The following is a 40,484-nucleotide window of genomic DNA, read 5'->3' on the forward strand; positions in this document are numbered from 1 at the left end:
GGTGCAGCTGGTGCGCGTCGGCCATGCGTCGCCGCCGTGCGTGTTCACGCATGTCGATGTATTCGGAGGCGCGCGATGACTACAACCCATGCAGTCAATGCATCGAGCGGCTTCGATTTCGCCTCGAACGCGCAGTCGCCGGATTGGCACGCGCATTTCGCGCTGCTCGCCGATGCGATCGACACGTTGCTCAGCGGCGACGAAGTGGCGTTGACGCGGCTGTCGGCGGAGCAATCCGACTTTATCCGCTTCAACGGTGGCAAGGTTCGGCAGATCGGCCAGGTGTCGCAAGGCAAACTGACCGTCCGCCTGATCGACGGCGCCAGGCAGGCGTATTCGAGCTTCACGGTATGCGGCGATCCAGCGACGGATCTGCGCGATATCGCCGAGGCGCTGAATACGTTGCGCGACGGCTTGCGCGATGCGCCCGACGACCCGCATCTGTTGTACGACGCCACCCAATGGACCCAATCGACGCGCCGCAGCGGCAAGCTGCCCGCGCCCGACGCACTGTTGCGGATCGCCACCGAAAGCGCGCGCGGACTCGATTTCGTCGGCTTCCATGCAGGTGGCTCGATGGTGCGCGGCTTCTCGTCGTCGCGCGGCAGTCGCGGCTGGTACGAAGTCAGCAACTTCAGCTTTAGCTGGTCGTTGTACGACCCGAGCGGCCGTGCGATCAAAAGCACGTACACCGGCGACCACTGGGACGACAGCGTGTTCGCCGCGAAGGTAGAACAGGCCGCCGTACGTTTGCCGGTGCTTGGACACACGCCGCGCGCGTTGTCGCCGGGGCGGTATCGCACGTATTTGGCGCCGTCGGCGATGCTGGAACTGGTCGGCACGGCGTCGTGGGGCGGGTTTTCCGCGCGCGCGAACGCCACCGCGCGCAGCCCGTTTTACCGGCTGCACAGCGGCGAAGTCGCGCTCGATCCGCGCGTGTCGATGACCGAAGACCTGAGCCTGAATATCACGCCGCGCTTCAACGAAGACGGTTATCAGCGCGACAGCGTGCCGTTGATTCACGACGGCCGCAACGCCGGGCAACTGACCAACGCCCGTAGCGCGCGCGAATACGGATTGACACCGAACGGCGCGCTCGCCAGCGAAACGCCCGAGTCGCTGGCGATGGCTGGCGGCGATCTCGACGCCGCCGATATCCTTGCCGCACTCGATACCGGGCTGTATGTCGGCAATCTCTGGTACGTGAATTTTTCTGACCGGATGAATTGCCGGTTGACCGGCATGACGCGTTTCGCGACGTTCTGGGTCGAACGCGGCCAGATCGTCGCGCCGGTCGACGCGATGCGTTTCGACGACAGCCTGTACCGTTTGCTGTCGAGCGAACTCGAACGTCTCGACGCCGAGCCGGAACTGCTGCTGAACGATGGAACGGAGGGCGAGCGGCAGACCGGCGGCTGGAAACTACCCGGCTTGCTGGCACGCTCGTTCGAACTGACGCTGTGAGTGAGTTTCCGATGACAGATTGAAGGCCATAACAATGACGGAACCAAAGACAATATTTGAGAGCACGACACGGTTCGGGGCCGAACCGGTCGAGATGAGCATCAGGCCGCTGGATCCGGACGACGCCGCGCAATTCCACGCGCTGCGTTCATGCCCCGGTGTGATGCGCCAGAACCCGATGCGTCCGTATCCGACCTTGCAGCAGACTCAAGGCTGGCTCGCGAAGCTCGCGGCGCCGTCGATGGCGATTGCAGCGCTGGTGGGCGATACGCTGGTCGGCTCGGCCGATCTGCATCCGGGCGCGCTGCGTCGCGCGCATAGCGGCTGGCTGGGTATCAGCGTGCACGACGACTGGCAGGGCAAGGGCGTCGGCACGCGGCTGATGGCCGAACTGATCGATGCCGCCGACAACTGGTACGGGCTGCGCCGTCTCGAGCTGAACGTGTTCGCCGACAACCATCGCGCGATTGCGCTGTATCGCAAGTTCGGTTTTTCGCACGAAGCGACCTTTCGCGGCGCCGTGCTGCGCGACGGCATGCTGATCGACTCGGTGTTCATGGGCCGCTTACGCGCGCCGATGGGTCATCTGCAAGCGGAAATCGAGGCGACCGTATGAACGTCTCGTTGAAACCCGACACGGCGCATGTGATTATCCGCGCCCGCGAAGTGTCCGACCTCGACGCGATCACTTCGTTGATGAACTGCCCCGGCGCGCGGCATGGCACGTTGCAGACGCCGTATCGCTCGAACGCGACGGTCGGGAGCTGGCTCGAAAAAATGCCCGCGAACACGCTCGGGCTGTGCGCGCAGGCGGGCGCTCGCGTGGTCGGGATGATCGACGTGTTGCCGCGCATGCACCGGATGGCGCATTGCGCGGGAATCGGTCTCTGCGTGCATGACGATTACGTCGGGCGCGGCATCGGCACGGCGCTGCTGGCGGCGGCCGTCGAGTGCGCGGATACGCTGCTCGGCCTGCGTCGGCTGGAGTTGACCGTGTTCGTCGACAACCACCGCGCGATCGCTCTGTACCAGCGCTTCGGCTTCGTCGAGGAAGGACGCTCGCCAGCGTTCGCGATGCGCGACGGCAAGCTGGTCGATGCATTCCATATGGCCCGTTTCGCCGATGCGCCGGTGTTCGCTTCGCCGGTCGCGCTCGCACCGAACCCACACGCGTGAGCATGCCTTGGCCGCCTTTTTTATCGACCGACCGGTGTTTGCGTGGATTCTGGCGCTTGCGGTAATCATCGCGGGCGCGCTCGCGTTGACGCAACTGCCGGTCGCGCAATATCCACGACTCGCGCCGCCGCGTATCGTGATCGACGCCGTCTATCCGGGTGCATCGACGGAAGCCGTGGATGCGAACGTTGGCAGCATCATCGAAGAAAGTCTCGACGGTGCCGACGGGATGCTTTACTACGAAACCGCCAGCGACGGCCTCGGCAACCTTGAAATCGCGGCGACCTTCGCGCCCGGCACCAACCCCGATATCGCGATGATGGACGTGCAGAACCGGCTCAAGCAGGTCGAGCCGCGTTTGCCGCAACAGGTGGTGCAGCAGGGTATCAGCGTTTTCAAGGCCGCCAACACGTTCCTGATGCTGGTCGCGCTGACATCCACCGATGGCACGCGCGATTCCGCTCAACTGAGCGACATCCTCAGCCGCGACATCATGCGCGAACTGAAGCGCGCGCCGGGCGTCGGTTCCGCGCAACTGTGGGACGCCGACGAAGCGTTGCGCGTCTGGCTCGATCCGATGAAGCTGCGCGAATTCGGCCTCGCCGCGTCCGACGTCAACGCCGCGATTGCTGCGCAAAACGCGAGCGTCGCGGCAGGCACACTCGGCGACGCGCCGCTGGTGGACGGCCAGCAGCTGAGCGCGTCGGTGAACGTCAAAGGGCAGTTGCTGTCGCCGGAGGAATTCGGCCAGATCGTGCTGAAAGCACACCCCGATGGCTCGGCAGTGCGGCTTGCCGACGTCGCGCGGGTCGAGATCGGCCGCGACAACTATACGTTCTGGTCGCGCCTGAACGGCAAGCCGTCGGCGACGGTCGGGATTCAACTCGGGCCGCGCGGCAACGCGCTCGAAACATCGGACGCGATTCGGGCGCGGCTCGCGGAACTGGCGAGCCGTTTGCCGCCGGGCGTCGCGGTTCAGGTGCCGTTCGATAGCGCGCGCTTCGTCAACGTTGCGATTCGCGAAGTGCTGATCACGCTGGCCGAGGCGATCTTGCTGGTGTTTCTCGTGATGTGGCTGTTCCTGCGCGATCTGCGCTACGCGCTGGTGCCGACAGTGGTGATTCCGGTCACGCTGATGGGTGCGTTTGTCACGATGTACGCATTCGGCTTGTCGATCAACGTGTTCACGATGTTCGGCCTCGTGCTGGCGATCGGCATTCTGGTCGACGACGCGATCGTGGTGGTCGAGAGCGTGCATCGCGTGATGGACGAAGAGGGCCTGGCGCCGCGCGACGCGACATTGAAAGCGATGAAACAGATCGGCGGTGCGATCGTCGGCGTGACGGCGGTGCTGACCGCCGTGTTCGTGCCGATGGCGTTCTTTCCTGGCGGCGTCGGTGGGATTTACCGGCAATTCGCGGTCGCGATGATTGCGTCGATGCTGGTCTCGTCTTTCATGGCGCTTTCGTTGACGCCCGCGTTGTGCGCGAACCTGCTGAGCGCGCCTGCGCAATCGGTCCGTCAGCGTGACGCGCGACGCGGTTTGCGTGGCGTTGCCGCGCGCCTCTCGACGCGTTTCGAACAGGGCTTCGATCGCGCGTCGCGGGCCTACCGGGCCATGACGGCCGCCGCGATGCGCAGGGTCGGGCCGCTGCTCGCGGTGTATGCCGTATTGCTGCTGCTGTGCGGCGCGTTGTACTGGCGGATGCCGGGCGGCTTCCTGCCCGTCGAAGACCAGGGCCAGCTGCAGGTGATGATCCAGTTGCCGGCCGGCGCGACGCAGGCGCGCACGCTCGCCGTCGTCGAAACGACCGAGTCGATTTTGCGCATGCAAACGGCGGTGGCGAACGTGACAAGCGTGATCGGCTGGAGTTTCGAGGGCAGCGGACAGAACGTAGCGATGTCATTCGTCACGCTGAAAGACTGGGGCCGGCGCGGCGTTGATGCGATGACGCTGCGCGACACGTTGAACCGGTCGTTCAGCCGGATTCTCGACGGCAACGTGCAGGCGCAATTGCCGCCGTCGGTGCCGGGCGTCGGGCATTCGGACGGCTTCACGTTCCGGCTCGAAGATCGCGGCGGCTTGGGCCGCGACGCGTTGAAGGCGGCCCGCGACCAGCTTGCCGAGCGCGCGAAGGCCGATCCGTCGCTGGCGTCGATTCATTTCGAGGATCTGCCCGACGCGCCGCGTATCGAACTCGACGTGGACCGCGCGAAGGCGTACGCGCTCGGCTTATCGTTCGACCGGATTGCGGACGTGTTCGGCAGCACCTTTGGCTCGCACTACGTCGACGATTTTCCGGCGGGTGGCCGGATGCGCCGCGTCCTGGTGGCGGGCGATGCGTCGACGCGGATGACGGAAACCGATCTGCTGGCGTTGTCGGTGCCGAACCAGTCGGGCGCGATGGTGCCGCTGTCGTCGGTTGCGACGCGCCGCTGGACCATCGGGCCAGTCGCATTGACGCGCTACAACGGCTATCCGTCGCTCGATCTGAACGGCCGTGCGGCGAGCGGTGTCAGTTCGGGGGCGGCGATGGAGGCGATGGAGCGGCTCGCGGCGAGCTTGCCTGCGGGCATCGCGTTCGACTGGGTCGATGCGGCGCGCGAAGAACGCGCGGCGACGCGGCTGACGCCGTTGCTGCTCGGACTGTCGCTGCTGGCGGTGTTCATGGCGCTGGCCGCGCTATACGAAAGCTGGACGATTCCGTTCGCGGTGTTGATGGTCGTACCGCTTGGCGTAGTCGGCGCCATTGCGGCGATGTTGATGCGCGGCATGCCGAACGACGTCTACTTCAAGGTTGGGATGATCACAGTGATCGGCTTGTCCGCGAAAAACGCGATTTTGATCGTGCAATTCGCGCGCGACCTGAGCCTACGCGGCGTGCCGCTGACGCGCGCGGTGATACGCGCGGCGGGCGCGCGATTTCGCCCGATCGTGATGACGTCGTCGGCGTTCCTGCTGGGCGTCGTGCCGCTGGTGCTGGCGAGCGGCGGCGGTGCGGAAAGCCGCCGGTCGATCGGTACGGGCGTGTTCGGCGGCGTCGTGACGGCGACCTTGCTCGGGCTGGTGTTTGCGCCGGTCGCGTTTCAGGCGGTGGCGGTGGTCGCGCAGCAAGGGCCGCGCGGCGCGCTGCGGCGCTTGCATGGCTATCGGCGTCAGTCGCGCGAGTTGATTCGCGATGTCAGCACATGATCGGCTCACGCGCCGTCGATCTTCAGATACGCACGCGCGAGGCCTTCGTTTTCGAAGCCGGGCCGCTCGAGGAGTCGCGCGCTGCGCAGATTGTCGGGCCGGTAATTCGCCATTACGCGATGCAGTTGCAGCGTGCTAAAGACGTGGTCGATTGCGTTGCTCAACCCTTCGCGCGCGAAGCCGCGACCTTCGAAGCGCCGCGATACCGGGAACCTGAGATGACGCGCCTGGAAGGATGCGAGACCAAAGATAGAAGTGTCGTGGCGGTCTCACTGATGTGGCAACTATCGGCACCCGCCGCAGGAAGATGCGTTCGTCCGAGCAGGAAAGCCGCACACCGCGCGCAGCAAGATGGACCGTCTTGGTTGAAAGAAATGGTGTATCGCGTGAACGGGTATCCCCGCTTACGCAAATAGATGATCGATTGGAAGCACGAAGGGACGACTCATGGCGCAATACGCATGAGCATGGGCGACCGTGCTCCCGGCAGAAAAATTTAAATGCCGTGTTGATTCCTCGTGCATGGGTGCCGATGCCTGCGCAACTTGAGCAAAGAGGTTTTCACGGGCAGCGCAGCAAGAATTGCATCGGATGGATACGTCATATCAAGTTCCGCTCAACGATGAAGATAGCTTCTTGCGTTGTTGCGTTCGCGCGGGCGAGGCTCGATGAATGAAGTCCCGGCCAGTTGCTCCGATTCGCGGTAGTCCCGCATCTTATCGCGTGCGCGAGCGGGGAGTGTGCAACTTGCCGTTGCGATGTTTCGTAGCGCGTGCGACGCATCGCGCCGCGCGAATGTGCCGCTTGCTCGATCGCACTCGATATGTATTTCGCGCCAACATTTGACGTTGTGTCAGCGATCCGATATACTCTTTTTTCTCTGACGCGGGGTGGAGCAGTCTGGCAGCTCGTCGGGCTCATAACCCGAAGGTCGTAGGTTCAAATCCTACCCCCGCAACCACAATTCGAGACTGATTTCCGGCAGCACAGACGAGCAACTGTTCGGAAACGTCTTCATAGGACGCGAAGTAACCACCGTCCCTCTTCTGTATCTCTATCGGTCCCATCAGCGTCGCAATTATTTGCCGCGCTTCATCGACGGATTCCCCCGATAACGCTTCCCTGAGTTCTGTTGTTCGTGCCTTTGCGCGTTGAGCAATTTCCGCGAACTGTTCGCTGTTGACCTTCGTCCGAGTCAAAGCCTGGGTAAGCGCCTCACGCTCGCCTTCCGCTTTTTTCAGCCGTTCCATCAAGGCCGCTGAAACGCCTATTTCTGCCAGCGCCTGCGTCAGATTTTCGATCTGCCGGTCGAGCGTGCTTACCTTCGCTCGAATCTCCCTGGCCGATCCGGCCGCATCGTCCTGTTCGTTCGCGAAATATCGGCGCACGGCCGAATCAATACCCGCCTGGGCGTCGTCGGACAGCAGTTCATCGCGCAGGATATTGAGCAATCGTTCGTCTGTCTCAGCGCGGTAAATGTTCGCGCCGTGACACGCTTGCAGGCCGCGTTCCTTTCGGGTCACGCAACCGTAGTAACGCTGATTGATTGACACCATTGCCCCGCCGCACTCAGGGCAGCGCAGCAATCCACCGAAGAGGCTACGCGGCGCACGGCCAGCCCCCGACGTTCCGGCGTTCAGGCGATCCGCGCCCATGCGCGTGCGCACTGAGTGCCAGAGGTCATCGCTGACGATGCGGTAGTGGTCGCGGCGTTCGGTTTTCCATTCGCTTTCCGGCCGGTCCTGACGTACGCGCGCGCCCGTGTCAGGGTCCTTTATCCACTGCGAGCGGTTCCAGATATAGATACCGATGTAGGCCGAGTTATTGAGAATGCCGGAACCCTTGCGCGGTGAGCCGTACAGCGCCGAACGCATCCAGGTTGTGTTGCGCGGCGACGGCACGCCGAGGCGGTTGAGTTCGTCGCATATCCTGAAGGTGGACCAGCCCGCCGCGAACTTCTCGAAGATGAACCGTACCCACTTCGCCTGTTCGTCGTTGACGCGGTAATCGCTGCCATGCTCGCCTTTAACGAGGTCGTAGCCGTAGCTTTTGCCACCGGCGACGAACCCGCGATCCACCTGGCCGGTCTGCCCGCGCAGCGTCTTGCAGCGAAGATCATCAATATAGAGTTCGTTGACAAGGCCGCGAACCGTCCGCTGCACCTTGCGGCTACTTGAGGTTGAATCGTAGCCATCGGATACGCCGAGCACGCGGATACCGCGAAACTCAAGCCGACGCAAAATTGTTTCCTGCTCGACCTGATCGCGCGACAGGCGGTCCAGCGCTTCGATTACCAATACATCGAACCGGCCCGCCATCGCGTCGGCCATCAGCTGCTTGCCGCCAGGACGTGATTCGACACGCGTCCCACCTGAGATACCTTCGTCCGAATGACGGGCAACAATTTCGCACTCGGCCAGCGTCGCGACGCGACGCGCACATACGTTTATTTGGTCCGTGACCGATGTTTCTTTCTGTTTGTCCGTTGAGAAGCGGGCATAGATTGCCACTCGCATTTCGATTCGTTCTCCGTGTTGTTCGCCGCTCGGGAACCCCGTACCATGTCGCGCGCTACGCTGCGCGCGAGAAGATTTATCAGGGCTTGCCATGCTTCAGGATGCTTGTCCCGCAACAATTTTAGCCTCCACATTCGTTGTAGGCTTTCAGCGCATTCCGAATCTGAGCGCTGGCCGGTTCATTCCTGGTCGTCGTCGATGCCGTTCGGATCAGGCACGTTCATCGTTCCAAGCGTGTGCAGCCGGCGGAGGAAATAGACCGTGTGCGCTGTCGTCGCTTCATCGTCCGGGTAGATGTGGATGTGCCACACGAACGAACAGGTGCCCCCGTCCTTCGGCTGAAAACGAACGCGATCCAGGCGCGCGTCCACGAAGCGCAAACCGCCCAGGCCGTCGCGATCTTCGTCACGCAGCGCGAGCTTTACGCCAGCGAATTTGCCCGCCCAATGCAGCGTGCCAAGCTGTGGGTTTCGCAGTACCGGCGTACTGTCCGGGTCAACGATATCGGCTTGCCGATCCGCCTCATATAGCGAACCGCGCAGCGTCGGCGACATATCATCGAGCGCAGTATTCGGCAGGTCCGCCTTGATGGTCAGGTCGAGCGCAAGCCGTTCTTCTTCGCCGTGAAATTCCACGCGCGTGTTGATGTGTTCAAGCCTGACAGGATGATTTTCAAAGTGCATCATTGCTCACTCTCCATCCTGTGGCGTTTCGCTAGATAGAACTCTTCCAGCTCTTCGCGCTGGCCTTCGTCCGGCACGGTGCGTATCAGGTCGGCGGCAACATCGAGCGCGTCGAGCGTTTCCGCTTGTTCCAGCGCGTCCATGACCTGGGCGAACGTCATTGCTGCCACTTCGCCGCCGCGATCACGTTTCGAGCCTGCGTCAGCAGGATCGTCCTGCGCGGCTTGCGCGTGCGCCGCTGCGCGTTCGGCGCTCAGCTTGTCGCTGTATGCCGTGCGCGCGATTTCCTTTTCCTGATCGGTGCGCAACTTCGTTGCAAGTTCGCCAGCCACCGTCATTTCGCCGGTGTTCGTTGCTTCCGCAATGGCCTTCAGAACCTCGTCAAGCGTCGGCGCTGCATTGCGTGTAGTCGCGTTCTTCTTGATGCGCTCCTTGACACTGCTTGTGCGCGACGATCCATGCGCCGCGGATTCCCGTCTGACTTCTTCGGCTGGCCCCATGTCGCGCATGCCGTTGTCGACCACGTCGAGTTCGTCGGGCGTGCGGACACCAAAGACAATTTCGGACGCGTGAAGCCGGGACCAGCGTTTACCGGACAGGTAGGCAATCTGCTGCTTCGGGTCATCCGCCCATAACGTCGAGTTGCGCACGCGCGCCTGCTTCATCAGGATCGTCAGCACGCGCGGTTCGCGCTCACCCCTGAGTGTCGCAAAGCAACGCACACCAACGCCTTCCTCGTCCTCGATGTTCCATGCAGGGACGCGGTATCGAACAGGCTCGCCGTGTTCGTTTTTCTTCGTCTTCGACTCGCGTTCAACGAACTGCCCGACGATCTTTTCCCAATCGCCAAACCAGTCCCAGTTGATGCGATCCACCAGCAGGCCGGATGTATTGACGGCGGCGATGATGAGTTGCGCCTCGTAGCCGATCTGGTTGTTGACGAAATGCGTTTTCGCTGCGACGGCGAACGGATTCATACCCCATTGCAGCGCCTGAATCGTCACGGCTGCGCAATTGCCCGGCTTACCGCGATACGGTTCGGGAACGGTGACGCCAGCCGTCGCCATCAGATTCGCAAAGCGCTCGATGTAGCCAAGCATGTCGGGGTTCAATTCGAACCGCTTCAGAGTGCGCGGTTCCTCTTCAACTGTTGCGATCATTCGGCAACCTCCTTTCCTTCCTTCGGTTTGCTGTACGTCAGCATCGTGTAATCGCACGCATCAACGCTGTACGAGGGACGGTGGACAGTTTTGCGTTTGTACGCGCCACCATTGGGAAGCCGGCCAATTGCGGCCTCTTTCATCGCGTGCAGAATGTGGGCGCGTGCGCCGTCGCTAACGGCCTGATACGCCTTGACCTGTTCATCGGCCTCGATGCGCACGTTGTGCCAGTCCATCAGCGCCGCATCGAGCGCGATGGTTTCGCCGGACGTGCCGGGATAGAGACGCTTCAGCATGTCAACCGCATGCCGGTGCGAATAGTCGAAAGGCGGCGGTTCGCCGGTTTCCACGAACGTCCAGAACGTCATTTCCTGGCCGATCAGCAGTTCCGAAAATTCGGGGTCGCGCTCGATCGTGTAGGTGACAAGACGGTTGCCGCCGACAACCGCGCCAAGATGCCAGGCGTCGTAATCAAGGACCGTCAGGTAGTGATGGCACTGGCACAGGTATTCAACCGGAACCTGATCCGAACCCTGTTCGCCCCACTCGCCGGAGAAGCGGAAGAAATCCGCATTGACGTTCTTCGCTTCGAAGCCTTCGCGCCGACCTTCAACGAGCCGGTCCACGGACGCAGCCATGAACTGGTACTTCGGGTGTCGGATGATCTGATTGCGACGGCGCAGACGCACACCCGTGCGATGCGCAAACATATCGGCCGCGATGGCTTCCATCGCCCGGCCGAAGCGGGTTGTTTCGTTGTCTTCGCGCTCGCCTGTTGTCTGCCCGGTCTTGTCCAGCCACAACTCATAGGCTGTCTGATAGCGCGACTGTCCGATAGCGGCGGCGGCGTCGCTGCCGCCGATGCCCTTGCGGCGCTCCGCAAGCCAGTCGTCCCTTGCATTCATGGGTCTATTCCCTGAGTGAAAGACCGCGTTGCGTCAGCGCGTCCGCAACGGCCCGAACAGAATCCGGGCCAACGTGCGTCATCAGCAATAGGTCGCGCGCGCGACGCTCGCACAACTCGCCTATCGACGTGATACCGGCCGCACGAAGCTGGTTGGCGATCCGTACCGACAGGCCAAGCTCCGCAATCGGCTGCCGGGCAGGCAGCGAAAAGTCGAATGCGCTCATTGCTGCGGGTCCGGCAGGACGCGGACGAATACTGTCCACAGACCCGTTTCGATGTCGCGATACTGGCCGGTGATGACCGGCGCCCGGGCCGAGCGGATCGAGTCGCGGATAGTCAGCGCGTGCCCATAAGCTGCTTCGCTATCTGGCGACCGGATAATATGGTTTTCTCCGCCTTCTTCATGCGGAATTGACCAGTGTTCGATAAATGCGGTTGACACAATTCGCTCCGTGCCGAAATAACATGGATCGAAAGATAGGCGTCAAGCCGGGTTGAATTCAAGAAAAAAGCGAAAACCCACCGCCGCAAAAAAGATTATCAGTTGCCGCTTTCAGAACGGCCGTTTAATTTTTATTTCCATATCCATCAGCGGCTTGCGCAGCGGGTGTCGAGGATGAATTTACATAACCTGACGATAATGGTTCAAACATCCAGTTTTCCTAAGTGAATGCACCTATCCCCTTGATTTTTTATAAAAGACGTCTGTGTACTTCCATGCACTTACATGCACTCTTAATACAAGTAAGCGTAATTGACGGGATGCTTTTTTACGCCTAATTTTTAGTCCGTGAATTCAGCAAAGGAATTCGTCATGCTTACTGCGACAGACGATTTTCCCGGGGCGACGACACCGTAGGACGACGCGATGAATCCAGCGGACCAGGGAGCGCGCCTTACCGGCTCGGACGGCAAGACGTACCCGCGTAGCTACAGGGTCAACCGCGACGCGATCCGGCAGGCCATCGAAGCCGATCCGACCGCGACCAACACGGCGATAGCCAGGGTGACCAGCGCGTCACGCGATACGGTTATCGACGTGCGCCGGAACATGACCGCCCGCGCCGGGGCACTGGTCGATGCACGCTACGTCGCGATGTGTACCGCCATTGCGGAATGCCATCGCGTCGATGAAGTGAAAGACCTTCGCGATAAGGCGCTCGCGTTCGAAGTCTATGCAAGGCAGGCGAAGAACACCGACGCCGAACGCAAGGCCTGCGCGATCCGCCTGCGCGCCGAACGCCGCGCGGGCACGTTGCTGACAGAGCTTGCACAGGCGGAATTGCGAGCGATGCCGAAGACGGCGAACCCGACCGGAAAAACCCTAGTCGTAGGCAACGACAAGGGTTCCTCCGTCGCAACGCTCGCTGACCTGGGAGTAACGCGGGACCAGTCATCAAAGTGGCAAAAGCTGGCGACGATCCCCGAACGGGAATTCGAAGACGCGTTACGCGATCCCGCGAAGAAACCAAGCACGACGGCTCTTATCCGGGACATCCACAACGATGTGGCGGCGACGATCAACCGCATCCCTGAGGATGTTCTGTGGATATGGGGCCGTGTGCGCGACTTCGAGAGCGACGGGTACCTCTCGAAGAATCCCACCGCGATCTATGACGCGATGACGGACGTCATGCAGACCGACGTGCGGCGCATCGTACCGGCGATGGCCGGGTTTCTGTGCGCGATGCTGGAAGGGGCAAGCCATGACGGGACGTAACACCACGCCGCAACCGGCAGGCGGCGCACGGGAAATCATCGTCCGTGCGGTCCGCAAGGCAATCCTCGAACTAGAAGCCGAAGACGTTCAGCGCGTCGAATGCAACACGGTTGCAGATCGCGCCCGTACACGACTCGAAAGCGGCAACGAATCCATATGCGCGAGGTACGGCTTCATGCAGTACCTGCTCGATGTCACGCGCCGGGAACTGGCGCGCAGCTACGGCGCGGAGTCACACGAGACACGGGCGATACAGGGCGACTTGTACACAGGCACGTTGCAGGCGCGTTATCCCGTTCCGCATCAGCGCGGCGAAAACCCGCAATACGTGCTGCTCGATCTCCTTACACCCGAACAGGTCCGTTGGAATGCGCGTCAGCATCGCAAGGTCGGGCGCGCTCACTTACGACACGCGGATGCGCTCGACGCATTCGCCCGTACAAAGGCCAGCGGCAGCAATGCGGCCTGACCCGATGGTGCAACCATGACTGATTCCAGAATCGAAGGAAGTTTCGCTCTCCGCGTCCCAAGACGCGCACTCATGCTGGCCGATTATGAGCGCGCGGCGCGCGTCGTACTGCGTGACGCTGAAGCGGTCACACGCTGCATAGGTGGCCGTCTGGCAGAGCTGCGCGAACAGGACGCGCGAGCCCGCGCGTTGCTGGCTGATAGCTCTGGCTTACCGGCCTGCGCGTTTCTGCTGGCACTCGGCGATGCGCTGCAGGATCGGCAACCGTAAGCGCCCGCTCGCAGTGGTCAAAAGCATTTACACACTGAGGCGGACCAATGAAACGTCCCTCGTTCCAGTTCTATCCGGGCGACTGGACTTCGAACGGCAAACTTCGCCGCTGCTCGCACTCGGAAAAAGGAATCTGGATTGACGTGCTGTGCCTGCTACACGACCAGGAGGATTACGGCACGGTTCGCTGGCCGTTGAGGGACATCGCCCAAGCGGTGCATTGCACGCTCGCCGCGCTGCGTATGCTGGCCGACAAGCGAATCCTGAAAGGCGGCGACGTGGGTGAACCTGTCGAGCCTTATGTCTACGTTCCCCGTTCGGGACGAAGGGAGGGAACGCCTGTCGTTCTGGTATGCGAACAGACCGGGCCAGTCTGGTATTCCTCGCGGATGGTCAGGGATGAATACGTGCGTACCATTCGCGGCAATTCCTCGCGCTTTGGTGCTGCTGAGGGTGACGCACCAAACCCCGCACCAAAGCCCTCCTTAGGTGACGGCTCTTCATCTTCATCTTCTACTTCATCAAATGCAAAGACAAAAACCGCGCGCGGAGCGCGCTTCGACGCGCACGCGCGTCTTGTGTCGCTCAGTGTGGAACCTCAGATCGCAAGCGACTGGCTGACCCTGCGCAGCGGCAAGCGTCTGAAACCCACGGAAACGGCCATTGCTGGCGTTCTGCGGGAAGCGCAATCGGCTGCCTTGTCGCTAAACGACGCACTGCGCATCTGCTGCACGCGTGGCTGGGGCGGCTTTCAGGCCGAATGGCTGCTGCCTCGCTCGAACGGTGCAACTGGACCGCCGTTCGCGCGGCTCAGCCCGCGCGATGTGCGCGAGGCACGCGACCGCGAAATGATCGCGGCGCTAACCGGGCGCGATGCGTCGCGCCCGCCCGACGTGTTCGACCTTGCCCCTGAGGACGTGCGCGATGTTCCCGACCGATCAACCTGAAACCCGCGGCGAATGGCTGTTTCGCCAGATGCACGCGATCTATGGCGCGCGCTTCGTGGCGATGTGGCGCGGCGTCGATACCAACGATCTGAAACGCGTCTGGACGCACACGCTTCAGGGTGTGCCAGCCGAAGCGCTACAGGCCGGCATTGTCGCGCTCTGCGATGTGCCGCATCTACCGACGCTGCCCGAATTCCTTGAACTCTGCCGTGCCACGCGCCGACAAGCCGCAGCAAGCAGTCCGCCACGTCTCCCGCAGCCCGACCGGGCGGACCCGGCGAAGGTAGAAGCGTGCCTCGCACGCATGCGGGAAATTCTTGCGCCGCTCGCGAATCGCCGGCCCTCGCCGCAATGGGCCTTTGAGATGTTGCTACGCGGGTGCGCAAAAAACGGCGCACCGCTCACCTATGAAACGAAGCGAATCTCGATTGATGCCGTACTGTCGCCAGCGGGCCGCGCATATCTGGACGACGCGCCTGCAGAGAAACGAGCGCAGTACCGAGCCGTTTTCGATGCCGCGTTCCAATTGCGCGGCGGCGTGCTGCCCTCGCGTGTACCGGGCGAAGACGACGAAGAGCCGCATGAGGCCACGGTGTGAACGCGATTGCCTTCACGATCCTGGGCGAGCCCGCTGGCAAAGCGAACAGCCGCGAAATCGTCTCGCGCCGCTATCGCGATGACGCGAACCGCATCCGTTCGCGCCCGATGTCGATCAAGTCAGACAAGGCGCGCGCCTATGAGCGCTACGCGCTGCGGCAGATTCCGCCGCTGTGCCGCGTGCAACTGAGCGGCCCGGTACGCGTCACGCTGCGGATTTTCTACGCGTCCGAACGGCCGGACCTCGATGAATCCGTGATTCTCGACGTGCTGCAGAACCGCTATGCAAGGGTGAAGGCCGGTGGTGCAAGCGTGCGTGAACTGTTACAGGCCGGCGTCTACAGGAACGACAGGCAGGTGCGCGAGAAACACGTCTATCACGGCATCGACCGCACCAATCCGCGCACCGAGGTCGTCGTTGAACCGCTTGCAGCACAGCAGTGCGTGCTGTCGTTCGCGCACGCGCTATCGATGGAGGCCATGCCATGAACCTGCGACAGAGAGAGGTCAGAGTGATCCGTTCCGACCAGATGCGCCACCGCGCATTGCACGACGCTGCACGTTTGCGCGAAGCGCTCGCGCTGATTGCCGACCTCGCGGAAGGCACGACGAGCGCGCTAACGCTGCCCGATATCGCGCGGATCGCACGCGCCGCGCTGGTGGGTGCGGAACCAGCGGACCCGCGTCAGCAATCCGGTGCGGTTACACACTGAGTGGGAAAACCATGCACAGATTTCCAGTTGCCGAATGCGCACCGCTTGTGAGTGTCACGCTGGCAGCTCAGGTGCATGCCGAAGCGATCCGCCGCGGCGGTGTCTGGAAAGCACGGGCCGATGAATGCGCCGCGCTCGCGGTCAAATGGTATGGACGCAGGCCATGCAAGGGTGAGGATTTGTAGACCGTGTTTGGTGAAATTTTTCGTACTGACAGGACGTAACCATGCACCGTTGTCCGTGGCCCGGTTGCGGGCAGATCGTCCCGCGCAATGGGTGGGGTTGCCGGAGACACTGGTACGCGCTGTCGAACGATCTGAGAGCGTGGATCGGTCGCGCATACCGTCAGGGAATCGCGCGCGGCGACCATCCTTCGCGCTCGTATCGGGACGCGCACCGCGCCGCGCTCGAATGGATACGGGAGCAGACCAACGGGGCGCGATCAGCCGCGTATCAAATCTTGCCAGCGGACACTAAATCCTCGCCGCCCCGGTTGCAATCCTCGCCCATCAACGCGGCATCCTCGCCGCCTCGGAAGAAATCTGAGTCTGGCCGAAGTTTGCCTCTGGACAGGCCTGCGCGGTCGCCTTAAGGTGGGTATGCAGTTGTTTGTAATTACCCACTTATTAGATAGGATTCCCGATGAAATCGACGAAGACCACCACGAACCACGCCGCAACGAAAGCACCGGTAGAACAGGCAGCAACGAAAGCACCGGCAAAGAAAACGATGGCCGCGAGTGTGGTTGAGCCGAAGGCAAAAACGACGGTGGCGGCGAAGTCGGCTGCAAAAGCTCCGACGACGAAGGTCGCGCCGACGCCCGCCAAGACTCCCGCGATGAAGGCCGCGCCCGCCGTCAAGACGCCCGCAGCGAAGGTCGCGCCGACGCCTGCCGACAAGACCTCGGCAACGGTCGCGCCGACGCCGCCTTCGTCGAGCCAGTCCAGCGGTGCAAAATCTCTTCCACAGACGGCGGGCGCAGCGCTCGCTGCGCGAATCGCCGACGCGCGCGTGACTGAAGTCAAGCTGGCGAAAGCGATCAGCGTTGCGCCGCGCCGTATCCGCGAGATCATCGAGGGCAAGCGCCGGTTGACGGCTGATACGGCAGTTCGCCTCGCGGTGTTCTTCGGTGACGATGCGATGACCTGGATGGGCTATCAGCTTGCGTACGAAATCGCGCAGGAGACTCAGGCGCTCGCCGACGTGCTCACGTCGATCGTTCCCCTGGCGCGCGTCGTGCAGGCCCCTGTCGTCGCTTTCAAGGGGGCGTGAGATGGCGAGGAAAAAGCCGAGCGGAATCGTTGCGAAGCTGGTCCCTGAGAGTCGTCGCCTGAGGTTTCTCCCGAAAATGATTGGCAGATTTTTATGGCCTGTTGCAGAGAACCTGATGTACTCCTACGCGGGCAAGCTGTCGCCAGAGTATGCGCACGGGGCCTGGAATTTTTACGAGCTATCGAACGGCAGTTTCTATCTTGCGCCCTGCGCGCCCGAACGGCTGACACTGAGAATAGAAGGCAATCAGTTCGACGGAGCAATGAGCGCTGACGCGGCCGGAATCACAATCAGTCTTTTCGTACTCAACCGGCTGATATGGACGATCCACGATCAGGGCGGCGACTATGACGACCTGGTTGACCGGTATTACGCGCTACGCGAGTACGCATGCGAGCATGACGAGAACTCGCTCATCCTGAGGGCTATCGACTAGCGATCTGGCGCACCAGTCCAGGCCCGCCGAGCGCAAGCCTGAGCGTTCCTGACGCCAGGCGCGCTGGTGGGCCGGATTGAAATTTCTTGACAACCGGCAAAAACAGTCGAATATACGCAAAGATTAGTAGTCGCCGAACTGCACCCGGAACCCGCCTCGAGCGGGTTTTTTTCGTTTGCGCGCTCGGTTTTCCCACACGGCTTGCCCATGAAAGACACCTATTGCGGCGCAGCAGCAGCGCTGCGTGACGCGCTTTCGCACGCGGTTCTGCGTGGAGGCGCTTCCTCTCTCTCGGCGCTACACCAGTCGGCTCCCGGCGATGACGTACTGACCGGCACCGATGCCACCGCGCAGGCCGCGCGTATCCGTTACCGGCTGGACCGATTGACGGATTTGCAGCGCGCGCTGCTCGTAGTCAGCTACGCACCCCAAAACATAACCTGCGCGTGCCATCGTCCCTGCTGCGCGGGGCACTATCCCAATCCCGAATGGTCGGGCGCGCTCGCTCAGATCGTCGCGCACACTGCGCCGCTCTTCACCGGGCACGTCCCGAATATCCGTTTGCGTTCCGCGCTGGTCGCCAACATCCTCACCCATACCGGCGAGACACAGGTCAGCCTCGCGCAGCGCTGCGGCGTGCACCGGCAGACCGTTGCTGAACATTCCGCGATTCTCGGTGCGACGCTGAGCGGGACGCGGCAGAAAAGCGGTGAGTTCGACGCAGCGTTCGGGCGCATCGATGCGCTCCTGCGCGAAGCGGGGATCGTACGCGACGAATCCGCATCAGACGTCACGAATGAAGAAACAACCGCCCTGGCCTGCCGACAGCGTGGAGCGCTGGCCGCTTGAGCGGCTGCAGCTTGCGACGCGCAACGCGCGTAGCCATCCACCGGAGCAGGTGGAGAGCCTTGCAGGCTCACTGCGTGAATTTGGCTGGACGATTCCCGTACTGGTAGACGACGCCGGGGAGGTCATCGCCGGACACGGACGTCTGCTCGCCGCGCGCCAGATCGGGCTGGACGATGCGCCCGTAATCGTGGCGCGGGGATGGAGCGAGGCCCAGAAGCGCGCCTACCGGATTGCGGACAACAAGCTCGCACTTAACGCATCATGGGACACGGAACTGCTCGCGCAGGAGCTTCAGGCACTCACCGCTGAGGGCTTCGAGCCGGATCTGCTCGGTTTCTCCGACGCTGATCTTGCGCGGTTGACTGACGATACAGACAGGCTCCGGCTCGATCACGCCGCACAGGACGCCGATGCCGCAGACCTGACGGAATTCGGTTTCGCAGGCGCGAACGCCGATACGCACGATCGGGCTCCTGTCAGTACAGCCGCCGACGCTACCGTCAGCCCTGAGGGTGTTTCGGCCGTGAGCGATGCAGGCGGTTCGCTCGCCGTCTTTTCCTGCATGGTCCGGGTAGCAGACCGTCAGATTCTGTTTGACGCCATTGCCCACGCGAGGACGCGCGGCGCAGCCGATAGCGGCGCGGCGCTGGTACTGATCGCTCGCGAATGGTTGAACCCATGACCGCACACGCGCCAACTCACGCCTTCACAGCTTACGGCTGGCAGCATGGCTATCTGGCTCACGCATTGCAGGCGTGGACAGAGGACCTCGCTATGACTGAGCCGCAGGCGACCCATTTCGGCTACGTGCATGAGGGGGCAGCGCGCCTGCAGCACAACGGCCATGCGTGGATGCTGCACGCCGGCCAGTACTTCTGCGTCCCGGGCCGGTTCACGCTGTCTGCACGGAGCAGCCGCGGAGTCATCATGCGGCGCGCTGGCTGGCGCGGCCTGTTCATGATCGGCGGTCCCGTCGAACACCGGGGCCGCCTGCGCTATATCGACCAGTGCAGTGATACCACGCTGGTTCAGCCGGTTCGCCGCGGCGATCCCTGTCTGAACCTGCTGTACTTCCCCGCAGGCGTTTTCCAGACCGCACACACGCATCCATCGGACCGGCTTGGACTCGTTCTCTCAGGGCGCGGGACGTGCGTCGCACGTAATGCGGGCGCTGATGCCCGGATCGCGCTCGAAGCGGGAATGATTTTCTGCATTCATGCGAACGGGCGTCATCACTTCGCCACCGACCGGGGCGACGAAATGCGCGTGCTCGCGTATCACCCGGATTCCGATTGCGGGCCTACCGACGACGATCACCCGATGATTAACCGGACCATCGTGGACGGCGTATCAGCGCGCAACCTCGCCGCGATCCGCACGACCGGCGACGCGACACTGGAACGCTCATGAGCGGCAAGGCGCGTGTGACGCTGGACCGGCATTATGTGGACGATACTGTTCACGATGCGGCGCTGGAACGTATCCGGCATCTGTACAGCCGGTTCGACCGGATCGTCGTCTCGTTCTCGGGCGGGAAGGATTCGACCGTCGTGTTGCATCTTGCGCTCTCGGTCGCGCGCGAAACCGGACGCCTGCCGCTCGAGGTTCACTTCTATGACGAGGAGTGCATATCGCCCGACACCGAGGACTATGTAGGGCGCGTGCGCGCCCAGCCCGATATCGCGCTCACCTGGTATTGCGTGCCCATCAAGCATCGCAACGCCTGTTCGCGGCAGCAGCCGTACTGGTACTGCTGGAACCCCGATGAGCGCGACCTGTGGGTGCGCCGGATGCCGTCCTGCGCTGAGGCGACGATGCCGGGTTTTGCCAGGGGAATGATGATCCCCGATTGTAGCCACTTGCCATTCGCGGGCCAGTCGCAGACAGTCGCGATGCTGCGCGGCATCCGCACCCAGGAATCATTGCGCCGGTTACGGATGACAATGCGGACGCGCGTCGATAACTACATTCATCAGAGCCCCAACGCGCGCAACGTCTGGTTGTGCGATCCGATATACGACTGGCGATTCGAAGACGTATGGGTCGCGCCGTCGTGCTTCGGATGGGACTACAACCACACCTATGACCGCTTTGAAGCGATGGGACTGGCGCATGCCCAACAGCGCGTCTGCCCGCCGTTCGGCGAAGAACCGCTCAACCTGCTGCATACGTGGGCGATCTGCTATCCCGACCTGTGGCACCGGATGACGGCGCGCGTACCGGGTGCCGCAACAGCCGCGCGCTACGCGCTGACCGAGCTTTACGGTACGCACCTGCGCGAGCCGCCAGTAGGACTGACATGGCGGGAATGGACCTGGCGGATCATCAATCTGTACGATGAGCCGTGGCGCTCACGCGTCGCGCTCTCACTGCGACGTGCCGTCGAAACGCATCAGCGCAAGACGAAGCGGCCCATTGACGACACAAGAGCCGACCCGATGAGCGGCGTGTCCTGGCGCGCGCTCGCGCAGATCGCGCTCAAGGGTGACTTCAAGAACCGCAAGGCCGGCGGGCTGGTCACGCTGGCTGGAGCCGAGCAGAAGCGGCGGGGGCTGACGCTCGAAGAACTGCTTGCAATGGAAACCGACAATGACGGTACCCGCTATTGAGTCCGCTTCGCCGCTGCCGGATGACGTGCGCGGCGCTATTGAACGCGCTGCCGTCTCACGCGTGAAGTGGGTACATCGCGATTGCGTGCGGGCGAACGACTACAACCCCAACCGGGTTGCGCCGCCCGAACTTGAACTGCTGGTTCTCTCGATCCTAGAGGACGGCTTCACACAGCCGCTGGTTGTGCTCAGGGACGGCAGCGGTTATCTGCTGATTGATGGCTTTCATCGCTGGCTGGTGTCGGACGATGCTCGTATCCGCGAGCGGTACGGCGGCTTCGTGCCGGCTGCAGAGATTGAAGCCGATCCGGTACACCGGATGATGTCCACCATCCGTCACAATCGCGCGCGCGGCACTCATGCCGTTATCCCGATGGCCGGGATTGTCCGCACGATCCTTGAGGCAGGCGTACCGGTCGCGCAGGTCGAACGCGGCCTCGGCATGGAAGCGGAAGAAGTGGATCGGTTGGCCGACCGTTCCGGCATGCCTGAGCGGGTCGGAAAGCGGCTTGCAAAAGAGGCTTTCGGACGCGCGTGGATTCCGTCATGACGGCGTAAGTACTCATGCTTGAACTATCGATCAGCTCGAACATTGAGGCCGTGTCGCGCAAGCTCTCAGCGCTGGCTTATCGGCAATTGCCCTTTGCCGAAGCACGTACGGTCACAGAACTGGCGAAGCTCGCCGCCGACGCCGAAAAGAACGCACTACCGCAAGTTTTCGACAACCCGACGCCCTTTACCGTCAACTCCGTTGCGGTTCAGGCTGCCCGAAAGGGACGTCCCGTTGCGCGCGTCTATATCCGTGACCGCGCCGCGCAGTATCTTGCCCCTTATGAATTCGGCGGCTTGCAGTATCTTGGCGCGAAGCCGGCGAACCTCGTTCCGGTCGGCGCATCGGCGAACCAGTATGGCAACTTGCCACGCAACGCCATCCGCAAGTACATGGGACGGCCTGACGTGTTCATGGGGCCGGTCAAGACCAAGCACGGCACTATCTACGGTGTATGGCAGCGCCCGTTTCTGCGCGAGGGTGCGACCGATATTTCAAAGAGTGTCCGACAGCGTAAAAAGCTCCGTGGAAGACACGCGCTCGCAGCGGACGTCAACACGACCGGCCGCCTTCGTTTGCTGGTTGAGTTTCGCGCGCCGGTTGAAACGAAGAAGCGGCTGAGGTTTGGCGAGCGCACAGAGGCGGTCGTACTGGCGAACTTGAACCGCGTTTTCGGGCGCGAACTCGCGCGGGCCATAGCATCGGCGCGATGATTGTTTGGACTGGGTCGGCAGCGATCGACCTAACGGACACCTGCCTTTTTCCGGGATCGATCAGACACATGCATTCGGCACATGGCGGTCGCCACTTCACTTCGTCTGGCTCTGAGCGGAATTTTTAGGTGTCTGTTTCAGGAGAATGCGACGGCACTCCGTCTCGGCCTGCCTGACGGAAGCAATCAATTCTTCAGCTAAGTGGGACCACTGCTGCTGATACGGTTTGAAACGCTCACCGGATCGGTGACGTTGATCCATGAAGTTGAGACACTTAAGAACAATCTCATTCTCCAAAATACGAATCAAGCTGACTGCCTTGGCAAGGCTGTCCGCGCACGCCGGTGAGACCGCGGCGAGGTCAGCAATGTCACCGGGCGTGACCCTCGAGGTCAATGCTGACATCAAGATTCTCAAGTGCCTCTCATATGTCTTGTTTCTGGTACCCGACGGAGTGGCAAGATTAGCTTGAGCTGTGGGCAACTCTCCCCTCAGGGCTGATGCGTCAACTAGCATTTGTGAGAGCATAGGGGCCATTGCTACAGCTACGAGATGGGCCCGACGCTTTTCCAATTCTAGTCGTAGGCGGTCTTGTGTCCCCGCCTCTGCAAGAGCGACGCTGACCGCCTTGAATGCCCCGAACGCTCCTGTCGCCGTAGCACACGCGGCAATCGCTGTCGCGAGTGCGCCCGCCGCGCTGGCAACCGCCGAAACGATGTTCCAATCAGTGCCAGGTCGGTGTAAGAAGTAAAGGACAGCGACGACAAGCCACACGAGGACCGCGAAAACGTAACATACGACAACAAGCGCAATGAAGCCTTCTTTTGAACGCATCTATAGTCGCTCACGTCGCTGTCAGGCACCGGGTCACTGGCAAACCGCCGGGCGCCAGACGATTCCCCAAGCAAGAGCGCTTGCCTCCAGAAGGAGACCGGAGGCTATGCTTTCACGCCATAGTTGCCGACCGCTAGCGATGGGACGTAAAACGTCAGATCGCCTGCTTCTCCAAATCGCAACCCCGCTCCACCGAAAACCAGCGTAGCTGACTCGATAGTGCTCTGCGGTGCGTCGCTGAGACTGGGCGCCAAGTCGACCGGAAACGTTACTTGTTCCCCCGAAACCAGTTTTAAAACCACGCTTCGGCCGTCGACATGTACCTTGGTCGCGTAACAAAGGCTCTCGCGCTCCCCACGTTCTAAGGCGTCGCGGTACTTCGAATTCCCTGCATTCATGGCTGTTATCCTCCAGGATCACACAGGCTATTCACGCAGCGAACAGCCTTGGCCTCGATTACTGCTATCAGTGCGTCGTCCTTCACATCCAAACCCGCGATGGACAGCGTTTTGACGGGTCCACCGGGACAGTTGAAATCAAAGATGATATGCCCTGGACCGAAATGATGCACTTCGTCCTTGACGACAGGATCAGGATTGGCAAAACGAACGAACTCTCTGCACATCTGCGTAGCCCTCAAGACCTCTGCTCGAACCTTTCTAAGCAAGTGACGATCCTGCTTGATCGATTTTCAGCAGAGTTGGTCCATGTATGTACGCTAAGCATCTTAAGACATGAAATACACGATGAACAACACCAGTCGACGCATTGTCTGCACGTATTTCGCCGGGTTTTCACCGGAAATACAAGTATATTTGTCCGCGGCCAACGGCTTGCCTATTAGGCAAATCCAGAGTGTGGCGGCGGCGCCAACGGTTCCAGCACCATGGCTGCCCCTTAGCACAACAGTGGTGCGCAAAAGACAATTCTCAAGCCGTCCGAACAGGTGAATCCCTAGACGTGGCTGGTTCGCGGACGCTGGTCGGCCCGGTTTTCATCATTCAATATGCCGGACGGGTCCTGGATGCGGGCGAAAAATAGGGGCAAATTGCGCGACCCCGTTCTTTCTGTAGCTACACGTTTCAAAAAGTCTTTGCACCGTGGCTGACGGCATTTCAATCCGCGAGTTCGCGCGGCGCGAGCACGTTTCGGACACGCTTGTGCATCAGGCGCTGAAACAGGGACGGCTAGCGAAGCGCGCAGACGGCCTGATGGACGCGGCGCTCGTCGGTACCCGCTGGCGCGCGAGCGAGCGGCCTGACGAAAGCGCAAAGGCACCTGCAAAGGAGAGTTTGCAGTCAGCCGGAAGTGCAAAGGGCCTCGCGTACGGCGAAGCGCTGCGCCTGAAAGAGAACTGGACGGCGCTGCTGCGCCGCCTCGAATACGAACAGAAATCCGGCGCACTGGTTGAGCTGGCCGTCGCACGAGGCGTCGTGTTCGAACTGTGCCGGGAGCAGCGCGACGCGTGGCTTGCGTGGCCCGCGAAGGTCGCGCCGTTCATCGCAATGGCCTTCGGTCTGGACGACATTGACCGGCTAACGAACACACTGGCGGCGCATGTCCATCAGCAGCTTGCCGACCTCGGGGAGCCTGAACCGCGCTTCGACACGGAACAAGGCCGATGATCTTCGACGTGTCGGTCGCAGCGGGTGGACCCCGCCGCCACGTCTGAGCGTTCCGCAGTGGGCTGACCAGTACCGGCGACTCGCGAAGGAATCGGGCAGCCTGTCGGGCCGCTGGTCGACCGGGACCGTCGAAGCAGCACGCGGGCCAATGCTCGCAGTGACCGAGCCGGGCGTGCATGTCATCACCGCGATGGTGAACACGCAGTTGTTCAAGACGTCGCTGATCGAGAACATCTTCGGCTACTTTGCGCATCTCGATCCGTGCCCGATGCTGCTGCTCGAACCGAAGGAAGCCGCGGCCGAACAGTTCAGCAAGGAACGCATTACGCCACTGGTGCGGGTCACGCCCGTATTGCGTGAACGTGTCGGCACGACCACAACGCGCAACGCCGAGGAAACGCTGCTGTTCAAGTCGTTTCCGGGCGGCTTCCTCGCGCTCGCGGGCGCGGGCAGTCCCGATAACCTCGCGCGCCGCCCGATCCGGCTCGTTCTTGCGGACGAAATCGACAAGTACCCGGTCACGCGCGAGGGCGACCCAATCGCGCTCGCCGAGGAACGCGTCGCCACGTTCGCGAACTGGCTGTCCGTGCGAACCTGTTCACCGACTGTCACCGAGGAAAGCCGCATCGAAGCCAGTTACGGCGGGTCGGACCAGCGTCGCGCGAGCGTGGCCTGTCCGCATTGCGGGCACCGTCAGTTCCTGGAATTCTTCCGCCATGTCGAGTGGGAGAAGCGCAAGGACGACAAGGGCAACGTGACCGGCCATCGCACGAAGACCGCGCGCGTGTACTGCGAGTCGTGCGGCGCGGGCTGGTCCGAGTCGGAACGGCTTACCGCCTTGCAGTCCATACGCTGGCATCAGACGCGGGTGTTCGAATGCTGCGGTGCGCGCCACGCGCCGCTTGACGCCTATGAGCGTGCGTGGCGCAACGGTGGGGAAATCCAGGAGCCCGGCGGCGAGTCTGCCTGTGTGCGTGCCGTCTGGGACTGGTGGGAATCGGAGCGTCATGCTGTCTATCGCGCGAAGTGTCCGACCTGCGGCGCGTGGAGTGTCGATAACGCGCATGCCGGATTCCAGGCGTCGAAGCTCCTGAGCCCGTGGACGCGCGACCGACCCGCCGATATCGCGGCGCGCTGGATCGACGCGCAGGGCGACGAGGAACGGCTGCAAGCCTGGTGGAATACACAGATGGGACTCCCGTACCGTCCGCGTACCGGTCGCGCGCTCTCCGCTGAAGCAGTCGTCGCTCGCGGTGAGATATGGGCGGCTGAAGTGCCCGATGGTGTCGCCGTGCTGGTCGTGGGCGCGGACGTGCAGGATTACCGCGTTGAGCTTGAAGTCGTGGGCTGGGGCCGCAACGAGGAAAGCTGGTCAATCGACTACGAAATCATCGAGGGCGAGTTTTCGGACGCGCGCACGCAGGCGCGCATCGACACGTATCTTAGACGCCTGTGGCATCGCGCCGACGGTCGTCCCTTCGAGATCATGGCGGCGTGCATCGATTCGGGCGGGCATCACACGCAGGCGGTCTACCAGTTCTGCGCGGCGCGAATCGGCCGCCGTATCTGGGCGGTCAAGGGCGAATCGGCACGCGGCGGCGAGCGCAATCCGGTGTGGCCGTCAAAGCGCCCCACGTCGCGCACGAAGAAGACCTATCGCCCGATCCTGCTCGGCGTGAACGCCGCGAAAGACACGATCCGGCAGCGGCTGCTGCTCGATACACCGGGACCAGGTTACATGCATTTCCCCGCCGACCGTGACATTGGCTATTACGCGCAACTGACCGCTGAGCGCATCGTGATCAAGGAGTCGGGCGGCAGACGTTATCGGGTGTGGGAACTGCCACCGGGCCGGGCCAATGAGGCGCTTGACTGTCGGGTGTATGCGTATGGCGCGCTGTGCGGTCTGCTGTTCTTCGGCCTGCAACTGAACCGCCGCGCCGACGCAGTACAGGCATGGACGCCGCCGCCTGACGTGCCGCCGACGCCGCACCGCCCGTATCCGGCCACTGCCCGAATGCGGACATCGCTCGTTCAGCGTCTTGCCTGAATCGCACGTCTAAGCTGCCATGCCCTGTCGCCGCCTGAGCATCCTGGACGGGATGACGCTCGGTGCGCTCGAAAGGCAGCTTGCGAGCATGCAGCAGGCGTATCTCGCGCTGGTGTCGGGCACAAAGGCGCAGTCCGCGTCGTACGCACAGGCAGACGGTAGCCGCTCCGTCGCGTACACGCAGACCAATATCGCCGATCTGGTGCAGGCCATCATCGGCGTACAGACACAGATCGATGCACTGCGCGGACTCTGCCGCAACCGCCGCCGTCCGGTCACGCCGTACTTCTGAGCCAGCAATGGGCGTCATCGTTGACGAAAGCGGCCAGCCGATCCCCGAACCGGTCGCGGGACGCGGCGGCACGGTCGGCGCGCACATGTCGGAACCGGGACGCGTGCTGGCCTCGCCGGGCAGCGGCCTCGGGTTGCCGGGCTACCAGTTCCCGTACGACGCCGCGGACTGGTTTGCCCAGGAGATGGGCAACTGGTTGCCGTGGATACGGTCTCCCGACTCGGAGATCAATCTCTTCCGGGACTGGATGGTCGCGCGCTCGCGCGACCTCTTTCGTAATGATGGCTGGATCAATGGCGGTGTTACCCGCATTCTCGATAACACCATCGGCACCAACCTGCTGCTGTCGGCGAATCCCGATTACCGCGCGCTGGCATTGCGTACCGGTATCAGCGCCTTTGACGCGACCTGGGCCGATGAATTCAGACGTACGGCGGAAGCACTCTGGCGCGGCTATGCTGAGAACCCCGCGCACTACAACGACGTGGCGCGACAGCTTACGCTCGGTCAGCAGTTCCGGCTCGCAATGCGTCACAAGCTGGTCGATGGCGAGGGGCTGGGTCTCATCTACTGGCTACCCGAACGCGTCGGCTATGGCGGCGCGGACTACGCGACCGCGTTGCTGCTGCTCGATCCCGACCGCCTGAGCAATCCGTATCAGGCCATCGATTCGCGCTACCTGCGCGGCGGCGTCGAGATTGACGACTACGGCGTACCGCTCGCGTATCACATCCGCGAGGCGCACCAGAACGACTGGTATCTCGCCGTCGAGGCGAACACCTGGGAGCGTATCGAGCGCTGCGACGAGGACGGCTGGCTGCGCGTGCTGCACGACTATGACCGCGACCGGGCGGGCCAGCATCGGGGACTTGGCGTATTCACGCCGGTCCTGCTGCACGCGCGCATGCTCGCGCGGTATTACGGCGTCGAGCTACAGGCCGCGACCATTGCCGCGACGTTCGGCACGTACGTTACGTCGCCCTACGATCCGGCGCTGGTGCAGGACGCGCTCGGCGCGGGCGAAGGCGAGGAATTGCCGCTGTATCAGGCATTGCGTGCGCGGTGGGCCGACGAGCGTCCCGCCATGCTCAACGGCGCGCGTATTCCTACGCTCGCACCTGGCGAATCACTCGAAAGCGTCTCGGCCGCGCACCCGCATGGCAACTTCGAGACCTTCGCGCACGAAATGCAGCGCGTGATTGCAGCGGTGCTGGGGCTCAGTGCCGAGCAGCTTTCGCAGGACTGGAGCAAGACGAATTACAGCAGCGCGCGTGCGGCGCTGCTCGAAGCCTGGAAGACCCTCACGCGGCGGCGCGACGAGTTCTGCCTGAACTTCGCGTCACCGTTCTACGGCGCGTGGCTGTGGGAAGCGATGGACCGGGGCGAACTGCCGCTGCCGGCCGGTGCGCCGCCGTATATCGAGGCGCGCGCCGCGTACGCGCGCTGTTCGTGGATGGGTGTGGCGCGTGGCTGGATTGATCCGACCAAGGAAAAGGCCGGCGCTGTCATGGGCATGGACGCGGCACTTTCCACGCTCAAGCGCGAATGCGCTGAACAGGGTCTCGATTACGAGGAAGTACTTCACCAGCGCGCGAACGAAATCCGGCTGATGAAGGAACTGGGCCTCGAGTTGCCCGGCTGGGCCGGCAGCGTGGCGGCCGCAGAAGCGGCGAAATCCGAAGCAGCACCAGTTCCGCGATAGTATCCGGCCGCGTTGATAGCCGGGCGCCGTGTTCAGGACTGGCGACGCGCGGCGAACAGCTTGCGTACGAGCGCAATCAGGCGCAGGGGATTCAGGCGGAAATGGCTATGGCGTGCAACGCCTGCGCGGCTGTAGAGGTGCGTAGCTTCAATCAGGGTAATGGGGCTCATGACTATCTCCGTATAAATTCGAATACAGGATAGGTCTCCCTGTCTCAAATTTGAATAGGTTCAGTCCGAAAGATAGATGCCCCCGGATATCGAGGTCGGTGGAAAGAGAAGCCAGCTTTGTTGAATTGCAGGTTTCCGGGTGGCGACACGCCCAACGGTGCCGCGAAGGCCAAATGAAGGGACGCAAAAAATAGCGCGCCACAAGGACGCGCCGTGAAAAGGGCTTTGTACTGCATGCCAACCCTATCGCCCCAAGTGAGCGGAGGACGTACTGAGGGGCGATGCTTCAATGCTAGGCGTGTGTGCCCGATGCGGGCCTCGGACAAATCCGAAATGCCGGGGCGCTCGATGGTGGCGCAGCGCAAAAAAAGGTTCTTCGCGGATTTACGTGGAGGATGGGTTACTGGCTCGAGTCGGCCAGGTCCGGTCACTCCGACTTCATGCGCGAATGACGGGTGCTTAGACCGAACCGGCCGGTCGTGTGCACTGCTGCAGCGCGGCTTAAAGATCCTGGCCAGTAATCGCGATGCGCTCTCCGCTCGATGGAGGTATTTTGCGTTCCGCAACTCCCACTAACTTTTGCTTTCCCAACTGAAACGCGAGCAGCAACTGCTTCTGGCTGTCGTCTGCCGCTCCGAGGTATTCGCAAACAACCTCCGGTCTGAGTTCGAAGGCGCAGTATCCCCACCCGAAGCCATACGCGGAGAACCACAGCGCTGACCGGCTGTCGACGATTGGGGTTGTCAGTTTGATGTATGACGAGTCCATGGCGTTCGCCCTCCAGACTGGTGGTTGCCGAACTGGATTGTCCCACAACGCGTCCTCATGGCCGGGTGCTAGGCGACATCACGCCGCACTGATGACAGGCGGCTTCGGCTGGTTGTCGAAGGCTGCCCGGCGGGGTGGCATCTTCCGGCTGCATACCAGTCTCCTAAAGTGGGACTTTGAATGGCGCATCAGGGTCGGGTACGGCCGATCACCGAGGGGCAGAGGCCGGCCAGTTTCCGACAGTCGCCGTCATGAAGATTGCGACATTGAAGAGGCGGTTGAATTCCGATATCAGTCATTCGTCGCTCACAAAGCAAGGGTAGGTTGGCGGCTCTTTGAATTACTAAGTTTCTTAAAAGTACTGCCTTACGAAACCTGCAATATATCCGAAAAACTTAATATTGGGAACACGCGAACATCAGGGTCGACAATCAAACGATTAAATCAATTAATTTCCATTTAATGAGATTAAATCTCCAGCAAAACATTTATCCAGCGTGCGATAACTGCGTGTGCTCGAATATCATCGTATAGCGTGCTATGCATGAGATTGTTTTCGCTATGCGGAATACCTTCCGGATTCAATTGCACAACGGCCCAAAATCCGGGCGGCGTAGGCTCCGCACTCACAACCCAAAATAAATGGCGTATCGCGATAGACGGCCCAAAAAGCATGGCCAGTAAGCTGAGCATCATAAGAACTGGAATGGTCGCAATGCAGGAAACCCACCAAAGCAGATACAGAATCGGATATAGAATAATCGGCCCGATCACGTTTTTCCATCCGTATGATACCGCCACCGCGAATGCTCCGCCAGCAATGGCAATGAATTGACGAGTACCTATCCACGTTGGGCGCACGAAATTCACAATGCACGCCACAAGTAATATTATCGAATAAATCGCAGTTACGTGTCCGCGTATTTTGTATAAAGCGCCGTCTTTTTGATTTTCATTTTCTAATTTTTTGCCGATATCGCCTAAGTTATGCTTTCGGCCAATGTCGAACATATCGAGCCAGTGTGCGGCCCCTTGCGCCATGAATGACCAAATTCGCATGACTAATGTCGCAAACAGCGTCGCAGCCCCCATCACAGCCGACGCCTCATCGCCAGCGGCGCGAATTATAAGCATTCGCTCTGCAGAAAAAGTTGGCAATGTACAAGGCTTCTCTCCTGCGATGCGAAGTGCGAATATACCAAAAATAAAAAATAACGGAAATGCCAGCAACGAAGTCGAAGTCACAATGAACCAAGATGGCAATGAAAAATACTTCATTACAAAATACGCGATATTGCCTAGGGAAATCACAATTCCACTGCTCGCACTCAAGATTTTCGCCCTGCCTACCGGTCTTGGCCAAGCTTGGAGAAACGGCGTTGACAGGCAAACGATCCCTTTCACTTTGTCTTTAATCGACTCGTGATTCGATGCCAGAAGCGCAATGTTGCCGCCGTGACTATGAGCGATTACGATCTGAAGGGCTTCGGGGTTTTCTTTGGAAATGGCACCTATGTGTTCGCGCAACTGATGTGCAGCCATCTCTCTTGCTGAAAAGCTGTTTCGACCTGACCATCGAAATGGTCGGATTTCAACGGCGCATGGTAGATTTTCCGCCAAGTACTTCGATAGCTTTGAGCTAGGTAGCGGCCACTTTGCCTGCGAAGCAAATGTTCCATGCACCGTAGTTATGATGCAATTCATTCTGCTCCCCCTTGGATAGCGCGGCGGTTCAACTGCCAGCCGATGTAGTCGATTCGAATGGCGATTGTAGCTTGGAAGCCGCCATTACTACGGCGTTGGATCGAGCGGCAGAAGTGGGTCGCGAAGGGCCGATCGCCGTGGGGCGGAGGTCGGCCATCTGCGGTCAGTGGGCGAGGTCGCAATGGCGACGTTCGAGCGTCGCTAATTCCTTGCTAGCGGACGCCCGGGCGCCAAACATCAGTTGTGCGGAAAAGTAGGCCATTTGGAATAGGTCCAGTGCGGTCAGATCAAAGAACCCCTCTGCTGGGTATGCTTGCTCCATGGTTTGTGCCTATGCGGGTACAGTCCTTCGGAAAGGGTACTGATAATAGTTTGGCCGTTTATGTTTGATTCAGGAAAACCATGGCGATCACACAGTGGCTTCATCTCAGCGAACTTGGCAGTGATCCATGGGTGTTGCTCATATAAGCGGCGGGGGACCGAGCCGTTGCCGAAAACTTCGTGGCGATGCGGCCGACCGTCTGCATAGGGCTTGTGATGAGCCGGACGCTGTCGAGCTTTGCCTGTTTCGACCGTTATAGCGCGCTCATAGTAGGCTTGGGCCTGGGGGCAGCCGTACGATGTTCTGGTGCGGGTGCGGGACCAAGCGATTCAGCTCGTCGCTGAGGGTGTTGACCTGGAGATTGTGTCGAGTGGGCGCACCATCCTTTATTTCACTTGCGCTTATTTTGGCTTAAATAGACCTTTATAAGTACATGTGGTTTCCACTTGCCGGACGTTAATGTAGTTTGTTTGAACTTTCCTCGTTATGACTTTTTTGTCAATGACCAAATCAAAACTAGCGTCAGGCAAATGATTGAACGTATACGATTTTCGGGTGATTGATCCTTCGGGGTCGAGGCAGCCGACTTGGTCGGTTTTGCAAAATTGTTGATCGTAGATTATGAAATCTTTGGCCACATCGTTGATCGAGACTTTGTCCTCGGAAACATTGGAGGGTGTCCCGAAAACGCGAATCACGCCATTTACGTAATCCTCGAATCCGCTTCCGAAGCAGTATCTTTCAGTATTTTCCATATCTCCTTGATATTCGGCGACGCTGTCCGAGTATGCGGTGCCATAGTTGTGTGTATAACTGCCCTCGTTCTCAAACGAAGCTTGCATTGTAATATCGTCGCGGGACAACGTTTCTAAAATAAATGCTTGGTCGAAGCTGAACAAGCTTTGCTCGTATTTGAGGTATGGGGTCTTTCCAGGAGCAGTTATAACCTTCGCTGATGGCACCCGCCTCAGTCCGTCCGTAAGACTTGTATGAATCGGTACTCGAAGAATATTCGCCAACACAGGCGACATACGGCGACTCGCCGTGCTCCCTTGAGAGCTGGAAGCCGTTGGTATCTCAACGCCACTTGCTTTTGTATCGGAAGCAGCTTGCTTTTCAACAGACTGGCGCTCCACAGCATCGCGACCGGGCTTGCCCGGGTGGTCAGGTGGTTGGTAGGGCGATGAAGCCGCATTTTCGTCTGAAGTGGGTGTGCACGGCAGGCAAACTCTCCAACCCGTCGGAGTGATTTCCACCCGGAACATTCCCAAAGCAGCGAGCACCAAGAAAACAATCGCAGTGAGCGCGACCACGACCAAGGCAGACGTGTTTTGAAATAACGCTCTGATTGCGTCCCACATGCGACCTCCGCACCTACGGACACCTGCCCCTGAACTCAGTTTGGCACCCGCCATGCGCAGATTCAAGGCAGCGATTGCCGCCAAGCGCCTATTTGCCTTCAGGCCCCTGCGTTCGCATTGGCGATTCCACCGTCCTCATAAAGCCACCGGCCCGGCTCTCACGACGGTTCAGCTTCGAACAACCATTTCCCGCGGGACCGACCGTTCCGGCTCGATGAAAACAGACATTACGAAACGACTGCAGCGCAGATTAAAATGAACCGCCCGTTTGGCCTGACTGCCATCCCCGAGAAGCCGGCTTCGATGACCGAACCACTTTGGGAACGGACGGCTGCCGATCGAGGAGGCGAACGTCTCTTTGGGGTCGGTAGCCGTCTCTCTCCCCGGAATTCCGCGAAGAACCCAAAAAAAGCGCGCCAGTCATGGCGCGCACAAGGGGCTGATGAGGTATCCAGCCCACCGGTCACTGCGCGCAAGGGGAATTGCTGGCAGCGACCGGGGCAATGCTAGGCGTGTATGCCGAGCGCAGACCTCAGACAACTCCGAAATGCCGAGGCGCGCACGATGGTCGTGAACTATCCGCACTTGGCGACGCGCCTTTTTAATGTGCCGCTCGCCATTGCGCCGGGCAAGATCGAAATCATCATGGCCGCGCTCGCGGATCGTTTCGGTCTCACGCGCCTCTTTCGTACCAATGGTGAAGCGCTCGCGTTCGACGGTGACTATGAAGCGGGCGAGCCTGCGGACGACCGGGCCTATGAAGTCATCCGGGGTATCGCTGTCATTCCCGTTCAGGGCACGCTGGTGCAGAAGCTTGGCACGCTGCATCCGTACTCGGGCATGACCGGCTATGACGGCATCCGCGCGAACCTTGCGACGGCGCTCGCTGATGACGCGGTGCGCGCCGTGGTGCTCGACGTGGACAGCCCCGGCGGCGAAGTCGCCGGGTGCTTCGACCTGACCGACGCCATTTTCGCTTCGCGCGGCATCAAGCCGCTGTACGCGATCCTCACCGAATGCGCATTTTCCGCGGCGTACGCGCTCGCCTCAGCCTGTGATCGCGTGATCGTGCCGCGCACAGGCGGGACAGGTAGCGTCGGCGTGATCGTCGCGCATGTTGATTTTTCGAAAGCGCTCACCGATGCGGGCCTGACGGTCACGCTCATTACCTACGGCGAGCGCAAGGCTGACGGCAGCGAATACCGGCCGCTGTCCGACGAGGCCTACGCACGCATCATGGCAGACGTGGACAGCGTGGGTGAACTGTTCGTGGCGACGGTCGCACGCAATCGCGGGCTGACCGTGGCGCAGGTTCGCGATACACAGGCCGGGACCTTTCTCGGCGCGGCGAGCGTCGAGACCGGATTTGCCGATGCCGTCATGTCGCCCGATGCGGCGTTTCTCGCGCTACTCGATGCGCTCGAAGTTTCAGCCACGACGCAGTAACCAGCAGGAATACACAGGAAGGAATACGCAGGAGGTCTTCAAAATGGGATTCTCTCTTTCAGCCATGACCCGCGCGCTACCGTTCGCGCATCTTGCGCGCGTGGGGACGCGTACACGCGCCGATGAAGACTCACCGCTTGTCGAGGATGACGAACGCGACCGGCCCGCCGAGCGCGACCGCGAGGATGGCGCACACAACGATGCACGCACACGGCGCGCACAGGACGACGAGCCGCGCAACGGCGACGATGCACAGGACGACGGCAACGAAGAAGACGAAGACGAGGACAACGACGAAGGCAATGGCGATGACGTCCAGCTCGGGGACGGCGACAGCCGCGACGACTCCGACGATGCTGATGAACGGGACAGCCGGCGCGGCAAAGCCAGACGTGGTCGCGCGCAGGACGATGGCGACGAGGAAATGCATGGCAGTTCCGTCGAGGCGCGGGCGCGCCGCCGCGAGCAGGCGCGCTGCGCCGCGATTTTTTCAAGTCACGCGGCCGCGCGCAATCCGGTACTGGCCGCCAATCTCGCGTTCAGGACGCGCCTCGCGCGCGGTGCCGCGCTTGCAGTACTCGAAAGCACACCCGCCACGCCGACCGCCAATAGCGGACGCGTCGAGCGCAATCCGCGCGTCGGCCCGGGAGGTACACCGGGCATGAACTCACGTCAGGCCATCGCGTCGGCATGGGACCACGCATTCGCGAAGGTGAATGCGCGCAAACGCTAGTGCGCGTACCGGTTTTTCATCCGTTCCATTACAGGGGATCACGATCATGGGCGCTCCTACTGTCCCGCCGCTCTTTGAGAACTGGCATGACGGCGGCTTTCTCGTCTCCGAAGCGAACGGCCACCGCTCGCGCGACGGCATCGTCCTGACGGGCGGTGTGTATGTCATGGCCGGGACCATTCTCAGCCGCCTTGCCTTGCCTCCGCCACCCCCGCCAGGCAATGACGCAAGGGGCGATGCGGGGGCCGCGTCGGTCGTCGCAGGCACGCCGGAGCGCGAGAACACCGGCGACGGTGTCCTGCGGCTCACCGATCCGCTGCGTGCCAGCTCGTCGCCGTCTGGTCGCTACGTCTGCACCTTCACGAGTCGCAACACGTTCGACGTGAGCGGACCCGATGAACTGGGCGCGACTGCGCAGCAGACCGGGGCGCCGGTCGTCGTCGGCGGCCTGAGCTTCGTCATCGAACAGGGCGCAAGGCGCTTCGCTGCGGGCGATACCTTCGCGATCACGTTCGCTGATGCCGATCCGTCCGATATCGGCACACCCGGTATCTGGATGCCGTGGAATCCCGCCGCGACTGATGGCTCCGAAGTCGTGGCGGGTCTGCTGTTCGGCTCGCGCGATACGACGCAGATGGATCGCGCCGCCGTCGCGATCGTGCGCGACGCAGAAGTGAACGCATCGGAGCTTGTCTGGCCGTCGGACGTGACGCCGTACCAGATGCAGATCGCGGGCGACCAGTTGCGCGCCACAGGCATCCTCCTGCGCTAGTACCCCTTTCCTTCCTCGCAAGGCCGCACGGACTCTGGTCCGGGGCGGTCTTTTCTTTTGGGGAGCCGTCATCATGGCTGGCGAAATTCTCGACGTATTCCATCAGGACCCGTTCACGGCAATTGCGCTCTCGGACGCCGTTCAGCGCAACCCGTACCAGCCGGTCGGCCTCGGCGAGCTGGGCGTATTCGATCCCAATCCGATCCGTACAAAAGCGCTGGCGGTCGAGGAACGCACCGGCAAGCTGATCCTGATCCCGTTCTCCCAGCGCGGCGAGGAAGGCACGCAGCGCACGACCGAACGGCGCAAGATGCGCTATTTCGACGTGCCGCGCCTGATGCACTCGGACACGGTGTACGCCGAGGAAGTACAGGGCATCCGCGAGTTCGGGACGGAATCCGTGCTGATGCAGGTCGAGGCGGAAGTTGCGCGGCGACTGTCAGGGCCGACCGGGCTGCTCGCGAGCGTCGAGTACACGAAGGAATTCCTGAGGCTCGCCGCGTTGCAGGGTCTGGTGCTCGATCCGAAGGACGGCAGCGTGCTCTACAACTGGTTCGATGAATTCCAGATTCCGCAGGCCGCCGAAACGCCGTTCGATCTGGGCGCGACCGAGGCAGGCAAGGCGAACACACCGTTGCGGCCGATCTGCAACGCGATCATCCGTACGATGGCGCGCAAGTCACAGGGCGCATTCACGCCGACCACGCGCGTCTACGCGATGTGCGGCGATGCTTTCTATGACGCGTTCGTCAATCACCCGGACGTGATCCGTACGTTCGTGAACTGGTCCGATGCGCGCGCACTGCGCGACAACTCGCAGGGTGCCGCGTTCGATGCGTTCGTGTTCTCCGGCATTACGTGGTTCAACTATCGCGGCTCGGACGACAACGTGACCATCAAGGTTCCTGATGACGTGGTGAAGTTCTTCCCGGTCGGCGCGCCCGGTGTATTCCGCGAAGCGATGGCGCCGGGCGAAACCGTCGATTGGGTCAATACACCCGGACGGCCCGTGTATGTACTGCCGATCTTCGATGTGCTGCGGCGCATGTGGTGGAAGATGGAAGCGTATGCGTACCCGCTGTACGTTTGCACGCGGCCCGAAGTACTGCTGTCCGGTCGCATGTTCGAAGCGACCACGGCAGGCGCTACGCGCATCACGCCGGAAGAACCATCCGCGACGGCTGCACAACCGGCAGACGCAGCCAGCGCCGCGCCAATCGCCTGAGCGGTCCCCACCATGATTGACTGGGATAGCCTGGTGCTCGCGCCCGTCGAAGGCATCTTCGGCCAGCCCGCGACGCTCTACGCGGGAAGCGGTAACGCGCATGCGCTTAACGGCGTGTTTGACGAAGCCTTTACGAACGTGGATGTGGTCGACGGCGTACCCGTCACCACGACACGCCCATGCTACGGCTTTCGCGTGGCAACACTTCCCGTTACTGCACACCAGGGCGACACGCTGTTCATTCCGGCCGCGCCCGGTGCGCCGCTCAGTGACACGACCTATGTCGTCCGCGAAGTCCGTACGGATGGACATGGGTGGTGTTTCCTGCTGCTCAATCTCGCGACTTGACCAGTTTTCCTCGCCCCAGCCGTGGACCGCGCACGTATCCGCCCTTTGCCGATGCTCGGGCGTCGTCAGGTGCGTCTCGCCGCGCTTGGCGCACTGCAGCGCGCAGCGCTTCGGGTCGCCGGCCGGCCGGTCCTGATCCGTTCGCCGGGCGACTGGGCCGCGCCGTCTGACGTGCTGCCTGCGGTCATCGTGCGTACCACGCACGAATCGAAATCCTCATTCAATCGCGGCATGCCGCAGTTCACCACGACATGCAGCCTCGAAGTCAAGGCGATGGTCGAGGCGGCGACGGGGGAAGCCGCACAGGACGCCATTGAATCGCTCTGGTACGCCGTCGAAAACGCGCTATTGCTCGACTGGTCGCTTGTACGCATGCTGCAGCAGTTCGCGACGGTCGAAAGCGTGCTGGATATCCGCGCGGAAGGTGCGCGTCACCTCGCCGGTATTGCGGCGTCGTTCCGCTGCGAGTTTCCGGAAATGTACGACCCCACGGTTGAGCAGCCGCAGCCCGCGCCGTGGCCGCTCGATCCGCCCGCGCCCGCGCCGCTCGAAAGCGTCGGCCTGCATGCGGACCTCACCAATCGCGCCGACCCGACCGGCACGTATCCCGCGCCGCCGTTCCCGCAGGCGGTCGTCCCCGCGCCGCGTACGCACGGCCCTGATGGACGCGACGAGGGCCGGCTTGACGTTCCGTTAAAGGGGAACTGACATGCACATCAGGCCAGCAACCGGCATGCGGGTGCGCGATCCCGACCTGCGCGACTTCCTGCCCGACGCCGGGCGCGTCGTACCCGATTCGGTGTACTGGCGTCGCCGGTTCCGCGATGGCGACGTGGTGCCGGTCGCGGATGAGCCGCCCACCATCCCGGACACGCCGGACGACCCCGACGCGACGCGGCGCGCATCACACCGCACGCGCGAACCCAAAGCCACCGACCCGACGTAACACGCGCTTTCAGCGCGTCTGTCTGCCGCTGCGCGCGCTTCCCGCGCTCCGTTCCCTCAAGTCAACCGCGCGAGCCCCGCCACGGGCCGCCCCGGCCGTCCTGCGTCCGTTTCCGTCTCCGGTTCGCGCCCACCTTCCCGGGAGGTTGCTCCCATGATTCCCTTTACCAACCTGCCTGAGAACATCCGCGTGCCGCTGTTCTACGCGGAGCTCGACGCGTCACAGGCGAACAGCGCCCAGCTCAACCAGCGCACGCTGATTATCGGGCAGATGACCGACGCGGGAACCGGCGAGCCGGGCACGCCCGTTATCAGCGCGGGCGTGGGTGACGCGCGCGCACGGTGGGGCAGCAATTCGATGCTCGCCGCGATGACCGCTGCCTATCGCGCGGCCGACTCCTTCGGCGAAGTCTGGTATCTGCCGCTCAAGGACGCAACCGGCGCGGTGGCCGCAAGCGGAACGGTCACGCTCAACATCGAAGGCGACGCCGGCGTCTCAGGCGTCATCTCGCTTTATATCGCTGGTCGGCGCTACCAGTTGCCGGTACAGGTCACGCAGAGCGCGGCCGACATCGCGGAAGCGCTCGCCACACTCGTTGCTGCAGATGCGTTCGGGCTGGTGAGCGCATCGGCTCAGGACAACGTAGTCACGCTGACCGCCATCAATGCGGGCATGGTGGGCAATGAAATTGACGTGCGCCTGAATTACGGCGGCTCACGCGCGGGCGAATCGACGCCGCTCAATCTGGACATAGCAATCGCGCCGATGGCGGGCGGCGCGATCAATCCGACCGACACGCTACAGGCCGCGCTCGATAACTGCGGCGACATGCCATTCGACTTTATCGTCTGCCCGTACACCGATAGCGTCAGCCTCGATGCACTGCATACCTTCCTGAACGACCAGACCGGGCGCTGGTCGTGGGCCCAGCAGATTTACGGACACGCGTTCGCCGCGTACCGGGGGACGCTCGCGGCGTGTACGACCTTCGGCGCGGGCCGCAACAATCAGCATGAATCGGTGCTTGGGTTCCATGATTCGCCCACACCCGCATGGATCATCGCCGCGCAGCTTGCCGGCTCGGTCGCGCCCGCGCTGCGCAACGATCCCGGGCGCCCGGTCCAGACGCTACCGGTTATCGGCATGCTCGCGCCGCCGGTTGCCTCGCGCTTCCTGCTCACCGAGCGCAACACGCTGCTCTATGACGGTATCAGCACGTTCAATGTGGGCGATGACGGCACCTGCTACGCCGAGAACATCACGACGACCTACCAGAAGAATCCGTGGGGCGATCCCGATGACAGTTACCTCGAAGTCGAAACGATGTTTCTGCTGATGTACGTGCTGCGTGCGCTGCGCTCGATGGTCACATCGAAGTATTCACGCATGAAGCTCGCCGCGGACGGCACACGCTTCGCATCCGGTAGCGCCATCGTCACACCGCTGCTGATACGCGCAGACGTGATCGCCCGGTATCAGGAACTCGAATTCGATGGCTACGTGCAGAACAGCGCACTGTTCGCGCGGCAACTCATTGTCGAGCAGAACGCGCATAACCCGAATCGCGTTGACTGTCTGTGGCCCGGAACGCTGATCGACCAGCTGCGGATTTTCGCCCTGCTCGCGCAATTCAGGCTCAGCTAGTCATTCCGAACCGCAGCACTGAACCGCACCAAGCCGCCCCGGCGAACCGCCCCGGCGGCTTTTTCATTTCTGGAGCCCACCATGTCTGATGACACAAACCGCCTGGCTGGTGTCGCGTGGATATCGATGGACGGCCAGAACTACATGCTCTCCGGCGAACTGGCGTATTCGCCCGCCGACTACGAACGTGAGTCACTGGTCGGACAGGACCGCGTACACGGCTATGCAGAGAAGCCGCGCGCGCCGTTCATTTCCGCGACGCTGCGCGACGCAGGCACGCTGACGGTCAAGGACTTCA

Annotated in this window: 47 protein-coding genes and 1 tRNA gene (1 of these 48 only partly in view); 34 read left to right on the forward strand and 14 right to left on the reverse strand. The window is 61.7% G+C overall.

What is annotated here, in order from left to right; genetic code table 11:
- The 5 genes from F6X37_RS23820 to F6X37_RS23840 all read left to right on the forward strand — a co-directional run.
- Positions 1–79: the end of a TldD/PmbA family protein gene (locus F6X37_RS23820; RefSeq protein WP_187612972.1), read on the forward strand. It extends 1,361 nt beyond the left edge of the window; 79 of the gene's 1,440 nt are visible here — the last part of the coding sequence; its start codon lies off the left edge, out of view; the stop codon is at positions 77–79.
- Complete coding sequence (locus F6X37_RS23825; protein ID WP_262419999.1) at positions 76–1,464, forward strand: TldD/PmbA family protein; 1,389 nt, start codon at positions 76–78, stop codon at positions 1,462–1,464. The genes F6X37_RS23820 and F6X37_RS23825 overlap by 4 nt, the downstream gene beginning before the upstream one ends.
- 94 nt (positions 1,465–1,558) lie before the next feature.
- Positions 1,559–2,080: a GNAT family N-acetyltransferase gene (locus F6X37_RS23830; RefSeq protein ID WP_262420000.1), complete on the forward strand. Its 522-nt coding sequence runs from the start codon at positions 1,559–1,561 to the stop codon at positions 2,078–2,080.
- A complete protein-coding gene (locus F6X37_RS23835) occupies positions 2,077–2,640 on the forward strand; it encodes a GNAT family N-acetyltransferase (RefSeq protein ID WP_187612974.1) in 564 nt (187 codons plus the stop codon). Before F6X37_RS23830 ends, F6X37_RS23835 begins: the two co-directional genes overlap by 4 nt.
- A gap of 7 nt (positions 2,641–2,647) precedes the next feature.
- On the forward strand, positions 2,648–5,833 hold the full coding sequence (locus tag F6X37_RS23840; RefSeq protein WP_187612975.1) for a multidrug efflux RND transporter permease subunit: 3,186 nt from the start codon (positions 2,648–2,650) through the stop codon (positions 5,831–5,833).
- A gap of 5 nt (positions 5,834–5,838) precedes the next feature.
- Here the strand turns inward: F6X37_RS23840 and F6X37_RS23845 are convergent, their stop codons facing one another.
- Complete coding sequence (locus F6X37_RS23845) at positions 5,839–6,084, reverse strand: GNAT family N-acetyltransferase (protein ID WP_187613012.1); 246 nt, start codon at positions 6,082–6,084, stop codon at positions 5,839–5,841.
- A 633-nt stretch (positions 6,085–6,717) separates the two neighbouring features.
- On the opposite strand from F6X37_RS23845, the gene F6X37_RS23850 reads away from it, so the two are divergent.
- Positions 6,718–6,794 (forward strand) — tRNA-Met (locus tag F6X37_RS23850).
- On the opposite strand, the gene F6X37_RS23855 is transcribed toward F6X37_RS23850, so the two are convergent.
- The 6 genes from F6X37_RS23855 to F6X37_RS23880 all read right to left on the reverse strand — a co-directional run bounded on the left by F6X37_RS23855 (position 6,751) and on the right by F6X37_RS23880 (position 11,541).
- Entirely contained in the window at positions 6,751–8,442 is a 1,692-nt protein-coding gene (locus F6X37_RS23855; protein WP_316251995.1) for a recombinase family protein, read from the reverse strand. The two genes, F6X37_RS23850 and F6X37_RS23855, sit on opposite strands and share 44 nt — an antisense overlap.
- A gap of 86 nt (positions 8,443–8,528) precedes the next feature.
- Complete coding sequence (locus F6X37_RS23860; protein ID WP_187612976.1) at positions 8,529–9,035, reverse strand: hypothetical protein; 507 nt, start codon at positions 9,033–9,035, stop codon at positions 8,529–8,531.
- Positions 9,032–10,192, reverse strand: coding sequence for a RecT family recombinase (locus F6X37_RS23865; RefSeq protein ID WP_187612977.1), 1,161 nt, complete (start codon positions 10,190–10,192; stop codon positions 9,032–9,034). Before F6X37_RS23865 ends, F6X37_RS23860 begins: the two co-directional genes overlap by 4 nt.
- Positions 10,189–11,097: a YqaJ viral recombinase family protein gene (locus F6X37_RS23870; protein WP_187612978.1), complete on the reverse strand. Its 909-nt coding sequence runs from the start codon at positions 11,095–11,097 to the stop codon at positions 10,189–10,191. The genes F6X37_RS23865 and F6X37_RS23870 overlap by 4 nt, the downstream gene beginning before the upstream one ends.
- A gap of 4 nt (positions 11,098–11,101) precedes the next feature.
- Positions 11,102–11,323: a DNA-directed RNA polymerase subunit alpha C-terminal domain-containing protein gene (locus tag F6X37_RS23875; protein WP_187612979.1), complete on the reverse strand. Its 222-nt coding sequence runs from the start codon at positions 11,321–11,323 to the stop codon at positions 11,102–11,104.
- Positions 11,320–11,541 carry a hypothetical protein gene (locus F6X37_RS23880; RefSeq protein ID WP_187612980.1) on the reverse strand — a complete coding sequence of 74 codons (222 nt, stop codon included), beginning with the start codon at positions 11,539–11,541 and terminating at the stop codon, positions 11,320–11,322. The genes F6X37_RS23875 and F6X37_RS23880 overlap by 4 nt, the downstream gene beginning before the upstream one ends.
- 426 nt (positions 11,542–11,967) lie before the next feature.
- On the opposite strand from F6X37_RS23880, the gene F6X37_RS23885 reads away from it, so the two are divergent.
- From F6X37_RS23885 to F6X37_RS23915, 7 genes are all read left to right on the forward strand, one after another.
- Positions 11,968–12,819 (forward strand): hypothetical protein, encoded by an 852-nt coding sequence (locus F6X37_RS23885; RefSeq protein ID WP_187612981.1) that lies wholly within the window; start codon positions 11,968–11,970, stop codon positions 12,817–12,819.
- Entirely contained in the window at positions 12,806–13,288 is a 483-nt protein-coding gene (locus F6X37_RS23890) for a hypothetical protein (RefSeq protein ID WP_184063971.1), read from the forward strand. The genes F6X37_RS23885 and F6X37_RS23890 overlap by 14 nt, the downstream gene beginning before the upstream one ends.
- A gap of 72 nt (positions 13,289–13,360) precedes the next feature.
- Positions 13,361–13,558 carry a hypothetical protein gene (locus tag F6X37_RS23895; RefSeq protein WP_187612982.1) on the forward strand — a complete coding sequence of 66 codons (198 nt, stop codon included), beginning with the start codon at positions 13,361–13,363 and terminating at the stop codon, positions 13,556–13,558.
- A 47-nt stretch (positions 13,559–13,605) separates the two neighbouring features.
- Entirely contained in the window at positions 13,606–14,505 is a 900-nt protein-coding gene (locus F6X37_RS23900) for a hypothetical protein (protein WP_187612983.1), read from the forward strand.
- 61 nt (positions 14,506–14,566) lie between these two features.
- Positions 14,567–15,103 (forward strand): hypothetical protein, encoded by a 537-nt coding sequence (locus F6X37_RS23905; protein WP_187612984.1) that lies wholly within the window; start codon positions 14,567–14,569, stop codon positions 15,101–15,103.
- Positions 15,100–15,591 (forward strand): RusA family crossover junction endodeoxyribonuclease, encoded by a 492-nt coding sequence (locus F6X37_RS23910; RefSeq protein ID WP_187612985.1) that lies wholly within the window; start codon positions 15,100–15,102, stop codon positions 15,589–15,591. The genes F6X37_RS23905 and F6X37_RS23910 overlap by 4 nt, the downstream gene beginning before the upstream one ends.
- Positions 15,588–15,815 carry a hypothetical protein gene (locus tag F6X37_RS23915; RefSeq protein WP_184063986.1) on the forward strand — a complete coding sequence of 76 codons (228 nt, stop codon included), beginning with the start codon at positions 15,588–15,590 and terminating at the stop codon, positions 15,813–15,815. Before F6X37_RS23910 ends, F6X37_RS23915 begins: the two co-directional genes overlap by 4 nt.
- A 626-nt stretch (positions 15,816–16,441) precedes the next feature.
- Here the strand turns inward: F6X37_RS23915 and F6X37_RS37055 are convergent.
- Entirely contained in the window at positions 16,442–16,840 is a 399-nt protein-coding gene (locus tag F6X37_RS37055; RefSeq protein WP_262420001.1) for a hypothetical protein, read from the reverse strand.
- Between F6X37_RS37055 and F6X37_RS37060 the strand changes: the two genes are divergently transcribed.
- From F6X37_RS37060 to F6X37_RS23960, 8 genes are all read left to right on the forward strand, one after another.
- A complete protein-coding gene (locus tag F6X37_RS37060; RefSeq protein WP_316251994.1) occupies positions 16,827–17,087 on the forward strand; it encodes a HigA family addiction module antitoxin in 261 nt (86 codons plus the stop codon). The two genes, F6X37_RS37055 and F6X37_RS37060, sit on opposite strands and share 14 nt — an antisense overlap.
- A 1-nt stretch (position 17,088) precedes the next feature.
- A complete protein-coding gene (locus F6X37_RS23930) occupies positions 17,089–17,523 on the forward strand; it encodes an antirestriction protein (RefSeq protein WP_187612988.1) in 435 nt (144 codons plus the stop codon).
- Between the two features lie 207 nt (positions 17,524–17,730).
- Positions 17,731–18,372, forward strand: coding sequence for a hypothetical protein (locus tag F6X37_RS23935; RefSeq protein WP_187612989.1), 642 nt, complete (start codon positions 17,731–17,733; stop codon positions 18,370–18,372).
- Complete coding sequence (locus F6X37_RS23940; protein WP_187612990.1) at positions 18,320–19,054, forward strand: ParB/Srx family N-terminal domain-containing protein; 735 nt, start codon at positions 18,320–18,322, stop codon at positions 19,052–19,054. Before F6X37_RS23935 ends, F6X37_RS23940 begins: the two co-directional genes overlap by 53 nt.
- Positions 19,051–19,782 (forward strand): cupin domain-containing protein, encoded by a 732-nt coding sequence (locus F6X37_RS23945; protein WP_187612991.1) that lies wholly within the window; start codon positions 19,051–19,053, stop codon positions 19,780–19,782. Before F6X37_RS23940 ends, F6X37_RS23945 begins: the two co-directional genes overlap by 4 nt.
- Entirely contained in the window at positions 19,779–20,981 is a 1,203-nt protein-coding gene (locus F6X37_RS23950; protein WP_187612992.1) for a phosphoadenosine phosphosulfate reductase family protein, read from the forward strand. The genes F6X37_RS23945 and F6X37_RS23950 overlap by 4 nt, the downstream gene beginning before the upstream one ends.
- Positions 20,962–21,531 (forward strand): IbrB-like domain-containing protein, encoded by a 570-nt coding sequence (locus tag F6X37_RS23955; RefSeq protein ID WP_187612993.1) that lies wholly within the window; start codon positions 20,962–20,964, stop codon positions 21,529–21,531. Before F6X37_RS23950 ends, F6X37_RS23955 begins: the two co-directional genes overlap by 20 nt.
- A gap of 50 nt (positions 21,532–21,581) precedes the next feature.
- Positions 21,582–22,244, forward strand: a complete 663-nt coding sequence (locus F6X37_RS23960) for a hypothetical protein (protein ID WP_187612994.1) — start codon at positions 21,582–21,584, stop codon at positions 22,242–22,244.
- Between the two features lie 96 nt (positions 22,245–22,340).
- Here the strand turns inward: F6X37_RS23960 and F6X37_RS23965 are convergent, their stop codons facing one another.
- Positions 22,341–22,649 (reverse strand): hypothetical protein, encoded by a 309-nt coding sequence (locus tag F6X37_RS23965; protein WP_187612995.1) that lies wholly within the window; start codon positions 22,647–22,649, stop codon positions 22,341–22,343.
- A 1,529-nt stretch (positions 22,650–24,178) separates the two neighbouring features.
- Here F6X37_RS23965 and F6X37_RS23970 point away from each other — a divergent pair.
- From F6X37_RS23970 to F6X37_RS23985, 4 genes are read left to right on the forward strand one after another with little or no spacing between them, the layout of a single operon-like run.
- Positions 24,179–24,703, forward strand: coding sequence for a hypothetical protein (locus tag F6X37_RS23970; RefSeq protein WP_187612996.1), 525 nt, complete (start codon positions 24,179–24,181; stop codon positions 24,701–24,703).
- The gene (locus F6X37_RS23975; protein WP_187612997.1) at positions 24,636–26,753 is read left to right on the forward strand and encodes a phage terminase large subunit family protein; all 2,118 of its coding nucleotides are present in this window, start codon (positions 24,636–24,638) and stop codon (positions 26,751–26,753) included. The genes F6X37_RS23970 and F6X37_RS23975 overlap by 68 nt, the downstream gene beginning before the upstream one ends.
- Positions 26,754–26,772: 19 nt before the next feature.
- Positions 26,773–27,045: a gpW family head-tail joining protein gene (gene gpW, locus F6X37_RS23980; protein WP_187611294.1), complete on the forward strand. Its 273-nt coding sequence runs from the start codon at positions 26,773–26,775 to the stop codon at positions 27,043–27,045.
- Between the two features lie 7 nt (positions 27,046–27,052).
- A complete protein-coding gene (locus F6X37_RS23985; RefSeq protein WP_187612998.1) occupies positions 27,053–28,747 on the forward strand; it encodes a phage portal protein in 1,695 nt (564 codons plus the stop codon).
- A gap of 32 nt (positions 28,748–28,779) precedes the next feature.
- Here the strand turns inward: F6X37_RS23985 and F6X37_RS23990 are convergent, their stop codons facing one another.
- The 4 genes from F6X37_RS23990 to F6X37_RS24005 all read right to left on the reverse strand — a co-directional run bounded on the left by F6X37_RS23990 (position 28,780) and on the right by F6X37_RS24005 (position 33,072).
- Positions 28,780–28,917: a hypothetical protein gene (locus tag F6X37_RS23990; protein ID WP_184064026.1), complete on the reverse strand. Its 138-nt coding sequence runs from the start codon at positions 28,915–28,917 to the stop codon at positions 28,780–28,782.
- Positions 28,918–29,418: 501 nt separating this feature from the next.
- Positions 29,419–29,685: a hypothetical protein gene (locus F6X37_RS23995; protein ID WP_187612999.1), complete on the reverse strand. Its 267-nt coding sequence runs from the start codon at positions 29,683–29,685 to the stop codon at positions 29,419–29,421.
- A 468-nt stretch (positions 29,686–30,153) separates the two neighbouring features.
- Positions 30,154–31,389, reverse strand: a complete 1,236-nt coding sequence (locus tag F6X37_RS24000) for an alpha/beta fold hydrolase (protein WP_410451426.1) — start codon at positions 31,387–31,389, stop codon at positions 30,154–30,156.
- 723 nt (positions 31,390–32,112) lie between these two features.
- Positions 32,113–33,072, reverse strand: coding sequence for a hypothetical protein (locus F6X37_RS24005; RefSeq protein WP_187613001.1), 960 nt, complete (start codon positions 33,070–33,072; stop codon positions 32,113–32,115).
- A 564-nt stretch (positions 33,073–33,636) separates the two neighbouring features.
- Here F6X37_RS24005 and F6X37_RS24010 point away from each other — a divergent pair.
- The gene (locus tag F6X37_RS24010; RefSeq protein WP_187613002.1) at positions 33,637–34,518 is read left to right on the forward strand and encodes a S49 family peptidase; all 882 of its coding nucleotides are present in this window, start codon (positions 33,637–33,639) and stop codon (positions 34,516–34,518) included.
- A 130-nt stretch (positions 34,519–34,648) separates the two neighbouring features.
- Here F6X37_RS24010 and F6X37_RS24015 read toward each other — a convergent pair whose 3' ends face one another.
- Complete coding sequence (locus tag F6X37_RS24015) at positions 34,649–34,948, reverse strand: hypothetical protein (RefSeq protein ID WP_187613003.1); 300 nt, start codon at positions 34,946–34,948, stop codon at positions 34,649–34,651.
- On the opposite strand from F6X37_RS24015, the gene F6X37_RS24020 reads away from it, so the two are divergent.
- From F6X37_RS24020 to F6X37_RS24055, 8 genes are all read left to right on the forward strand, one after another.
- Complete coding sequence (locus F6X37_RS24020) at positions 34,943–35,251, forward strand: hypothetical protein (protein WP_187613004.1); 309 nt, start codon at positions 34,943–34,945, stop codon at positions 35,249–35,251. The genes F6X37_RS24015 and F6X37_RS24020 overlap by 6 nt on opposite strands.
- 46 nt (positions 35,252–35,297) lie before the next feature.
- Positions 35,298–36,023: a head decoration protein gene (locus F6X37_RS24025; RefSeq protein WP_187613005.1), complete on the forward strand. Its 726-nt coding sequence runs from the start codon at positions 35,298–35,300 to the stop codon at positions 36,021–36,023.
- A 73-nt stretch (positions 36,024–36,096) separates the two neighbouring features.
- Positions 36,097–37,248: a major capsid protein gene (locus tag F6X37_RS24030; RefSeq protein ID WP_187613006.1), complete on the forward strand. Its 1,152-nt coding sequence runs from the start codon at positions 36,097–36,099 to the stop codon at positions 37,246–37,248.
- A 12-nt stretch (positions 37,249–37,260) separates the two neighbouring features.
- Complete coding sequence (locus F6X37_RS24035) at positions 37,261–37,596, forward strand: hypothetical protein (RefSeq protein ID WP_184060396.1); 336 nt, start codon at positions 37,261–37,263, stop codon at positions 37,594–37,596.
- A 21-nt stretch (positions 37,597–37,617) separates the two neighbouring features.
- A complete protein-coding gene (locus tag F6X37_RS24040) occupies positions 37,618–38,304 on the forward strand; it encodes a hypothetical protein (protein WP_187613007.1) in 687 nt (228 codons plus the stop codon).
- 1 nt (position 38,305) lies between these two features.
- A complete protein-coding gene (locus tag F6X37_RS24045; RefSeq protein ID WP_187613008.1) occupies positions 38,306–38,542 on the forward strand; it encodes a DUF2635 domain-containing protein in 237 nt (78 codons plus the stop codon).
- A 153-nt stretch (positions 38,543–38,695) separates the two neighbouring features.
- Entirely contained in the window at positions 38,696–40,186 is a 1,491-nt protein-coding gene (locus F6X37_RS24050) for a phage tail sheath subtilisin-like domain-containing protein (RefSeq protein WP_187613009.1), read from the forward strand.
- Between the two features lie 81 nt (positions 40,187–40,267).
- A partial coding sequence (locus F6X37_RS24055; RefSeq protein ID WP_187611306.1) for a phage tail tube protein occupies positions 40,268–40,484 on the forward strand: 217 nt, incomplete at its 3' end.

This window comes from Paraburkholderia sp. 31.1, from assembly GCF_014397645.1.
Lineage (GTDB): Bacteria > Pseudomonadota > Gammaproteobacteria > Burkholderiales > Burkholderiaceae > Paraburkholderia > Paraburkholderia tuberum.

Coding starts and splice junctions, on each gene's coding strand:
- F6X37_RS23900 (WP_187612983.1), top strand. CDS start 13,606: ATGAAACGTCCCTCGTTCCAGTTCTATCCGGGCGACTGGACTTCGAAC.
- F6X37_RS23965 (WP_187612995.1), bottom strand. CDS start 22,649: ATGTCAGCATTGACCTCGAGGGTCACGCCCGGTGACATTGCTGACCTC.
- F6X37_RS23835 (WP_187612974.1), top strand. CDS start 2,077: ATGAACGTCTCGTTGAAACCCGACACGGCGCATGTGATTATCCGCGCC.
- F6X37_RS24030 (WP_187613006.1), top strand. CDS start 36,097: ATGGCTGGCGAAATTCTCGACGTATTCCATCAGGACCCGTTCACGGCA.
- gpW (WP_187611294.1), top strand. CDS start 26,773: ATGCCCTGTCGCCGCCTGAGCATCCTGGACGGGATGACGCTCGGTGCG.
- F6X37_RS23905 (WP_187612984.1), top strand. CDS start 14,567: ATGTGGCGCGGCGTCGATACCAACGATCTGAAACGCGTCTGGACGCAC.
- F6X37_RS23935 (WP_187612989.1), top strand. CDS start 17,731: ATGAAAGACACCTATTGCGGCGCAGCAGCAGCGCTGCGTGACGCGCTT.
- F6X37_RS24010 (WP_187613002.1), top strand. CDS start 33,637: ATGGTCGTGAACTATCCGCACTTGGCGACGCGCCTTTTTAATGTGCCG.
- F6X37_RS23975 (WP_187612997.1), top strand. CDS start 24,636: ATGTCCATCAGCAGCTTGCCGACCTCGGGGAGCCTGAACCGCGCTTCG.
- F6X37_RS24050 (WP_187613009.1), top strand. CDS start 38,696: ATGATTCCCTTTACCAACCTGCCTGAGAACATCCGCGTGCCGCTGTTC.
- F6X37_RS24000 (WP_410451426.1), bottom strand. CDS start 31,389: ATGAATTGCATCATAACTACGGTGCATGGAACATTTGCTTCGCAGGCA.
- F6X37_RS23990 (WP_184064026.1), bottom strand. CDS start 28,917: ATGAGCCCCATTACCCTGATTGAAGCTACGCACCTCTACAGCCGCGCA.
- F6X37_RS23955 (WP_187612993.1), top strand. CDS start 20,962: ATGACGGTACCCGCTATTGAGTCCGCTTCGCCGCTGCCGGATGACGTG.
- F6X37_RS23855 (WP_316251995.1), bottom strand. CDS start 8,442: ATGGCAAGCCCTGATAAATCTTCTCGCGCGCAGCGTAGCGCGCGACAT.
- F6X37_RS23930 (WP_187612988.1), top strand. CDS start 17,089: ATGGCGAGGAAAAAGCCGAGCGGAATCGTTGCGAAGCTGGTCCCTGAG.
- F6X37_RS23825 (WP_262419999.1), top strand. CDS start 76: ATGACTACAACCCATGCAGTCAATGCATCGAGCGGCTTCGATTTCGCC.
- F6X37_RS23885 (WP_187612981.1), top strand. CDS start 11,968: ATGAATCCAGCGGACCAGGGAGCGCGCCTTACCGGCTCGGACGGCAAG.
- F6X37_RS24005 (WP_187613001.1), bottom strand. CDS start 33,072: ATGTGGGACGCAATCAGAGCGTTATTTCAAAACACGTCTGCCTTGGTC.
- F6X37_RS23995 (WP_187612999.1), bottom strand. CDS start 29,685: ATGGACTCGTCATACATCAAACTGACAACCCCAATCGTCGACAGCCGG.
- F6X37_RS23890 (WP_184063971.1), top strand. CDS start 12,806: ATGACGGGACGTAACACCACGCCGCAACCGGCAGGCGGCGCACGGGAA.
- F6X37_RS23870 (WP_187612978.1), bottom strand. CDS start 11,097: ATGAATGCAAGGGACGACTGGCTTGCGGAGCGCCGCAAGGGCATCGGC.
- F6X37_RS24045 (WP_187613008.1), top strand. CDS start 38,306: ATGCACATCAGGCCAGCAACCGGCATGCGGGTGCGCGATCCCGACCTG.
- F6X37_RS24035 (WP_184060396.1), top strand. CDS start 37,261: ATGATTGACTGGGATAGCCTGGTGCTCGCGCCCGTCGAAGGCATCTTC.
- F6X37_RS23950 (WP_187612992.1), top strand. CDS start 19,779: ATGAGCGGCAAGGCGCGTGTGACGCTGGACCGGCATTATGTGGACGAT.
- F6X37_RS23895 (WP_187612982.1), top strand. CDS start 13,361: ATGCTGGCCGATTATGAGCGCGCGGCGCGCGTCGTACTGCGTGACGCT.
- F6X37_RS24020 (WP_187613004.1), top strand. CDS start 34,943: ATGCATGGCAGTTCCGTCGAGGCGCGGGCGCGCCGCCGCGAGCAGGCG.
- F6X37_RS24025 (WP_187613005.1), top strand. CDS start 35,298: ATGGGCGCTCCTACTGTCCCGCCGCTCTTTGAGAACTGGCATGACGGC.
- F6X37_RS23945 (WP_187612991.1), top strand. CDS start 19,051: ATGACCGCACACGCGCCAACTCACGCCTTCACAGCTTACGGCTGGCAG.
- F6X37_RS24015 (WP_187613003.1), bottom strand. CDS start 34,948: ATGCATTTCCTCGTCGCCATCGTCCTGCGCGCGACCACGTCTGGCTTT.
- F6X37_RS23985 (WP_187612998.1), top strand. CDS start 27,053: ATGGGCGTCATCGTTGACGAAAGCGGCCAGCCGATCCCCGAACCGGTC.
- F6X37_RS23875 (WP_187612979.1), bottom strand. CDS start 11,323: ATGAGCGCATTCGACTTTTCGCTGCCTGCCCGGCAGCCGATTGCGGAG.
- F6X37_RS23865 (WP_187612977.1), bottom strand. CDS start 10,192: ATGATCGCAACAGTTGAAGAGGAACCGCGCACTCTGAAGCGGTTCGAA.
- F6X37_RS23940 (WP_187612990.1), top strand. CDS start 18,320: ATGAAGAAACAACCGCCCTGGCCTGCCGACAGCGTGGAGCGCTGGCCG.
- F6X37_RS23860 (WP_187612976.1), bottom strand. CDS start 9,035: ATGATGCACTTTGAAAATCATCCTGTCAGGCTTGAACACATCAACACG.
- F6X37_RS23830 (WP_262420000.1), top strand. CDS start 1,559: ATGAGCATCAGGCCGCTGGATCCGGACGACGCCGCGCAATTCCACGCG.
- F6X37_RS23915 (WP_184063986.1), top strand. CDS start 15,588: ATGAACCTGCGACAGAGAGAGGTCAGAGTGATCCGTTCCGACCAGATG.